This window comes from Bradyrhizobium sp. LA6.1 (assembly GCF_040547805.1).
Taxonomy (GTDB): Bacteria; Pseudomonadota; Alphaproteobacteria; order Rhizobiales; family Xanthobacteraceae; genus Bradyrhizobium; species Bradyrhizobium barranii.
Map to the genome: position 1 here is coordinate 749,731 of NZ_JBEPQK010000001.1, position 55,506 is coordinate 805,236.

A 55,506-nucleotide genomic window follows, 5' to 3' on the forward strand; every position below is an offset into this window, starting at 1 on the left:
AGCGCAGTCATGCCATCCTTGCCGCTGCCTTGAAGCGGGGACGGCCGGTGTCCGGACACGTTTACGGCCGTGAATTCGTCGCGGCCTATGCGGCGTCCGGCGTCACCGACACCCATGAGGCGATCGATCGCGACATCGCCGACGATCTGCTCGACGCCGGCGTCTGGGTTTTTCTGCGCGGCGGTCCGCCGACCACGCCCTGGCACTCGCTGCCGCAGGCGATCCGCACCATCACCGAGCTCGGTGCGTCGCACAAGCGTACGGCCGTGTGCACCGACGACCGTGATGCCGACGATCTTCTGCTGTTCGGTCTCGACTGGGTGGTGCGCGAGGCCGTAAAGGCCGGCATGTCGCCCGAACAGGCCTGGTCGATGGGCTCGCTGCATGGCGCCACACGCTTCGGCATGGAGGGCGATATCGGCGGGCTCGGCGGCGGCCGCCGCGCCGATCTCGTGCTGATGGACGATCAGCTCAGACCGCAATGCACCTGGTATGGCGGCGAGCTGGTGGTCGAGCACGGCAAGATTACGCCGCGGCTCGATCAGGCGCTGTCGCAACGCTATCAATATCCGAAGGCGGCCTATGCGACCGTAAAGCTTCCGGAGAAGGTCAAGCTGACGCCGGAATTGCCGGCGAAGGCGTGTACCGTCAATGCCATCAAGACCGCGCTGCCGGGCATTACGCTGATCCATGAGAAGGTCGCGATCGAGCCGACAAAGGATTGGCCGTCGCTGTTTGAGCGCTACGGCCTGTGCTTCGTCACGGTGGTCGAGCGCCACGGCAAGTCGGCCGGCAATGTCGCTTACGGCGTGCTGAAGGATTTCGGCCTGAAGCGCGGGGCGGTCGCCTCCAGCGTCGGGCACGACAGCCACAACATCATCGTCGCCGGCACCAACGAGGGCGACATGCAGGCGGCGATATCAGCCATCAAGGCGGAGCAGGGCGGTGTTTGCGTCGTCGCCGACGGCAAGGTGAGGGCGCTGGTTCCGCTGCCGATCGCCGGCCTGCTCTCCGACAGACGGGTCACCGAGGTCGCCGAAGCGGTCAAGGTGCTGAAGAAGGAATGGGCGGAAGCCGGCTGCACCATCCCCTACATGGGCTTCAATTTGATTCCGCTATCGGTCATTCCGGAAATTCGCATCACCGACAAGGGTCTCGTGCTGGTGCCGCAGATGGAGCTGGCGCCGCTGTTCGAGTGAGCGGCTTTCACGCCGATGTCGATCTAACCGTTTGAGACCGCCACGGTTTTTCCGCGGCTGCCGCATCGTGGAAAATAAAATCGATCTCGTTGAGATCGCATCTTGCACGCCTGATGATCGCACTCGCTGACGCAACTCAAGCGAGGTCCGATATGGCGAAGATGCGAGCCGTCGATGCTGCCGTGCGAATTCTGGAAAAGGAAGGCATCTCGACTGCCTTCGGCGTTCCCGGGGCCGCGATCAATCCGCTGTACTCGGCGCTGAAGAAGCGCGGGTCGATCCGCCACATTCTCGCGCGCCATGTCGAGGGCGCCTCGCATATGGCCGAGGGCTATACGCGGGCGAAGGCCGGCAATATCGGCGTCTGCATCGGCACGTCGGGTCCGGCCGGCACCGACATGATTACCGGGCTATATTCGGCGATCGCCGATTCCATTCCGATCCTCTGCATCACCGGGCAGGCGCCGCGCGCACGGCTCTACAAGGAGGACTTCCAGGCCGTCGACATCGAGTCGATCGCAAAGCCCGTGACCAAATGGGCTGTGACCGTGCGCGAGCCGGCGCTGGTGCCGCGTGTGTTCAGCCAGGCCTTTCACATCATGCGCTCCGGCCGGCCGGGTCCGGTGCTGATCGACATGCCGCTCGACGTGCAGCTCGCCGAGATCGAGTTCGACGACGAGACCTATGAGCCGCTGTCGGTCTACAAGCCCACCGCGACGCGCAAGCAGGTCGAGAAGGCGCTGGAGATGCTCAATGCCGCCGAGCGGCCGCTGATCGTCGCCGGTGGCGGTATCATCAACGCCGACGCCTCGGACCTGCTGGTGGAATTCGCCGAGATCACCAACGTGCCGGTCGTGCCGACGCTGATGGCGTGGGGTGCGATCCCCGACGACCACGTGCTGATGGCCGGCATGGTCGGCCTTCAGACCAGCCACCGCTATGGCAATGCGACGATGCTGGAATCCGACTTCGTGCTCGGCATCGGCAACCGTTGGGCCAATCGCCACACCGGCTCGGTCGAGACCTACACCAAGGGCCGCACCTTCGTGCATGTCGACATCGAGCCGACCCAGATCGGGCGCGTGTTCAATCCCGATCTCGGCATCGTCTCGGACGCCAAGGCCGCGCTCGAGCTCTTCGTCACCGTCGCCAGGGAGTGGCGCCGGTCAGGCAGGTTGCGCGAGCGCCAGGCGTGGCCCGCGGCCTGCCGCGATCGCAAGAAGACGATGCTGCGCAAGAGCCATTTCGACAACGTCCCGATCAAGCCGCAGCGCGTCTATGAGGAGATGAACAAGGCCTTCGGCCGCGACACCACCTATGTCACCGTGATCGGCTTGTCGCAGATCGCCGGCGCGCAGTTCCTGGGCGTCTACAAGCCGCGCAACTGGATCAATGCCGGGCAAGCCGGCCCGCTCGGCTGGACGCTGCCTGCCGCGCTCGGAGTGCGCGCGGCATGCCCGGATCGCGAGATCGTCGCGCTGTCCGGCGATTATGACTTCCAGTTCCTGATCGAGGAGCTCGCGGTCGGTGCGCAGTTCAATCTGCCCTACATCCACGTCGTCGTGAACAATTCCTATCTCGGTCTGATCCGCCAGGCCCAGCGCGGCTTCGACATGGATTACCACGTCCAGCTCTCCTTCGAGAACGTCAACGCACCGGAGCTCGGTGGCTACGGCGTCGACCATGTCGCGGTCGCCGAAGGCTTGGGCTGCAAGGCGATCCGCGTCACCGATCCCAAGGATACGCAGGCGGCGTTTGCGACCGCGCGTGAATTGATGGCGAAGCACCGCGTGCCCGTCGTGGTCGAGTTCATTCTCGAGCGCGTCACCAACATCGCGATGGGCACGGAGATCGACAACATCGTCGAGTTCGAGGAGGTGCTGGACTTGCCGCTGGACGAGGTCGGGACCAAGCGGCCCGGCGTGCTGCAGCCGGCGGAATAGGGGAGAGCATCATGCCGAAATTTGCCGCCAACCTCACCATGCTCTTCAACGAGATGCCGTTTCCCGATCGCTTCGCCGCGGCGAAAGCGGCGGGCTTCTCCGGGGTCGAGTATCTCTTCCCGTACGATTTCGACAAGGCGCTGCTGCGCGAGCAGCTCGAGGCTCACGGGCTGACGCAGGTGCTGCACAATCTTCCGGCGGGCAACTGGGCAGCGGGCGAGCGCGGCATCGCGATCTTGCCCGATCGCGTCAGTGAATTCCGCGACGGCGTGTTCCGTGCCATCGACTACGCCAAGGCGCTCGATTGCGAGCAGCTCAATTGCCTCGTCGGCATCGCGCCTGCCGACGCCGACCCGCGCGAGCTCAACGAAACGCTGGTTGGCAACCTTCGCTTTGCCGCCTCGACGCTGGCGCGCGAGAACATCAAGCTCCTGGTCGAGCCGATCAACACGCTCGACATTCCCGGCTTCTACCTCAACGGCACCGAGCAGGCGGTTCAGTTGATCTCCGAGGTGCGGTCGAACAATCTGTTCATCCAGTACGACATCTACCACATGCAGATCATGGAGGGCGATCTCGCCCGGACCATGCAGGAATATCTCCCCCAAATCGCCCATATCCAGCTCGCCGACAATCCGGGCCGCCATGAGCCCGGCACCGGCGAGATCAACTACCCCTTCCTGTTCCGCCATCTCGACGCGATCGGCTACCGCGGCTGGATCGGCTGCGAATACAAGCCGCGCACCACGACGCTGGAAGGCCTGTCCTGGCACGCCGCGCAGACATTTGAGACCTGAGGAAACGTAGACATGATCGACATCGGCTTCATCGGACTTGGCACCATGGGGCGGCCGATGGCCGGCCACCTTCTGGCCGCGGGCCATCGCGTGCTGCTGCATGACGTCGCGCCGGTCGCGCCTGAGCTGATTTCCGCGGGCGGCATCGCCTGCAAATCGGCGAAGGAAGTCGCCGAGGAGGCGGATGCGGTCATCATCATGGTGCCAGACACCCCGCATGTGGAGGCGGTGCTGTTCGGCAAGGACGGCGTCGCGAGCGGCATCTCCAAGGGCAAGATCGTCGTCGACATGAGCTCGATCTCGCCGCTGGCGACCAAGGAGTTTGCGAAGAAGATCGAGGCGCTGGGCGCGGACTATCTCGACGCGCCGGTGTCGGGCGGCGAGGTCGGGGCCAAGGCCGCGACCCTCACCATCATGGTCGGCGGGCCGGAGCGGGCCTTTGGCACCATGAAGCCGATCTTCGACAAGATGGGCAAGAACGTCACGCATGTCGGCGCCAATGGCGATGGCCAGACAACGAAGGTGGCCAACCAGATCATCGTCGCGCTGACGATCGAGGCGGTGAGCGAAGCGCTGCTGTTCGCATCCAAGGCGGGGGCCAATCCCGCTCTCGTACGCAAGGCGCTGATGGGCGGTTTTGCATCGTCGCGGATTCTCGAAGTGCATGGCGAGCGCATGGTGAAGCGCAATTTCGAGCCGGGTTTCCGCATCGAGCTGCACCAGAAGGATCTCAACCTCGCGCTCGAAGGTGCGCGCGCGCTCGGCCTGTCGCTGCCGAGCACGGCATTGGCGCAGCAATTGTTCTCGTCCTGCACCGCGCATGGCGGCAAGGCCTGGGATCATTCCGCGATGGTGCGGGCACTGGAACTGATGGCGGGACACGAGATCGCCGCGGCATAAGTGTTACGCGGTAACACTCTCCAGATTTGGCGCGTCTTTCGTCGTGCGGGAACCGGAACAATGGTCCGACCCCGCGGTTGAAGGCGCAGAACAATCACTGGAGAGTGTGGACATGAAGACCCGTCTTGCGATTTCGCTGGCTGCCGTGTCGCTGCTGGCGTCGAGTGCAGCCTTTGCCCAGTCGACGACCGAACAGGGCGCCAGGGACGGCGCACGTGCGGGTGGCGACATCGGCGGACCGATCGGCGCGATGGTCGGCGGCACCGTCGGTGCGGCCGTCGGCGCGGGCCTCGAAATTCCGAATGCCGTGCTTGGCGGAATCCCGCGCGACGATTCCGTCGTGATCCACGAGCGCGTCGTCGTCGGCGAGCCGCTGCCCCCGACCGTGGTGCTGCGCCCCGTGCCGAACTATACCGAGTATCGCTACGCGGTCGTGAACGATCGCCGCGTCATCGTCGAACCGCGCACGCGCCGCGTCGTCAAGATCATCGACTGATCGGTCAGAGCGCGAAGGCTTTGAACAGCCGGGCCCTGCGGAGCGTCACTCCGCGGGGCCCTAGTTCGTCAGGGCCGAACTGGCGCGGAGGCGTGCCATGATCCAATCGGCGACGGCGGCAAGCGCAAAGCCGATGCAGGCGGTGCCGGCATCGACCAAGAAATCGTCCAGCCGTGCATGCCGTCCCGGTGCCCAGAACTGCATCAGCTCGAGCACGCCGATCAGGACCACCGCGAAGGCGGCGACAGCCCAGCGGCGATTCCGGTAGGCGAGGCCGAAGGCCAGTCCCACCAGGATGAAGGCGAGGGCGTGCTCGCCGTCCTGGCCGAGATCGGAATGAGGCCGCAGGCCGGGCGGGCCGAGGGTTGCGAAAGTGACGGCGGCCGCGAGCAGCCAGGCAAAAAAACGAACAAAAATGGGCATCCGGTGCCGATAGCACGGATTTGCAACGGCCTGTTACGGGGCAGGGATCAGATCGCCGTGTAGTTAATGACGAAACGTTAAAGTGGCTCGCGCACGCCGAGGCCGTGCATGAAGCGTTCCCGGATCTGAACGGGATCCCTGCGGGTGGTACCCACGCCCGGCTTGTCGTCGATGCGGACCGCGATCAGGCTCGGCTCGGAGGCGGACATGGCCTTGTCGACCAGCCGCTCGAAATCCTCCTCGTCCGCGGCCCAGACGCTGTTGGCAAGTCCCGAGCCTGTGGCTATGGCGACGATGTCGGCGACGCCAGCGGCCGGTGTCGGCTGCGCACCGGTGATCTGGTAGATGCCGTTGTCCATCACGATCATGATGAGGTTCTTCGGCTTCAACGCCGCAATCGTCGCGAGCGCGCCGAGTTGCATCAGCAGCGAGCCGTCGCCTTCGAGCGCGAAGACGCGGCGATCGGGCTGGGCCAGCGCGACGCCCAATGCAATCGGGAAAGCCAGCCCCATGCTGCCGAGCATGTAGAAATTCTGCGGGCGGTGGCCGGCGGCCCAGAGATCGAAATTGGTGTTGCCGATGCCGCCGATCACCGCTTCCTCGTGCTTGAGCCTGGCGATCAGGCGCGAGGTGACATCGAAGCGGTTCATGACCTTGGTGTTGCGGTTGTCCAAATCTGTGCTCATTCTGGCCGGCCTCACTTGTCGAAAACCTTGCCGCCGGTGAGCAGCGGGTTGAGGATCAGCGCCACCGGCGCCTGCGTGGTGACGGCCTGCTTGATCGAGCGGTCGGCGATGAATTCGAGTTCGTCGAGCCGGGTGATGGTGTGGTGCTCTAGCGCGAGCGAATCCAGCACCGGGCGCATGGTCCGGCAGACCAGCGATTGCCCGTAATTGAACTCGCCAAGCGTGCCGCGCTCGGAGACGAACATGATCAGCGGGATCTGGTAGGGCACCGCGAGCGAGGCCAGCACGTTGGCGAGCGTGGCGAAGCCGGAGGTCTGCATCAGCACCGCGCCGCGCCGTCCGCCCATCCAGGCGCCGGAGACGATGCCGACGGCCTCCTCCTCGCGGGCGGTGGCAAAGGTGGTGAAGAAGGGGTCGGCGTGCAGGTTCTTGATCAGCGGCGTCAGCACGCGGTCGGGCACGTAAGGGATCAGGCTGATCTCGTTCCGCTTCAGGGTCTGCAGGACGATGCCGTGCCAGCTCCTGTCGCTGGCGCCTTGTGCCGCCTGGGGCGAGGTCTGCTGTTCCGCAAGCGCCATTGCGTTCTCCCTTGAGCCGCGCATGCTTCTTGGTTCTGGTCGTCGCGGCGGTCTGCCGAACTTGACGCAGGCAGCGGGATTGTCAACATGTCTGGGCCAGCACCGTGATCTGCGCCAGACGGCCTGCCGTGGCCGGCACCGCCATGTCATAAGCGGCGATAATGCAAAAACGGGAGGAACGCATGGACGGAGCGCGGGGTGCGCTGGCCTTGCGGGTCTCCTTGAGAGAGCCGGAAGGGTCCTGATGTCCGTCAATAGCAAGCGTGTCTTCTACGTCAAATACCTGGCCAATCCGATCTATATCGACATCCTGAAGGCGCGGTCCGACGTCCGGCTCGATCGCATCGAGAACGAGAGCCCGGAAGATTTCTATGCCCCGATCCTGAACGCGGCGCATGTTTACCAGATCGGCGCCGCCCGCGACGAACTTGCCCCGCATTTCCATGTCGATGCCGCCTTCCTGAAGCGCACGCCGAACCTGTTGCTGGTCTCCAGCAATGGCGCGGGCTTCGATCCCGTCGATGTCGAGGCCTGCACCGATGCGGGCGTGCTGGTCGTCAACCAGTCCGGTGGCAACGCGCATTCGGTCGCCGAGCATGCGCTGGCGATGATGCTGACGCTGTCCAAGCGCATCATCCAGTCCGACCGGCGCCTGCGCCGCGAGCGCGACGTCAACCGCAACGAGCTCGTCGGCAACGAGGTCGAGCACAAGACCGTCGGCATCATCGGCCTCGGCAATGTCGGCCGCCGCATTGCCGCGCTGTGCAGGGGCCTGCTCGGCATGACGGTGCTGGCCTATGACCCGTATTTGTCGGCCGAGGTGATGGCCGAGCGGGGCGGGGAGAAGGTCGAGCTCGACGAGCTGCTGCGCCGCGCCGATTTCGTCTCGATCTCCTGTCCGCTCGACAAGAAAAGCCGCAACATGATCAGCACGCGCGAATTCGCGCTGATGCAGCCGCACGCCTATTTCATCACCACGGCGCGCGGCTTCATCCACGACGAGGATGCGCTGCTCCAGGCGCTCCGCGACAAGCGCATTGCCGGTGCCGGCCTCGACGTCTGGTCGAAGGAGCCGCCGCCGCCCGAGCATCCGCTGCTCCAGTTCGACAACGTGCTGGCGAGCCCGCACACCGCAGGCGTGACGATCGAGGCGCGCCAGAACATGGGCCGCATCGCCGCCGAGCAGGTGCTGGACACGCTCGACGGCAAACGCCCGCCGCGCATCATCAATCCCGAGGTTTGGCCGCGCTACGCCGAGCGCTTCAAGCAGGCGTTCGGCGTGACGCCGGGGTAGGGGCGTGCGAAGCCTGATCGCGCTCCGATCGTTGGTTACGCGGATGAAAACAGAAAGCGGCGGATTTTACTGATGGCGTGAATGAACGCGTATCACTTGTCCTGTAGTTGAAGTCCATGAGCATATTTTCGATTGCGACGTCAGGACTTTCCGCGGCGAGTTTGCGTGTGAACGTAGCCGCGAGCAACATCGCCAATGTGCGCACGACCGGCCCGCTACCCGCCTCAAGCGGATCGAGCACATCGGCCGGTGCGGGCGGCTCGAGCATTGGCCCGACATTTCCAGCGGCCTATGTGCCGTTGCGCGTCGATCAGGTCTCCCAATCGAGCGGCTCGATGCCAGGCGGTACGGTCGCGACCGTGTCGACGGTTTCGCCGAGCTATACCGCACAATCCGACCCCAGCGCTCCCTTCGCAAACGAGGACGGCCTGGTCGCCGCGCCGAACGTCGATCTCGCCAGCGAGTTCGTTCAAATGGCGGCCGCCAAGTACAGCTTCATCGCCAATGCGAAGGTCATTCAAGCCTACGCCGAGACAGAACAGACCCTCCTCGATATCAAGACGTGATCGCTGACGGATTGTATCGACGCCTAGGTTGGCGGCGGGAACCGTCACCGATCTTGATCCGCGTCAAAATCTCCTTTCCCGGTTCAGGCTAAATGGGATTAAAGTGCCGCCGGGGCACGCTGGCGCAGGCAGGAGGTCCCATGTCAACTTATGTCGTCAGGTTCATGAAGGACGTGCTCGGCCAGTACGGCCGGCAGATCGAGGTTTGCCAGGGCACGCTCGAAATCGACGCCACCGACGAGAACGAAGCCAGGGAGCGGGCGAAGGCGAGGTTTTGCAAGGACCAGGCGTTGCATCACTGGTCGCTGCATGCCGACCGGATCCAGGTCAAGCCGGCTGACTTTCCCTCGTAAGGTTTAACGGCCCGGTGCCGGTAGCGTCGGCGGAGCGGTGACGCCCGCGCCGAGCGATCGCTGCACCATGACAGTGTCCGACCAGCGGCCGTGGCGATAGGCGACGCCGCAGAGCAGGCCGGCGCGCGCGAAGCCGAACTTTTCGTGCAGCGCCAGCGAGGGCGCGTTGTCGGCATCGATATAGCCGATCATCTGGCGGAAGCCGGCCGCCGCGCACGCATCGATCATTCCCTGGAGCAGCAGCCGTCCGACGCCGCGACCGAGATGCTCGTGGTGGACGTAGATCGAGTGCTTGGCCGTGTAGCGATAGGCCGGCCGCTTGCGGAACAGCACGGCATAGGCATAGCCGACCACCTCGCCACGATAGGTCGCGACCAGATGCGGCAGGCGGGTCTGCTTCAGGTTCTTGCGGCGGTCGCGCAGATCGTCCGGTTCGGGCGCGCCGGTTCCCTCGACATCGCGCGGCACGCCATTGCGGACGTGATGGCGGTAGATCGCCAGCATCGCCTCGACATCGCTCTCCCGTGAGGGGCGGACCTGAACCGGCTCGTCATCTGTACGCGCAATCGCTGTTTCGTTCATCGGCACCTACTCGGCAACGACGTAAGTATAGAGGCCGATGCGGCCCTGTGCATCGATCTCCTTGTAGACGCCCTGGATTTCCACATCGAACCCCGGGAACGTGTTGAAGCAGGTTTCGAACATTTTGAGATAATCCACCATGGGCTTGGCCCGCTCCGTCAGCCGCTCGCCAGGCACGATGGTGGCGATGCCGGGCGGGTAGACCACGAAGGGCGTGGTGGCGATGCGGCCCGCGATCGCCTCGATCGGCAAATAGTCGACGTCGTTCTTGAACAGATAGCGCGCGGCATCGCGGGGCGACATCGCGATCTCGGGCATGTGCTCGGGCATGAACTGCCGGGCCTGGAGGGCGCTGACATCGGCGGCACGGAAGAAGCGGTGCATGTCGCCGCAGAGATCGCGCAGCCGCACGCCGGCATAGCGCGCCTGACGCCGCTGGTAGAATTCAGGGATGACGTCGGCTAGCAAGGCGTTGTCGTCATGCAGCCTTTTGAATGCGACAAGCCCGGAGATCAGCGTGCCGGCCTTGCTCGCCTCGACGCCGGGGGTGAGCAGGAAGAGCAGGGAGTTGAGGTCGTTCTTTTCAGGGACGATGCGGTTTTCGCGCAAGTACTGCGCGACCACAGGCGCGGGGATGCCGTGCTCGGCATAGGCGCCGGTGGTGCGATCGAAGCCAGGCGTCAGCAGCGTCAGCTTGTTCGGGTCGGTCATGGCAAAGCCTTCCGCGAGATCGGGAAAGCCGTGCCAGTTGGTATCTGGCGAGAGCTGCCACAGCGCCGGATTGGTGGCGAGCTCGTCGGTGGAGAGGGTCTCCCAGGCGACGTTGTGCGCAGCGCCGGGGCGGCTGACGTCGGGAATGGTGACGCGATCGGGAACGAAGGGTTCGAAGAACCAGCGGCGATCCGGATTTTGCTCCTTCTCCTCGAACTCCCGGCGCATGGCGCGGATCTTCTTGCGCAACTCGATGCCGAGCCGGATCGTGTCGTCCCACAGCACCTCGCCCGAGCGGCCCTTCATCATCTGCGCGCCGACGTCGAGGGAGGCGAACAGCGGGTAGAACGGCGAGGTCGAGGCGTGCTGCATGAAGCTCTCGTTGAAGCGGCGGTGTTCGACGCGCCGCTTCTGGCCGCGGATATGGCGGTCCTTGATGTGGATCTGGGAGGCCTGCGAGAAGCTCGCGAGCTGCTTGTGGGTGGATTGCGTAGCGATGATGCCGGGCGCTTCGGGAGGAAGGTTCGCCAGCCCCATGGCGAAGCGGCCGGCATAGAGCGGGTGGAACTTCATGAAGCCGGCCCAGGCCTCGTCGAACAGGATGTATTCGCAGAGATGGCCGATGCGCTTCAGGATCATCTCGGCACTGTGGATCGAGCCGTCATAGGTGCACTGCTCGACGACGGCGACGCGGAACGGCCGCTCCTTGCGCCAGGCGTCCTTGTCCGTCACCAGCGGATGGTTCCGGATCGCCTCGCGCAGGGCCTTTTCGTCGAGCATGTCCCAGCGCATCGGGCCGATCAGGCCCCAGGCATTGCGGATGGTCGGCACGTAGATCGGGATGCCGCCATTGATCATCAGCGCGCCGTGATGGGCGGCCTTGTGGTTGTTGCGGTCGAACAGCACGAGGTCGCCGTCGGTGACGAGGGCGCCGAGCGCGACCTTGTTCGAGGTCGAGGTGCCGTTGAGCACGAAATAGGTCTTTTCCGCACCAAAAATCTGGGCGGCTTCCTTCTGCGCCCTCAGCGCGGGACCCTCATGGGTGAGGAGGTCGCCGAGGTCGAGCACGGAATTGTCGAGGTCGTCGCGGAACACGGATTCGCCGAGATGCTCGACGAAGACCCGGCCGATCGGACTGCGGTTGTAGAACACGCCGCCATTGTGACCCGGACAGGTCCAGAGCTGGTTGCCTTCCTCGGCATAATCGACCAGTGCGCCGAAGAACGGCGTCTTCAGCGTCTCGGCATATTGCTTGAGCCGGCTGATCAAATTCTTAGCGATGAAGGTCGGCGTCTCCTCGGAGAGGAAGACATAGCCGTCGATGAAGTCGAGCACCTCGACCGGCAAATCCTCGAAGCGCTTGCGCCGGATCAGGAGGATGATCGGGAAGTCGAGGCCGCGGCGCCGCATCAGGTTGATCAGCGCCGAGGTCTTCCCCTCGAGGCCCTTCTTGCCCCAGTCCACCACCATGCAGCCGATCGCGGCGTCGGTCTGCACCGCGATCTCGGCGTCCTCCAGTCTGCGGGCCCTCACGACCTCGAAGCCGGAGCGCTGGATCTCCTCGATAATCTGGTTGAAGCGGATGCCTTCCAGATCGTCGGCGTCGAACACAGGTGCGGCGAACAGGAAGTTGAAGCGCTTGAAATAATCCATGGTGTGTCCCGAATCTACAGAGACTGGCAGGTCTCTGCACTTTCGATGACAGTTCTATGACAATCGCCCGATCCAGCGGGGATCGTGTGACGGGCGATCAATCCAGCAACTTGTCCAGCGTGATCGGGAAGCGCCGGATGCGCTTACCGGTAGCGTGATAGACTGCGTTCGCGATCGCCGCAGGTACGCCGACGATGCCGATTTCGCCAATGCCCTTGACGCCCAGCTTGTTGATCCGGTCGTCGGGTTCGTCGACGAAGATGACGTCGATGTCGTGAACGTCGGCATTCACGGGAATGTGGTACTCGGCGATGTTCGCGTTCATGATCCTGCCGAAGCGGTGATCCATCACCGTCTCCTCGTGCAGCGCCATTCCGATGCCCCAGACCACGCCGCCCATGATCTGGCTGCGGCCGGTCTTGGTATTGAGGATCCGTCCGGCTGCGACCGCGCTCACGACGCGCGTGACGCGGATGACGCCCAATTCTTCGTCGACCTTGACCTCCGCGAAGACCGCCGAATGGGTGTTGCGCGCGTGCGACTTGTCCTCCGCGAAATGATTGAGCTTCTGCTTCTCGATCCGCTCGAGCTTGCCGTGACGCATCGCGTCCGCGATCGAGACGGCACGGGCCTTGTCGCCGGCCTTGGCGATCGTGCCGTCGACAAGGATCACGTCGGGCGCATCGACGCCGCCGAGGGGCGAGGCGGGCATCGCCTTGGCGAGCCGTGCGAGCTCCTGGCGAATGTCTTCGGCCGCGCCCAGCACGGCGTGCGCGGCCGACGCCGCCATCCAGGAACCGCCTTCGACAGGGGCCTGCGGCAAGGTCGAATCGGCAAGCCTCACGTCGATATTCTCGATCGGCAGCCCGAGGGCGTCGGCGGCCACCTGGGCCACGATGGTGTAGGTGCCGGTGCCGATATCGGACGCGGCGCAGGATACCTCGGCATGGCCGTTCGACGTCAACACGATGCGGACGGCGGCCGGCATCTGAAGCGCCTCCCATACCCCCGTCGCCATGCCCCAACCGACCAGCTCCTTGCCATCGCGCATGGAGCGTGGCGCGGGATTGCGCCGGCTCCAGCCGAACGCTTCCGCGCCGCGCGCGTAGCATTCGCGCAGCTGCTTGCTGGTGTAGGGCAGGTCTTCGCTCTGGTCGCGATCCGAATAGCACTTCAATCGCAGCTCGATCGGATCGAGCTTGAGCGCGACGGCCAATTCGTCCATGGCGCATTCGAGCGCGCAGACGCCGGACGCGGCGCCGGGCGCGCGCATGTCGCAGGGTGTGGAGAGGTCGAGATCGACGAGCGTATGGGAGAAGAGGCTGTTCGGGCTCTTGTACAGCTGTTCCGCCCAGCCGCTGTCATTGCGCGAAAAATCCTCGTAGCGCGAAGTCACGGCGGTGGCCTCGTGCGTGACGGCATCGAGCGTGCCGTCGGGCCTTGCGCCGAGCGCGACACGCTCAATGGTCATCGGCCGGTAGCCGAGCCCGTACATCTGCTGCCGTGTCAGCACGACACGGACGGATCGCTTGAGTTCGAGCGCGGCAAGCGTCGCCAGCACCACCTGGTATTGCGGCCGCAATCCGGAGCCGAAGGCGCCGCCGACATAGGGCGAGATCACGCGGAGGTCATCGGGCTTCTTTTTGAACACACTGCATAGATATTTGTGGACGTTCTGGACACCTTGCGTCTTGTCATAGACGGTAAGCCTGCCGCTGCCGTCTCGGACCACCGTGGTCGCATAGAGCTCCATCGGGTTGTGGTGCTCGGTCGGGAGGACGTAATCCGCCTGGTGCCGCACAGCGGCCCCAGCCAGCGCCGCGGCGGCGTCGCCGCGCGGCTTGTGCGGCCGATCCACTTTGCCGGCTTTGCCATGTTCGGATTCGAGATCGGTTGCAAATGCCTCCCGGTCGTATTCAACGCGCACGCGGGTCGCAGCGAATTTAGCGGTTTCCCAGTCATCCGCCACGACGAGCGCGATGGGCTGGCCGTTGAACCAGATCCTGTCGTCATAGAGCGGGCGGAAGGGCGAGCCCTTCTCCGGCGCCACCTCGTCCTTCCAGGCATCGTCATTGTCGGCGAGGGGCGGACGATGCGCATGCGTGAGCACGTCGACCACGCCCTTCACGTGCAGCGCGTCGCTGGCGTCGAGGCGAGCGATACGTCCGCGCGGAATCGTGGCCTCGACGACGAAGCCATGGAGGAGGCCGTCTGCCGGGAATTCGCCGGCATATTTGGCGGCTCCGGTGACCTTGGCGCGGCCATCGACGCGGGACGTTGGCGTTCCGACATAGGCGTTCATCGGTCCCTCACGCGATTTTCTTGTGAGCCTGTGATTGTGGCGTGGCGCTGGCAGCCTGCATCAGCGTCCGCACGATGGCGCGGCGCGCGAGCTCGATCTTGAAGCGGTTATGTGCGCGGGCCGTTGCCCCGTGTAGCAGCAGATCGGCCGCGCGCGAGAAGTGATCGGGCGTCGCCGCCTGGCCGCGCAACGCCGCTTCGGCCTCAAGGCTGCGCCAGGGCTTGTGAGCTACGCCGCCGAGCGCCAGGCGGGCTTCGCGGATCGCGTTGCCATCCAGTTCGAGCGCGGCCGCGACCGAGACCAAAGCAAAAGCATAGGACAGCCGGTCGCGGATCTTCAGATAGCTGTAGTTACGGGCAAAGCCGTGCGGCGGAAGTTCGACGGCCGCGATGATCTCGCCGATGCCGAGATTTGTATCGACATGAGGTTTGTCCTCCGGGAGTCGATGGAAATCGGTCAATGCGACAGTGCGCTGGCCGGAGGGACCTGCGATGTGCACGAGCGCACCGAGCGCAGCAAGTGCGACGCTCATGTCGGACGGGTTGGTCGCGATGCAGGACGCGCTCGTACCGAGGATTGCGTGGTTGCGGTTGAGGCCGTCGATTGCCGAGCAGCCGCTGCCGGGATCTCGCTTGTTGCAGGGCGTCGCCGTGTCATAAAAGTAGGCGCAGCGCGTGCGCTGCATCAGGTTGCCGCCAACGGAGGCCATATTGCGCAATTGCGCGGAAGCGCCGGCGAGGATGGCGCCGGCGAGCAGGGGGTAGCGCTGCTCGACAAGCGGATGGTAAGCGAGGTCCGAATTCGGCACCAAGGCGCCGATGCGCAGGCCTCCGTCGGCCGTCTCCTCGATGTCGCGGAGCGGCAGGCGGGAGATGTCGATCAGCCGGGAGGGCCGCTCGACATTTTCCTTCATCAGGTCGATCAGATTGGTGCCGCCGGCAATCAGCTTGGCGCCGGGATCGGCGGCCAGCAGGCGGATCGCGTCGGCGACGTCGGTGGCGCGGGAATACTGGAAGTTGTTCATGGCCGTCCCATTGCCTGCTGGATCGCGGCGACGATGTTCGGATAGGCGCCGCAGCGGCAGAGATTTCCGCTCATCAGCTCTCTGATCTCGTCGGCATCCCGGGCGCGGCCTTCGGCCAGAAGACCCGCCGCCGAGCAAATCTGTCCCGGCGTGCAATAGCCGCACTGAAAGGCGTCGTGGTCGATGAACGCCTGTTGCAGGGGATGAAGCGTTCCGTCCTTGGCAAGGCCTTCGATCGTCGTGATCTCGGCGCCGTCCTTCATGACGGCGAGCGTCAGGCAGGAATTGACGCGCCGTCCGTCGATCAGCACGGTGCAGGCGCCGCACTGGCCGTGATCGCAGCCCTTCTTGGTGCCGGTCAGCGCAAGATGGTCACGCAGGGCATCCAGAAGCGTGGTCCAGGGCACGAGATCGAGCGTGTGGCCGACGCCATTGACGACGATATGAATTGGAATGCGTTCGGGAATCTCGTGCGTGACATCGCTCATGTCCTGCTCCCTGCGACGGCGACTGAGCCGAGACGTCAGCCGAACTGACGAGGAGGCACCGTTGCCTCCGCTTGCCAATGGCCTCCAACTTACAACCGGCCGCTTGGTTCCCTGCCGGGAATTGTGGCGCCCGCGACACAGTGTCAGCGCTTGGCTTCGCCGAAAACCACCGTCGGCACCGCGCGGTTGACGATCTCGCGCAGCGCGAAGCTCGATTGGACCCGCGCCACGCGCGGCAGGCGCGACAACTCGGTACGGTGGATGCGCTCGAAATCCTGGATGTCGCGGGCGAGCACGATCAGGATGTAGTCGTCGGTGCCCGACATCAGGAAGCAGCGCACGACGGACGGGCATTTCACCACCTCCGCCTCGAACGCCTTCAGCGCCTCGTCGCTCTGGCTCTCCAGCGCAATGCGGACCAGCACCGTCGTGGTGAGGCCGAATTGCGCGAGATCGAGCGCGGCCTGGTAGGCCTGGATGTAGCCGTCGTCCTCCAGCGCCTTCTGCCGCCGCGCCAGCGCCGTGCTCGATAGCCCGACCTTGGTGGCGAGCTCGGTGTGGCTGGCCCGCGCATTGGTGGTGAGTTCCGCGAGGATGGCGAGATCTTTCCGGTCGAGGGCCAAGGTTTCGTTTCCAGCGTGAAAGGGCGTTTGCACGCCGGAAACCGGCGCGGGGAGGTCGAAGCTAGCGGATATTTGCACGAAACCAAACTGGCCCGATCGCTACGATGACGGGGTGAATCAGGACGTTGGAAGGAGCCCAAAATGCGCGTCGGTGTGCCCAAGGAGATCAAGGTGCAGGAATATCGCGTCGGGCTCACCCCGGGCGCGGTCCGCGAATATGTCGCGGCCGGGCACCAGGTGACGGTCGAGACCGGTGCCGGCAGCGGCATCGGCGCGTCCGACGAGGTGTACCAGCGGGCAGGGGCCGCGATCGCGGAGAACGCCCGCGACATCTTCGCCAGCACCGACATGATCGTGAAGGTGAAGGAGCCGCAGAAGAGCGAATGGTCCCAGCTCCGCGAAGGCCAGATCCTGTTTACTTATCTCCATCTTGCGCCGGATCCCGAACAGGCCAAGGGCCTTCTCGCTTCCGGTTGCACTGCGATCGCCTATGAAACCGTCACCGACGCGGCCGGTCACCTCCCCCTGCTTGCGCCGATGAGCGAAGTCGCTGGCCGCCTCGCCATCGAGGCCGCCGGCGCCGCGCTCAAGCGATCGGCCGGCGGCCGCGGGGTGCTGCTCGGCGGCGTGCCCGGTGTGCAGCCAGCGCGCGTCGTCGTGCTCGGCGGCGGCGTGGTGGGAACGCAGGCGGCGCGCATGGCGGCGGGCCTCGGTGCGGAAGTCACTGTGATCGACCGCTCGATTCCCCGTCTGCGCGAGCTGGACGATGTGTTTCTCGGGCGGGTGCGCACCCGCTTCTCGACCATCGAGGCGGTCGAGGATGAGGTGTTCACTGCCGACGTCGTGATCGGGGCGGTGCTGGTACCGGGCGCCAGTGCACCAAAGCTCGTCACGCGCGCGATGCTCAAGTCGATGCGGCCGGGCGCCGTGCTGGTCGATGTCGCGATCGACCAGGGCGGCTGCTTCGAGACCTCGCATCCGACCACGCACGCCGATCCAACCTATCAGGTCGACGGCATCGTGCATTATTGCGTCGCCAACATGCCAGGCGCGGTGCCGGTGACGTCGAGCCAGGGGCTGAACAACGCAACGCTGCCGTTCGGCCTGTTGCTCGCCAACAAGGGCTTTGCTGCAGTCCTGGAAAATCCGCATTTGCGCAACGGACTGAACGTGCATCGTGGCCGCATAACCAACAAGGCCGTTGCCGAGAGCCTCGGGCTGGAATTTGCCCCGGTTGAGAGCGGACTTGCGGCGTAACGGCTACACTGATTTGCGGTGGCGGCTGCCGAGCGCGGCCTCGATCGTTTCCGGACGCTCGATCCGTTCGATCAGCATGTCGATGCGATCACCGCCCCAGAACAGTTCGCCGTTGAACACCATGGTGGGCACGCCGAACACGCCGAGTGCTTCGGCCTCGTCGATGATGCGGTCGTGCTCGGCGCGGGCAGGGCCGTTGACGTAGGCTTCGAACTCGGGCGCCTTGCCACCGCAAGATTTGATGACGTCCGTGATTGCGGCGAGATCGTCGATCTCCAGCTCATGGCTCCAGAATGTGCGGAACACCGTGTCGTGATAAGGGCGGAAGAAGCCGTGCCGCTGTGCGAACAGCATTCCAACGCTGGAATAGAAGGCGTCGTAGATGCGACGCGGCCCCTTCATGACGAGCCCTTGCGCATTGGCATAGCGCCGCGCGTCCATATAGGCGTAACGCACCTTGCGCCAGAAATGCGGCGTGCGCTCCTCGACCGTCCCCATGAATTCGGCGACGCGCAGCGTATAGGGCAGCCATTCGAGCTCGACGCCGTGCGCCTCCTCGAGCGAAAATAGCCGCTTGTTGGCCACGAACGCGTAAGGGCTCTTGTAGTCGGTGTAGACGCGGACAATTGGCCTGGGCATTGGCGGCTTCCTCTTTCTTCCTTCTCCCCTTGTGGGAGAAGGTGGCGCGAAGCGCCGGATGAGGGGTATCTATCCACTCGCGCTACCGTTCGTGGGGATAGAACCCCTCACCCGGCTTCGCTTCGCGAAGCCACCCTCTCCCACAAGGGGCGAGGGTGCAGTGCCGTCGTGGCGCAATCAACGCCTCAATGCCTCAACCTCTTACCCCTTCGTCAGCCGATACTGCCCCAGATCCGGATCATGCGTCATGCGCCAGTAGTCCACGAACCGCCAGGGCATCGCCGAAAACACGCGGCCGCTCGAATTGCGATAATAGGTGCTCATGCCAGGATGGGTCCAGATCATCGCCTCGTGCTCGGCATCGACCTTGCGGACGTAGTCGTCGAGCACGTCGGGACGGACGTCGATGGCGGCGACGTCTTGCTCGATCATGTCGGCAAGGCAGGCGGAGATATAACGGCTCTGACATTCCGACTGGAAGATGACGCTGCCGCCATGGGCGGGGCCGGAGTTCGGGCCGAGCATGCAGAAGAAGTTCGGAAAGTCCGGCACGGTGAGGCCGAGGAACGCCGTCGGATTGTCGTTGGCCCAGGCCTCGCGCAGATCCTTGCCGCCGCGGCCGCTGATGTTGAGGCGTGCCGCCATCTCCGTCACCTTGAAACCGGTGGCGACGACGATGATGTCGGCGGGGCGATGCTCGCCGTCAGCGGTGACGATGCCGTCGCGATCGAAATGATCGATCGTGTCGGTGACGAGCTCGACATTGTCCCGCGTGAGCGTCCTGAACCAGTTGTTGTCAAGCAGGATGCGCTTGCCATAGGGCGGATAGGTCGGCACGCATTTGGCGATCAGGTCGGGGCGGTCCTTCAGCTCGGTGAGGATGAAATCGGTCAGCTCCTGGCGATGCCGGTCATTGCCCTTGTTGACGGCGCGCTCCGGATGCGGCCAGGCCGGGTCCTTGCGCAGGAACGGCAACAGGCCGTCGCCATAGCGCCAGAACATGTTGAAGCGATACCACTGCACATAGAACGTCAGATGCGCGAGCAGCCAGCGCGCGCCCTCGCTGATCGGATCGGAATAGCCCTTAACGGGCCGCGCCCATTGCGCGCTGCGCTGATAGACTGTGACGGAGGCGACGCGGCCGGCGATTGACGGCACCAGCTGCATCGATGTCGCGCCGGTGCCGATCACGGCAACATGCTTGCCGTCGAGGTCGATATCGCCTGACCACAGCGCCGAATGCAGGATCGTTCCCTTGAAACTGTCTTCGCCCTTGAAATGCGCGCGCGAGGGATCGTTGAGCTGGCCGATGGCCGAGACCAGCGCGGTGGATTCAAAAATCTCTTCGCCGCTCTTCGTCTTCAGCGTCGAGATCCAGCGTCGCTTGCCCTCGTCCCAGCGCGACGCTGTCAGCTCGGTATTGACCCGCAGATGCTTGCGGATGCCGTATTCCTCGGCGACCTTCAGCAGATATCCGAGCAGTTCTTCGCGCTGGCAGAAATAGCGCGTCCATGCATTGCCCGAGCCGAACGAGTAGGAATAGGAGTGGTTCGGCGTATCGACGCCGCAGCCGGGATAGCGGTTGATCCACCAGGTGCCGCCGAGCTCGGCGTTCTTCTCGACGATGGTGTAGGGGATGCCGAGATGGCCGAGTGCCACGCCGAGCGCGATGGCACAGACGCCGGCGCCGACGATCAGCACATGCTGGGCGGCAAGCTTCTCGTCGGAATGGCGTTGCGTCCACTGCGGCTCGCGCGCCACAAACCCCATCTCTTCGCGCATCAGGGGCGCGTATTCCGGCGCGACGTTCTCGCCAAGGCAGGCGCGCATCATCTTGAGCAGCAGCTCTTCGCCGGGATCGGTGATGACGGGTTTTGGCGTGCCGTCGGCAAACAGCTTGACCACTGCAGCACGGATCTCGTCCTGGACCTTCCGGGGCACGCCGGCCTCCGGATCGGGAATGAGACGGATGTCGCGCTTGGGCAAGTACGGCGGCTCGAGCCAGCGCTCATCGCCGGTCATGTGCACCAGCACCATCAGCAGGCAGCGGATATCGCCTTCGGCGATCGCGGAGACGAGATCGAGCGGCTTTTGTGGAGATGCGATGTTCATGGCGTGTCCTGATCTCCGGATGCACTGAAGAGGCCGCGCGTCATCAGCTTGCGATAGGCGGAGATGACGTGGTCGGGCACGGCGGTGACGCCGCCGGCCGAATAGGAGTAACGGCGGCTGAGATAGCCGCGCGCGCCCATCAGCATGTGGACGATGGCCTCGAATTCCTCGTCGCTGTAATCCTCGATCGCGCCTGCCGTTCGCGCGCGGCGCAAGATGCGGACATAGGCGACCGAGATGTTGTCGAGGTGTTTCTGGTACCCGATCGGCGCGAAGAACTCGGCCTCGTTGAGGATGCGCAGGAACTCCGGCACCTCGCGGATAAAGTCGAAGAAGGCGGAGAAGCGGGCGATCTCCTGCCGCGCTGCATCGGCGGTGCCGGTGCGGGCGCGGATGAATTCCACCATGTCGAGGCCGATCTTCGGCAGGAGCTGGTCGAGCAGCTCCTGGCGGTTCTCGAAATGATTGTAGAAGGTGCCCTGCGCGACGCCGGCTTCTTCCGTGATGCGGGCGACCGAGGCTTCGGCATAGCCATGCTTGCCGACGACCTTGGTCGCGGCGTCAAAGATCTTCTGCTTGGTCCAGGCGTTGCGCTCGACACGGTTGAGCTTTGTGACCTTGGCATTCGCTTGCGTCATTCAGAGGTCTCCAGCTCGGCGCGCAGCACGCGCTTGAGGATCTTTCCGCTCGGATTACGCGGCAGGCTGTCGCGAATGACGAGCTCCTTCGGCACCTTGAAGCTCGCCAGGCGCGTACGGCAGTGCTCGGCGAGGGCAGGGAGTTCGAGGCTCGCGCCTTCGGCCAGCACGACGATCGCGACCGGCCGCTCGCCCCAGCGCGCATCGCGCAGGCCGATCACCGCGACTTCGCGCACCTCGGGCAAATCGTAGATGACGCGCTCGACCTCGGAGGAAGCGATGTTCTCGCCGCCCGAGATGATCATGTCCTTCTTGCGGTCGGTCAGATACAGGAAGCCTTCCTCGTCGAGATAGCCGACATCGCCGCTGCGGAACCAGTCGCCGAAGAAGGCCGCCGCCGTCTTCTCCGGATCCTTCCAATAGCCGCGCGTGATTTTCGGTCCGCGCAGGCAGATCTCGCCATTGACGTTCGGCGGCAGCGTCTTGCCGTCCTCGTCACGGATCTCGATCTCGACGTGGGCGATGGCGCGCCCGGTTGAACCGATCTTCTCGATCTCGCGGCCGGCTTCCATGAAGGTGTCGCCGCCGACGGTCTCGGTGAGGCCATAGGCATCGATGTAGCGCGCATTGCGGAAGAACTCCGAGAACGCGCGGATGCGCACCTCCGGCGTCTTCTCGCCGCCGCCGATCGCCCATCTCAGGCTGGAGACGTCGTAACGATCGCGGGTGGGGCAGGTGAGCATCGCCGTGGTCATCACAGGCGCGAACCATGCCGCGTTGAGCTTGTCCTCCGCGATCGCCGCAAGCGCGGTCTCCGGCTCGAAATTGCGTTCGATGCGGATGAAGCCGCCATGCCAGAGCACGGCGATGCCGGGCAGGTCGAGCGCACCGACGTGATAGAGCGGGCCGACGACGAGCAATCGCGTCTCGGCGCTGATGCCAAGCGCGATCGTCTGGTCAGCCGACTTCCAGTAGAAATTATCGTAGGTGAGCATCACGCCCTTGGGGCGGTCGGTGGTGCCCGAGGTGTACATCAAGCGCATCAGGTCGGACGGCGTGCGGACGTGCATCGGCGCTGGCGCGGCCTCGCCCTCGAGGTGCGTGATGCTTTGCTGCGCGGCTTCGTTCAGCACGACAATTTTCGCGCCGGCTGCATTCGCGGCGAGTTCTTCATCGACGATCAACAACCGCGCGCCGGCATTACCCGCGATGTAGCCGACCTCGTCGCGCGACAGTCGAAAATTGATCGGCAAGAACACCGCGCCGAGATGGCTGGTGGCGAAGACGAGCTCCAGGAACGCCGCGCTGTTCTTCATCAGCACGGCCGCGACGTCGCCCGCGCCGATGCCCTGCGCGGCGAGCCAGCCGGCCGCTTGCCGGATGCGCGCATCGAAATCGGCGTAGGAGATCTCCTCGCCGCGATATTTCAGCGCGGGCCGGTCCGGCGTGCGCTGGGCATGAAAGGTGATGAAGCTCGAAAGATTGATCATTTTGCGGGTTTTGGGCCGATTACCGGCCTCGTTTCCTCCTTTGATGAATTATGACTCGTAATTCATCTTCGGCTTGACGTCACCCCCCTGCCTCTGAAATTGTTGGGAACACGGAGACGAGACGATCTCCGGCAAGGGACCAGGAAACGCCGACCCGAAAGAGGGAGGGGAAAATGACGAGAACCCGCATGCCGGGCATCAGCCGCCGTTCAACGCTGGCGCTGATGGGCGCCGGTGCGATGAGTGTTGCCGCACCGTGGGTGGCGCGCGCGCAAGCCAAGACCATCAAGATCGGCATGCCGACGATTCTGTCGGGCCGCGTCGCGCAGCTCGGCACGTCGTCGCGCAATGCGGTGATGCTCGAGGTCGACAAGGTCAACGCCGCCGGCGGACTTGCCGGCCGCCAGATCGAGATGGTGATCCGTGACTCCAAGGGCCAGCCGCAGGAAGCCGCCCGCGTCGCGCGCGAGCTCGTCAACACCGATGGTTGCGAGTGGCTGATCGACGGCGAGGCGTCGTCCGGATCGTTTGCGGTTCACGAAGTGGCGCGCGATCTCGGTGTGCTCTGCGTCCACACCTGTTCGGAAGCGTCCTCGCTCACGGCCGATCCGAAGCAGCACATCCCGAACGCGTTCCGTTGCGTGCGCCAGGGCATCCACGATTCCATCGTCGGCGGCAGCTATGCCGCCTCGATCGCGAAGGCCAAGGGCCTGAAGAAATGGGCAACCTGCTCGCCGGACTATGCCTATGGCCGCGATACCACCGGCGAGTTCACGCTGTACCTGAAGCGCTTCGCGCCCGACGTCGAAATCATCAGCGAGTCCTGGCCTAAGCTGTTCCAGCCCGACTACACCGAAGTCGTGACGAAGATCCTCCAGGCCAAACCGCAGGCACTGTATTCCTGCCTGTGGGGCGGCGATCTCACCTCCTACATCGACCAGGCCAACATCTATGCGATGTTCGGCCAGATGGAGGTGTTCGCGGTCAACATGGCCGACTACACCGCGCTTACCGTGGTGAAGAACCTGCCCAAGGGCATCCACTCCGGCAACCGCTACATCAAGACCTTCCCGACCACGCCGGAGAACGCGGCCTGGGGCGATGCCTACAAGGCGAAGTACAACGAATATCCGACCAACTGGTCGTGGCAGAACGCGACGGCCGTGATGTTCCTCGCTGAGGCCGCGAAGAAGGCGAACTCCACCGACGGCAAGAAGATCGCGGAGGTGCTGAAGGGTCTCACCATCAAGTGTCCGTTCGGCGCCGACGGTACCGTGACGATGCGCGGCGACGACCACACGCTGGTCGGCTACGCCATCGGCTGGGGCACCACGATCCCGCAGGAGCCTTACGTGCCCGAGGTCAAGGCCGGCGACTGGAAGACCATCTTCGAGCTCGAGGCCGAGTGGAAGAAGAGCAAGGGCTACACCTGATTTGATATGCGGCGGGGACGGGCGACCGTCTCCGCCGTTTCAATTTGGCTCTCCGCGCCAAGTCCGGCGCGTCGCAATGAAAGTGCTCCCGTGGATCTCGACGCGCTCGCCGGCTGCCTCTCCAGTTCCGCCTGCCTGGTGACGCAAACCACCAGCGGCCTCATCATCGGCATGCTCCTGTTCCTGGTCGCAGTCGGGCTGACGCTGATCTTCGGCGTGCTCAAGGTCGTCAATTTCAGCCACGGCGCCTTCTACATGTTCGGCGCCTATTTCGCGATGACGGCCTATCAGCTCACCGGGAGCTTCGCGCTGGCGATGTTCGCGGGCGCGGCCGGGACCGCGATTCTCGGTCTGATCTTCGAGCGCGTCTTCATGAGCCGCGTCTATGGCGCCGACGTGCTGATGCAGCTGCTCGTCTGCTACGCCTTCGTGCTGATCTTCGACGATGTCGTGCGCATCATCTGGGGGCCGGAATTCAGGTCGATGGGCATGCCCGCGGCATTCCAGGTGATGCCGCTGTTCATCGCCGGCGGCGTAGTGCCGCCTTATTACCTGCTGCTGATCGGCGTCGCGCTCGTTGTGGCGATCGTGCTCGGCATCGGATTGTCGCGCAGCCGTATCGGCAAGGTGATCCGGGCGGCGGCACATAATCCCAGCATGGTCTCGGCGCTCGGCATCAACACCGGTCTGATCTATGGGGGCGTGTTCGCGCTCGGCGGCATGCTGGCGGGCCTTGCCGGCGCGCTCGCGGCGCCCGTGCGTTCGCTCACCCCCGGCATGGGATTTTCGGTGCTGATCGAATCCTTCATCGTCACCGTGATCGGCGGCATGGGCTCGATCCTGGGCGCTCTGATCGGCGCGCTGCTGCTCGGCCTTATCAGGTCCTTCGGCTCGCTCGGCTTTCCCCTGTTCACGGAAGGCCTGATGTACCTGTTCATGGTGATCGTGCTGGTCTCCAAGCCCACCGGCCTGTTCGGCAAGGAGGCGGCATGACCGAGCTCGAGGCCGGACGCGCCGAGACGCTGGCGCCGGTGCGCAGCGGTGTGGCGCTGCAACGCTATCGCGACGTCCTGATTGCCGTGATCGCGTTCGCCGTGCTGGCGAGCCTGCCGCTGTTCACGGGCAGCAAGGCGCTGCTCGATTTCGTCATCCGCTGCTCGGCTTACGGCCTGTTCGCGACCTCGCTGAACCTGCTGGTCGGCTACACCGGCCTGATTTCGTTCGGCCACGGCATGTTCTTCGGCCTTGGCGCCTACAGTTTTGGCCTGATCATGCAGAAGCTGGGCGTGCCGATTCCCGTGGCCTTCGTCGCGACGCTGGCGATCACGGCGGTAATTGCCGCAATCATCGGCGCGATCTGCGTGCGGCTGAAGGATATCTATTTCGCCTTCGTCACGCTCGCGTTTCAGATGCTGATCCACTCGACCATCCTGTCCTGGGCCTCCTTCACCGGCGGCGACCAGGGCCTGCGTGGCGGCATTCCGCGCCCCACATTCCTCGGCATCAATCTTGCGAACCACGTTCATCTCTATGTCGCGAGCTGCGCGCTTCTCATCCTCGGCCTGCTCGCGATGCGCCAGATCGCGCAATCGCCGTTCGGTTACACGTTGCGCATGATCCGCGACAATGCCGCGCGCGCGAGCTTTCTCGGCATCGACGTCTGGCGGGCAAAGCTGACAGTCTTCGTGCTGGCGGCATTGTTTGCGTCGATGGGCGGCATGGTGATGGCGCTGTTCGTCTCCGGCGCCTATCCGGAATTCGCCTACTGGACGATCTCGGGCGAGGGCATCTTCATCAACATGCTCGGCGGCGTCTCGACCTTCCTGGGGCCGATGGTCGGCACCGTGCTGCTGCTTCTGCTCAACGACACCGTGACGCGCTTCACCGAATATCACGGCATCGTGCTCGGCGTGGTCATCCTGTTCTTCGCGCTGGGCCTGCGCAAAGGCCTGCTGGATTTCGTCGCCGACTGGTTCGCGCACCGGCGTGATGCGGGCGAGGGGCGCTAGCGATGCTCGAGATCCGCAACCTCGCAAAATCCTTCGGCGGCGTGAAGGCGACCAACGACGTCACGCTGGACTTCCCCGACGGTTCGCTCACGGCGGTGATCGGACCGAACGGCGCAGGCAAGAGCACGTTCTTCAACCTGATCACCGGCGCCTTGAGGCCGGATTCCGGCCAGGTGCTGCTCGACGGCGTCGATCTCGCCGGCCGCTCGCCGCCGGAGATCGTGCGTCACGGCATCGGCCGCGCCTTCCAGGTCGCGAGCATCTTCAAATCGCTGACGGTGCAGGAGACCATGCTTGCCGCAGTCAGCGCCGACCAGCGCTCGTCCGCGGTGCTGCACAAGCGCTTTCCTTTGCCCGAGACGCGCGACCGCGCCGAGCATGTGATGGAGCTGCTGGGCTTGGCGAGCAAGCGCAACCGTACCGCCGCGACGCTGTCGCATGGCGACCAGAAGCTGCTCGACATTGCGCTCGCTCTGGTGCTCGAGCCAAAGGTTCTGCTGCTGGACGAGCCAACTGCCGGCATGGGCCCGGAAGAGCGCTGGCGCATGATCGACAAGGTGCGCGAGCTCTGGGAGACGCAGAAAATCACCGTCGTCTTCATCGAGCACGACATGGACATCGTGTTCAAGATCGCCCCAAAGATCGTCGTGCTCTGCTACGGCCGCATCCTGGCAACCGGAACGCCTGACGAAATCCGAAGCAACAGCGCCGTGATCGAGGCCTATCTCGGCACCGAACATGCGGGGGCCACCGCATGAGCGCGACCATTATCGAAGTCGCCGATCTCGACGTCTACTACGGCACGAGCCAGATCCTGTTCGGCGTCGGCCTCTCGGTGCGGCAGGGCGAGACCATGGCGCTGCTCGGGCGCAACGGCGCGGGTAAATCGACGACCATGAAAGCGATCATGGGGCTGGCGCCGCCGCGGCGGGGCAGGATCAGCCTGCGCGGCGCGGTGATCTCGGGCCAGAAGCCGCACCATATCGCGCGCGCCGGTCTCGGCTTCGTGCCGGAGGATCGCCAGATCTTTCCGGAGCACACGGTCGAGGACAATCTCGTCATCGGTCGCAAGAAGGGGCCGGAAGGCCAGGACGAGTGGCCGATCAAGCGCATCTACGACGTCTTCCCGCTGCTGGAGCCGCTGCGCCATCGCATTGCTGGACGTCTCTCGGGCGGGGAGCAGCAGATGCTCGCCATCGCGCGCACGCTGATGGGCAACCCGGCGCTGTTGCTGCTCGATGAGCCGAGCGAGGGCCTCGCGCCGATCATCGTGCAGCGGATCGGCGAGCTGTTGCGGCAGCTCCGCCAGCTCGGATCGACCGTCCTGATCGCCGAGCAGAACATGCATTTCTGCCTGGGGCTGGCGAGCCACGCCACTGTCATCGACAAGGGCCAGATCGTCTATGCTGCCGGGATCGACGAGCTGAAGGCCAACGACGCGATCCGTCGCCGTTATCTGGCGCTGTAACCGGGTTCCGGACCGCCAAACCGGCCCAAAGAAGAAAACTGTTGTCTCGGGTTCGTCAGACGGAAGGAGTTTCCCCGTCGACGGCCAAAAACGCCAATCGCTTCCATTGCCGTTTGGGGCCGAAACGACGACATTCCATTCAGAATTTGATGGATTGACGGTCATGGAACGCACCGGATTTGAGCCCTTCGGCGAGCAGCTGGTGTCCGCAACGGACACGCAGCCGCGATCGCGCGCGTCAAAGCTCCTGCTGCGGGCCGGCACCACGGTGTTCTGGTCGCTGGTCGCGGGCATCGTGCTCGCGCGTGCGGCCTTCTTCGAGCCGGGCGTCTATGACAGCTTCAGCCGCGTCGCCTCGCTCGCCAAAAGCCTGATCTTCTGAGCCGATTATTCCGGGCTGAGCATAGAACTTCGCTCGGCCCTGATATGCCGAAAACTTATTCCCCAATCGGACGGCACTGCGTATAAATATTTCTCCTCTGGGAGAGATTTGTGTCGCAGAATCAAGCATCCAACCCGGCCGACGCCAAGCCAACCACTGTCGTGAGCCGTATCGCGGCGCTGATTCCGGGAATCCTCCTGTGCATCGCCGTGGCCGGTATCTCGGCTTTGCTCGAACGGGCCGAGCTGGGTGTCTTCGAGCACCCCTATGTCGAAGCGCTGGTGATGGCGATCCTGCTCGGGATGGCGCTGCGCAGCTTCTGGAAACCGGCGCCGCGCTGGCAGGCCGGTATCGCCTTCAGCGCCAAACAGCTGCTCGAAGTTGCGGTCATGCTGCTGGGGGCCTCGATCAGCTTCGCCGCCATCGCGGCTTCCGGCGTGGCGCTGCTGGCATCGATCGCCGCGGTCGTTGTGATCGCGCTCTGCGTCTCCTTCGGCCTCAGTCGCATGCTGGGGCTGTCGACGCGGCTCTCGATCCTGATCGCCTGCGGCAATTCCATCTGCGGCAATTCCGCGATCGCCGCCGTGGCGCCGATCATCGGCGCCAACAACGACGAGATCGCGTCCTCGATTTCCTTTACGGCGATCCTTGGCGTGATGATGGTGCTGGGTCTGCCGCTGCTGATTCCGCTGCTGCAATTGTCGGCCACGCAATATGGCATCCTCGCAGGCCTGACCGTCTATGCGGTGCCGCAGGTGCTTGCGGCAACGGTCCCGGCCGGGCTCGTCTCGACGCAGATCGGCACGCTCGTGAAGCTGATGCGCGTGTTGATGCTCGGGCCCGTCGTCGTCGGTCTCTCCCTGGTCGCCTCGCGCTGGCAGACCGGCGCCAAGAAATCCAATGTCGGCTTCTTCCGCCTGGTCCCCTGGTTCATCCTCGGCTTCCTTGCGCTGGCGACCCTGCGCTCGCTGGAGATCGTGCCGGGCACAGTGGTCGGGCCGGTGACGAAGATCACGAGCTTCCTGACGGTGGTCTCGATGGCCGCGCTCGGCCTCGGCGTCGACGTGAAGGTGCTGGCGAATGTCGGGGGCCGGGTGACGGCCGCCGTGACACTGTCGCTGATGCTGCTGCTCGGGATCAGCATCGCGCTGGTGCACTGGTTCAAGTAAGGGGCGCACAGCGGCTGCGAACTCCTCTTCCTTCTCCCCTTGTGGGAGAAGGTGGCGCGAAGCGCCGGATGAGGGGTTCTATCCGCGAGTCCGAACTGAGAGGGGAGTTTGCCGAAGCAGACCCCTCATCCGCCTTGCCTTCGGCAAGGCACCTTCTCCCACAGGGGGACAAGGGAAGTAAGAGCGCAATCGTCGAGATGGGGCGCTAGATCACATCCGCCAGCGAATGCCCATGCAGCTCGATGTTCAGCCCTTGCATGCCCATGTCGCTGATCTCGCCGCCCATCGCCTTCAGGCTCTCCTCGCGGATCAGTGACATCAGCCCGCGGCGGAGCGCCAGGAACTCCGACGACATCATCATCGATTGTTGCCGCGGCCGTTCCAGCGGGATCGGGATCTCCGCCTTGATCGAGCCGGGGCGCGCGGTCATGCAGTAGACGCGGTCGGACAGGAAGATCGCTTCATCGATGTCGTGGGTGACGAACAGCACCGAGATCTTCAGCCGTTGCCACATGTTGGTGAGGATCTGCTGCATGATCACGCGCGTCTGCGCGTCGAGCGCGCCGAAAGGCTCGTCCAGCAGCAGCACCTTCGGGCCCGTGGCGAGCGCGCGGACGATGCCGACGCGCTGCTTCATGCCGCCGGAGAGTTTTTCCGGATAATGTTTTTCGAACGCTTCGAGCCCCGCGAGCCCGAGCAGCGTGCGCGCCGCGCGCTCGCGCTGGGAGCGCGCCATGCCGCGCATCTTCAGGCCGAACTCGACGTTCTCCCTCACCGTCTTCCACGGAAACAGCGAATATTGCTGAAATACCATGCCGCGCTCGGCGCTGGGGCCGTTCACACGCTCGCCGTCGACCGTGACTACACCGGTGGTCGGCTTGAGGAATCCCGCAACCGCATTGAGCAGCGTCGACTTTCCACAGCCGGAGGGCCCGACGATCGAGACGAACTCGCCGGGCTTCACATGAATTTGCGTGTCGGTGACGGCCTGAACCGGCCCCTCGATGCTTTCATAGCTGAGGGAGAAATTCCTGACCTCGATATGGCCCTGCGGTGCTTTGGTCAGGATTTCGTTCATTTCAGCCTCCACGGCATCACCAACTGCCCGGCACCTCTGATAAGCAGGCTCGATCCAAGGCCAAGCACGCCGATCGCGATCATGCCGAGCGCGATGTCGGCATATTGGACAAGGGAATAGGCCTCCCAGGTGAAGTAGCCGATGCCGTACTGGCCCGAAATCATCTCGGCGGCGATCAGCGACACCCAGGCCACGCCCATGCCGACGGTGAGGCCGGTGAAGATGTGCGGCATCGAAGCTGGAAAATACACCTCGCGGAAGATCGACCGTTCTCGCGCGCCGAGACATTGCGCGGCGCGCACCAGCACTGGATCGACCAGCGACATGCCATGCAGCGTGTTGACCAGGATCGGGAAGAACGCGCCGAGGAAGGTGATGAAGACGATGCTCTGCTCGTTGGTCGGCCAAAGCATGATTGCCATCGGCACCCAGGCGATTGCCGGGATCGGCCGCAGCACCTCGGCGACCGGGAAGATGATCTCGTGCACCAGCTTGAAGCGGCCCATGATCAGGCCGAGCGGCACGCCGACCACCGCCGCGAGCGAGAAGCCGAAAAGGATGCGCCGGCAGCTCAGGAGGATGTGCAGCAGGAATTTGGGATCGTGGATCGCCTTGGTGAAGCTGGCATAGACCGCGAGCGGCGAGGGCACGTTGGTGAAGCGCACGAAGAACACGACGCGATAGGTCGTGAGCAGGTGCCAGACCAGCAGGAAGGCAAGCAGCGATATGATGCCGATCGCCGTCGCGCGTAGCCCCGCCCGATTGAGCCGGTACCAGCGCAGCGCGAGCGTGCCGAAGGAAGGCGGTGTCGCGGGCGGGGAAGGGGCGGGCACGGGGCCCGCCTCGGCGATTGCGGTTGCTGCCGGCATGCTGTCCTCGGGATGTCTGACGAGGGCGGGACTGCTCACGTCTTGCCTCCGCCGACCGCAGCCTTCACCGCGTCGTCGAAGCCGAGCACCTTGCCGCTGATCTTGGCGGCGTAGGCTTCGGCGTCCTTCTTCAGCAGGAACGGCGCGACCTCGCCGTTGCCGACCGCGAAGAAGGCCTGGTCGGCGAACAGCTTGATGCCGCGCGTGGTGTCGAAGACGTAGGCGACGTTGATCTTCTTGCCCTTGGCCTTGTAGTCGGCATAGGCCCCTAACGTGCAGGCGGCGGACGCAAACGGCACGATACCGGTTTCGTCGACCCAGACCTCGCCGGCCTTGCGCGGGTCGGTGATCGGCTTCTTGCAGAACGAGTCTTCGCCCGTGATCTCGTAATTCCTGGTGCTCGCAAGCTGGGTGTCATAGTTGAGCTTCATCTCGGCATAGGCCTTGCGGATGTAGGAATCATCCACCCACTTCTTCGGATCGAACTCCTTCATGCGGCCGAGATTCTGCAAAACCTTGACGTCGGTCGCGGCCGCGTCGATCAGCGCCGGCTTCACCGTGGGATCGGTGGTCATGTTGCCGCTGGGACCGAGGAAGATATAGACGACCTCCTTGTTGATGCCGGTCCACTCCTGGATCTTTTCTGCGGCAAGCTTGGGATCGTCGCGCAGCCACTGGTTGGCGGCGATCAGCGCCTTGAAGTAGGCAACGACGACCTCGGGGTATTTCTCGGCGAAATCGGTGCGGACCACGATGCCGTGGAAGGTCGGCAGGTTGGTCTCAACGCCGTCAAAAATCTTGCGCGCAAAGCCGCGGAACGGCAACAGCTCGGCGAAGGGGACGAAGTCGGCGTGCGCGTCGATCTTCTTCTCCTGCAGATTGGTCGAGCCGACCTCCGGGCTCTGGCTGACGAGCTGGAAGAAGTCGGAGGCGTAACCGCGGTCCTGCATCGCCTTCAGCACCATGCCGTGCGCGGCCGAGCCGAACGGCACGCTGACGAGCTTGCCCTTGAGATCGGCGAGATCGTAATAGGGCGAGTCCTTGTGGACGACGAGCCCGTTGCCGGAGCCGGACAGGCTGTAGGCGGCCACGCCGATCAGGCGGCTCTTGCTCTCCGGATTGCTCTCGAAGGTGAAGCCGTTCACGATCAGCGGATAGTCGCCCATCATGCCGATCTGGAGCTTGTTCGCCATCATCGCGTTGGTGACGGGCGGGCCTGAGGTGAAATTCTGCCACTCCAGCTCGAACTTGATGTTGGCGTATTTGCCGTCCTTCGGCAGATATTTCTCGAGGAGATGCAACTGCCGGATGACGACGCCGGCGGTCACCGTGTTGGTCGTGGTGTCCTGCGTTCCAATGCCGAGCGTGACGGTTTCCGCCAAGGCCGGCTGCGCCAGGAGTAGCGCCAGCGAGGTCACCGACATCGCGATCGAGAGCGTGGGAAGATGGCGGACCATTCTCATCCTCATTCGGTTGGATGTGCTGTGGTTGCCATGATTGGGTGAGGCCGCGGGCAGGGCAAATCCGGAGTGACCGTCGCAGTCGATTAGTTGCCGGGAAAAGCTGATTGCATACTCCTTGAGCAGTCCTGCACTATAAAGCCGCTTGCCTGTGCATCGACCCTAGTCGCCGTTCTGGCCGCGCATCTCCTCGAGAGCGTCGGCCCGGCACACCACGATCTGCGAGCGCTTGGTGACGACGATTCCCTTCTCCTGCATCCGTTTCAGGCTGATCGTGACCCATTGCCTGGTCGCGCCGACCATGTGGGCGATGTCGGCATGGGTGAAGGCCGCCGCGATCACCCGGCCGTCGGCATCCTCGACGCCGTAGAGCTCGACCAGATGCAGCAGAAGATGCGCGAGGCGCTGGGTGATCGAGCGCGTTCCCAGCATCTGCGCCAGCGCCGAATAGCATTTGCCCTTGAAGGTGAGGCCTTCAATGAGGCCGATGGCGAGGTTCGGGATCTCCACGGCAAGCGACCGCAGCTCCTTTCCGGGCAGGTGCACGACGCTGCAATTGCTGGATGCGACGCCGGACCATTGATGCACGGTGCCCTCGAACACTTCGGGCCCGCCGACGAAATTGCCGACATGCCAATAGGCCAGCGTGATCTCGCGTCCGAGCGGCGAAGTGTAGAACACGCGGATGCGGCCGCTCTCGATCAGCCAGATGCCGTCATGCTTGCCGCCCTGGCTGAACAGCGTCTGGCCGCGGTTGAGCACCTTTCGCCGGCCCTGCTTCAGCACCAGCTCCCGCTCGCGCTGGCTGAGCTTGTCCATCAGCGGTGGCGGTCCGCCGATCCATTGCTGGTTCTCGGTCAGCAGCAGCGAGGAGCCGCCGGCAGGCCGGATCGTTGCGGGAACCGTCCCGCGAACCACATTGGCCGCCTGCAACATCATCCGCCTCCGGAACGTTCAAATCGTTCTAAAGAGGAGCAATGTCCGTGCCAGTTCCACTCTACTGTCGTCGCCCGGCTTGACCGGGCGACCCAGTATTCCAGAGACATCAGTGGGATACGGAGGGGGCCGCGGCGTACTGGATTCCCCGCTTTCGCGGGGAATGACAGCGGAGCAAGAGGGGCGTTTCTCAGCGCCCCGCCAAGCTCAGCAGATACGGCTTTGGATAAATCCCCCTGTTATGCCCATCTGAAAACGAGATGTTCAGCCCGTAGCCGAGATCGCCGATCTCGGTGATGGCGATGCCGGGAAAGCGTTCGGGGAAGCGATCGTCGAAGCGGGCACGGGTGCAATGGGCGCATTTGCAGGAGAGGCGGAGCTGCTCGGCAGCGATCCCGACCACATCGTCCTGCGTGGTGCGCACGACGAGCGTCGCGAGATCGGCGCTGGCCTCATAGTCGGTCACAGTCGGCACCACCAAGGTCATGGTCATAACGAACCTCCAGCTTCTTTCTATGTCGACGCGGGCGAGCGTGAATAGCAACTAATTGCCGGGGCGGATGCGTGGCGGGGGGCGTCGTCTGCCTCCTCTTCGATCATCACCTGCGAAATGTGAAACTAATCGACCGGGAATTTCACTTCCGAATTGCCGGACTCTCCTCTCTCCGAAACCTTGTGCGCCAACGATGGCTGAGGAGAGAGCATGAGCGCATTTCAGAAGGAAACGGTTTTGTCGGTCCGGCACTGGACCGATTCCCTGTTCAGCTTCACGGCGACGCGCGATCCGGGCTTCCGTTTCCAGAACGGCCAGTTCGCGATGATCGGCCTGGAGGTCGAGGGCAAGCCGTTGATGCGGGCCTACAGCATGGCCAGCGCCAATCACGAGGAAGCGCTCGAATTCTTTTCGATCAAGGTTCAGGACGGTCCGCTGACCTCGCGCCTCCAGAAGATCAGGGAAGGCGACATCATCCTGGTCGGCCGCAAGGCGACGGGCACGCTGATCACCGGCAACCTCATCCCGGGAAAACGCCTGCTGCTGCTCTCGACCGGCACGGGCCTCGCGCCCTTCGCCAGCCTGATCAAGGACCCCGATGTTTACGAGAATTGCGAGACCATCGTCCTCGCCCATGGCTGCCGCCAGGTTTCGGAACTCGCTTATGGCGAGCACCTCGTCGACGGCCTGCGCAATCACGAGTTCTTCGGCCCCCTGATCCGCGACAAGCTCGTCTACTACCCGACCGTGACGCGCGAGCCGTTCCGGAATCGCGGCCGCATCACCGATCTGATCGCCTCCAATCAGCTGTTCGACGACATCGGCCAATCCGGTCTCGATATCGAGACCGACCGCATCATGCTGTGCGGCAGCCCGGCGATGCTCGAGGAACTCCCCGCGATGTTTGCCGCGCGCGGCTTTGTCGAGGGTAACCACAGCCAGCCCGGCCATTTCGTCATTGAAAAGGCCTTCGTCGAGCGCTGAGGCGCAAATCGCGTCCCGGCGACAACTAATTGCTATCGCCGGAACGCCCCCTGAACAAATCTGATGCAAAGGCGCCGGACCGGCGAACCAGGAGCAAATGATGGCACTAGATGAGATCGTCGACGGACTTTCGGAGGTTTCCTGCGACGTGCTCGTCATCGGCGGCGGCACGGCCGGCCCGATGGCAGCGCTGAAAGCAAAACTGAAGAACCCGAAGGCCAATGTCGTCCTGCTCGAAAAGGCCAACGTCAAGCGCTCCGGCGCGATCTCGATGGGTATGGACGGGCTCAACAACGCCGTCATCCCCGGCTACGCGACGCCGGAGCAGTACACCAAGGAAATCACCATCGCCAACGACGGCATCGTCGATCAGAAGGCGGTCTATAAATACGCGCAGAACTGCTACAAGATCATCGAGGAGCTCGACAGCTTCGGCATCCGTTTCCTGAAGAACGAGAACGGCGACTACGCGGTCAAGAAGGTGCACCACATCGGCACCTACGTCCTTCCGATGCCGAACGGCGAGACCGTGAAGAAGGCACTCTATCGCCAGCTCCGCCGCGCCCGCATCCTGATCTCCAACCGCTACATGGCGACGCGGCTGCTCAAATCGTCCGACGGCCGCATCGCCGGCGCGATAAGCGTCAACACGCGCACCGCAGAGATCCTGGTGATCAAGGCCAAGGCCGTGATCCTCTGCATGGGCGCCGCCGGCCGCCTCGGTCTGCCGACCTCCGGCTACATGTTCGGCACCTACGAGAACGCCGCCAATTCCGGCGACGGCTATGCGATGGCCTATCACGCCGGTGCCGCGTTGGCGAACCTCGAATGCTACCAGATCAATCCGCTGATCAAGGACTATAACGGCCCGGCCTGCGCCTATGTCGCCGGTCCCTTCGGCGCCTTCACCGCGAACAACGAGGGATCGCGCTTCATCGAATGCGACTACTGGTCCGGCCAGATGATGCTGGAGTTTTACAACGAGCTGCTGTCAGGCAAGGGCCCGGTGTTCCTCCAGCTCAAGCATCTCCATCCCGACACCATCTCGGAAATCGAATCCACGCTGCACAAGGTCGAGCGGCCGACGCGGGGCCTGTTCCAGCAGGGGCGCGGCGTCGATTACCGCAGCGAGTCGATCGAGATGCACATCTCCGAGATCGGCTTCTGCTCCGGCCACAGCGCCTCCGGTGTGTTCGTCGATGAAAATGCGCGCACGACGGTGCCCGGCCTCTACGCCGCCGGCGATATGGCGAGCGTGCCGCACAATTACATGCTCGGCGCCTTCACCAACGGTTCGGTTGCCGGCATCGATGCCATGGAGTTCGCCGACAACCACGACTTCGCGGAATTCGACGCGGCCGATGTCGCCAGGGAGCGCGACCGTGTGCTGGCGCCAACGAAGCGCGAGGACGGCATTCCGCCGAACCAGGTCGAGTACAAGACCCGCCGCCTGGTGAACGATTATCTCCAGCCGCCGAAGGTCACGCGCAAATACGAGCTCGGCATGCGCCGCCTGGCCGAGACGCGGCAGGACATGCAGGAGCATATGATCGCGCGCAACGCGCACGAGCTGCTTCGTGCGCTCGAAGTGCAGTCGATCATGGACTGCGCCGACATGGCGGTGCACGCCTCGTTGTACCGCGAGGAGAGCCGCTGGGGCCTCTATCACTGGCGCACGGATTTCCCGGAGAAGGACAACGAGAACTGGTTCTGCCACACGCTGCTCTCCAAGCAGAACGGCAAGATGACCAGCGAGAAGCGCGCCGTGGAGCCCTATGTCGTGCCGATCGCCGACGACGAGAAGGACCTCTACGACAAGCAGCGCATCCGCGCCTCCGCCTGATCCACCGCAACATCGCAACAGGAGACATAAAATGCCTCTCGCGTCCTATCAGACATCGGTTCCGGTGGTCGTCGACGACGCCAAATGCATCGCCGACAAGGGCTGCACCGTGTGCGTCGACGTCTGCCCACTCGACGTGCTCCGCATCAGCGACATGACCGGCAAGGCCTACATGGCCTATGACGAGTGCTGGTACTGCATGCCCTGCGAGGCCGATTGCCCGACCGGCGCCGTCACCGTCAACATTCCCTATCTGCTGAGGTGATCATGTCGAGCCCTTTCGAGTCCTATGACGACCTCGAAGACGCCGATGAGCGCCTTCAGGCCGCCGATCCCGCCGAGCGCCGTGTCGCCATCATTGCGCTCGGTCACTCCGGTGATCCCGCAGCCGTCGCGCATCTCGCCAACATGGTCGTCGATCCCGATGCCGGCGTGCGCCAGCAGGTCGCGATGGCGCTTGGCGAGTTCGACGGGCCGGAGGCCGCGCGTGGGCTGGTCAAGCTGCTGGTCGATCCCGAAAGAATCGTGGCGGCGGCCGCGGCCGACAGCATGGCCGGGTTCAAGGATCCGGCCTGCGCCGAGATCATCCTGCCGCTGGTCAAGCACGCCCATGCCTTCGTCCGCATGGGCGCGCTGCGCGCGCTGAAGGAGCTGCGCTGCAAGGACACGCTGAAGCCGGCACTGGAAGCGCTCCTGGATCAGGATGCGGCCGTTCGCGTGCAGGCGATCGGCGTGATCGGCTTCCTCAAGCTGGAGGAATCCATCCCCGCGCTGACCGCGCTGATCAACGATCCCGACGCCCATGTGCGCCGCGCCGCAGTGAGCGCGCTGGCCTTCTCGCAGCTGAAGCCCGCGGCCGAGACGATCACACGCGGGCTGAAGGACTCGGACTGGATGGTGCGCGAGATGGCCGCGGAAACGCTGGGCCTCAATGTCAACGGCTCGCTCGCGGCCGATCAGCTTGTCGGCTCGCTCGCCGATGAATTCTGGCAGGTGCGGCTGAAGGCGATCCGCAGCCTCGGCAAGATGAAGATCGAGCGCGCGGTACGCCCGATCGGCAATTGCATCAACCACGACCAGGCCAATTTGCGGAAGGAGGCGGCGGCGGCGCTCGGCGAGATCGCCCATCCCGACGGCGAGGCGTTCCTGGCCGTCATCGCCGACGATGCCGACCCTGACGTCCGCAAGAACGCGCGCTGGGCGCTCCAGCAGATCGCGGCCCGCAAGGCGCGGGCAGGGGCATAGCGGGTCTTCGCTGCCGGTCTGGACTTCCCCTGCCAGACGTTTATTGGTCTTCGCCAATGGGATCGGCTGCACTTTGAGCGCGGCCGATCCGAGAAAGAGCGAGGACGCGGCCATGACGACACTGTCTGTTAGAGATCTTCTCCCCGAGGATGGAACGAAGGGGACGCTGGTCGGCCGCGTCTGGCTGCCGCAGGCGAACGGCCCGGCCGTTGTCGCCGTCCGTGGAGACGGCGTCTTCGACGTCACCGCCAAGTTTCCGACCGTCAGCGCGCTCTGCGAGGAAGACAATCCGGCCAAGGCGCTCGCCGCGGTCAAGGGCGAGCGCATCTGCGATCTCGAAGCGATCGTGGCCAACACGGCGCCGGATGGGCGCGATCCGAAAAAGCCGTGGCTGCTTGCGCCCCTCGATCTCCAGACCCTGAAGGCCGCCGGCGTCACCTTCGCCATCTCGATGCTGGAGCGCGTCATCGAAGAGCGCGCCAAGGGCAATCCGGCCTCGGCCGAAGCGATCCGGAAAGAAGTGACGCGGTTGATCGGCGACGATTTGTCGAAGCTCAAGCCGGGCTCCGACCAGGCGATGCATTTGAAGCAGGTGCTGATCGATCAGAACGCCTGGAGCCAATATCTCGAAGTCGGCATCGGTCCGGATGCCGAGGTCTTCACCAAGGCGCCGACGCTGTCGTCAGTCGGCACCGGCATGGATGCCGGCCTGCATCCGAAGTCGACCTGGAACAATCCCGAGCCCGAGCTCGTGCTGTTCGTGTCGAGCCGCGGCAAGATCGTCGGCGGCGCGCTCGGCAACGACGTCAATCTGCGCGACTTCGAGGGGCGTTCGGCGCTGCTGTTGTCGAAGGCCAAGGACAACAACGCCTCCTGCGCGATCGGTCCGTTGCTGCGCCTGTTCGACGACACCTTCACACTCGACGACGCCCGCAAGCTCGATATCAGCCTGAACGTGAAGGGCGCGGACGGTTTCGTTCTCGACGGCCATTCCTCGATCAGCATGATCAGCCGCGACCCCACGGACCTCGTCGAGCAGACGATCGGCAAGGTGCATCAATACCCCGATGGCTTCGTGCTGTTCCTCGGCACGATGTTCGCGCCGGTCAAGGATCGCGATGCGCCGGGGCAGGGGTTCACCCACAAGCGCGACGACATCGTCACGATCGCAGCGCCCCAGCTCGGCAAGCTCGTCAACCGCATGCGCACCAGCGACGAGTGCGAGCCCTGGACTTTTGGAATCGGCGCGCTGATGAAGAACCTCGCGCAACGGAAGCTGATCTAGCTCCGCTGCCCTTCGCCTCTCCCCGCACGCGGGGAGAGGCCGGATTGCATCGAAGATGCAATCCGGGTGACGCGGACTCTCCGCGAGTCGATTTGGTCGACCTACGCCGAACTCTATCCACACCGTCATTGCGAGCGCAGCGAAGCAATCCAGAGTCCCTCCGTGGACAGTTTCTGGATTGCTTCGCTGCGCTCGCAATGACGCGGAGGAGAGTTGCGAGCCGCACATACTCCTTCATCTCCCCGTTGCATCCACGGAACAAAATCGCGCTGGGCGTGTCATTGAACCGTCCATCCCGCCAAATCGAAGTTTTGCGCTAATAGTCAAATAATATGACTAGTCGGAACTCATCTTCCGTGAAATAGTCCCTCCCGCCGCCTCAAAGGTCGGCCTGCGGGTGCCATGCTACCGATCGGCGCCCGAGATAACACAAGATGACTTCTTGGGAGACACGCCTGATGACCCTCAAAGCCCTCTTTGCGGCCAGCGCCACGGCCGCGTTGCTGCTCGCGCTGCCGGCCAGCGCCGCCGAGCTCACCATCGGCTTCTCGCAGATCGGATCGGAATCCGGCTGGCGCGCGGCCGAGACGTCGGTCTCCAAGCAGGAGGCTGCCAAGCGAAAGGTCAATCTCAAGATCGCCGACGCGCAGCAGAAGCAGGAGAACCAGATCAAGGCGATCCGCTCCTTCATCGCGCAGAACGTCGATGCGATCTTCCTTGCACCCGTAGTCTCGACCGGTTGGGACTCGGTGCTGAAGGAGGCCAAGGAGGCCAAGATCCCGGTCGTGCTGCTCGACCGCGACATCGATCCCTCCGGCAAGGAGCTCTATCTCACCGCCGTGACCTCCGACAGCGTGCACGAAGGCGAGGTTGCCGGCGACTGGCTGGCCAAGACCGTCGGCGGCAAAGCCTGCAACGTCGTCGAATTGCAGGGCACGGTCGGCGCCAGCGTCGCCGCCAACCGCAAGAAGGGCTTTGACACCGCCATCGCCAAGCATGCGAACCTCAAGGTGGTGCGCAGCCAGACCGGCGACTTCACCCGCGCCAAGGGCAAGGAGGTGATGGAGAGCTTCATCAAGGCCGAAGGCGGCGGCAAGTCGATCTGCGCCGTCTATGCGCACAATGACGACATGATGGTCGGCGCGATCCAGGCGATGAAGGAAGCCGGCCTCAAGCCGGGCAAGGAGATCCTCACCGTCTCGATCGATGCGGTCCCCGACATCTTCAAGGCCATGGCCGCCGGCGAAGCCAACGCCACCGTCGAGCTGACCCCGAACATGGCCGGCCCCGCGCTGGATGCCATCGCGGCCTTCAAGGACAAGGGCACGGTGCCGCCCAAGTGGATCCAGACCGACTCCAAGCTCTATACAGCGGCTGACGATCCGCAGAAGATCTACGACAGCAAGAAGGGCCTCGGTTACTGAGGCGGGGTGCCGCGCCGGACCGCGCGTTGTGGTCCGGCAGCCCCCTTCGAAACCGCTGCGCGAACGAATAGGCTGGGTGTCCGCAGCATAAGCGGACGCCGGTGGGAGTGACGTCGTTATGGAGAACAGCCCCGATCCTGCTCCTTCCCTGATGGAGGTGCGCGGGATCAGCAAAAGCTTCGGTGCTGTGCGTGCGTTGCAGGAGGTCGACTTCACGCTTCGCGCCGGCGAGATTCATGCGTTGCTCGGTGAGAACGGCGCCGGCAAATCCACGATGATCAAGGTGATCACCGGCGTATTCCCCCGCGATGCCGGCATCGTCCGGCTCGGCGGCGAGGAGGTCGCGCCGCGCTCGGCCAAGGCGGCGCTCCAGGCCGGTATCGCCACCGTCTACCAGGAGGTCAATCTGCTGCCGAATCTCTCGGTCGCGCAGAACCTGTTCCTCGACCGGCAGCCGATGCGCTTCGGCATCGTACGTGAAGGCGAGATGCGGCGTCGCGCCAAGGCGCTTCTCACGGACTTCGGCCTCGATATCGACGTCGCCGCGCCGCTCGGCAGCTATTCCGTCGCCATCCAGCACGTCACCGCGATTGCGCGGGCCGTCGATCTTTCCGCGCGCGTGCTGATCCTGGACGAGCCCACGGCGAGCCTCGACCGCCACGAGGTCGAGATCCTGTTCGGCATCATGCGCCAGCTTGCCAAGCGCGGCATCGGCATCGTGTTCGTCAGCCACTTCCTCGATCAGGTCTACGAGATCTCCGACCGCATCACGGTGTTGCGCAACGGCCGCCTGGTCGGTGAGCGCGAGACCGCCTCGCTGCCGCGGCTCGAGCTGATCCGGATGATGCTCGGCCGCGAGCTGGCCGAGACCACCAGCGCCCGCGCGTCGGCGGGAGGGCATCAGGCGCGCGAGGTCTGCGCGAGTTTCGAGAACTACGGCAAGGCCGGCTATGTCGCGCCGTTCAATCTCGAGCTACGCCATGGCGAGGTCGTGGGTCTCGCCGGCCTGCTCGGCTCGGGCCGGACCGAAACGGCGCGGCTGGTGTTCGGCGCCGAGCGCGCCGATGGCGGGCAGGCGAGGGTGGAGGGGGCGCCCGTGCGGCTGCAGTCGCCGCGCGACGGCGTGCGCCACGGCTTTGGCTATTGCCCGGAGGAACGCAAGACCGACGGCATCGTCGCCGAGCTCACCGTGCGCGAGAACATCGTGCTCGCGCTCCAGGCCAAGCGGGGCCTGCACCGGCCGCTGTCGCGCCGCGAGCAGGACGAGATCGCAAGCCGCTACGTCAAGATGCTCGACATCCGCCCGCCCGATCCGGAGCGCGCCGTGGGGCTGCTGTCCGGCGGCAATCAGCAGAAGGTGCTGCTGGCGCGCTGGCTCGCGACCTCGCCGCGCCTCCTGGTGCTGGACGAGCCGACCCGCGGCATCGACGTCGGCGCGCATGCCGAGATCATCCGCCTGATCCGCGAGCTCTGCGACGACGGGCTGGCGCTGCTCGTGATCTCCTCCGAGCTGGATGAGATCGTGACCTATTCCGACCGCGTGGTCGTGCTGCGCGACCGCGCCCATGTCGAGGTGCTCGCGGGCGAGGCGATCGACGTCGGCAACATTCTCGCGGCTATCGCCGCCGATGGCGCCGCTGTCGCGCATGAGGGCCGGGCATGACAGCGCTGTTGCCGCGCCGCGGCCTTGCCCAGATCCTCGCGCTGATCGTCATCCTGGCGGTCGATCGCATCGTGTCGCCGCAATTCTTCGATCTGCGTCTCCAGGACGGCCGGCTGTTCGGCAGCCTGATCGACGTGCTCAACCGCGGCACGCCGGTGGCGCTGCTCTCGCTCGGCATGGTGCTGGTGATCGCGACGCGCGGCATCGATCTGTCGGTCGGTGCGGTCATGGCCATCTCCGGCGCGATCGCGGCGAGCCTTGCCGACACGCACAGTCTGGCCGTGGTCCTTGCGGCCGCGCTCGGCGCTGGCTTGATCTGCGGATTGTGGAACGGATTTCTCGTCGCGGTGCTCGGCATGCAGCCGATCGTGGCGACGCTGATCCTGATGGTGGCGGGACGCGGCATCGCGCAGCTCATTACCGAGGGGCGCATCGTGACCTTCTCCTCGCCAGATCTGGTCTGGCTTGGCAATGGCGCGGTGCTCGGCGTGCCGATGCCGGTCGTGATCGCCCTGGGCATGCTGATTCTCACCGGCGCGGTGGTGCGCGGCTCGGCGCTCGGACTGCTCATCGAGGCGACCGGCGGCAACGCGCGGGCGAGCGAGCTTGCCGGCGTCGGCACGCGTGCGATGATCCTGGCTGTCTACGTCTGGTGCGGCATCTGCGCCGCGCTCGCCGGCGTGATCGCGGCGGCCGACATCATGGGCGCGGATGCCAACAATGCCGGCCTCTGGCTCGAGCTCGACGCCATCCTCGCGGTGGTGATCGGCGGCACCTCCCTGTTCGGCGGCCGTTTCAGCCTCGTGCTGGCCGTGCTCGGTGCGTTGATCATCCAGACCATGAACACCGGCATTCTGCTGTCGGGCTATCCACCGGAGTTCAATTTGCTGGTCAAAGCGGTGGTGGTGATGACAGTGCTGCTGCTGCAATCGCCGAAATTTTCGGGGATTGCCGGGATCGCCGCGCGGCTGCGGAGGTCCAAAGCATGAAAGGCCTGCCGCCCGTCCTCATCACCGCTATCGTGCTGGTTGCCGGCTTTGCGCTCTGCGCCGTGCAATTCCCCAACATCGCCTCCACCCGCGTGGTCGGCAATCTCCTCACCGACAACGCCTTTCTCGGCATCGTCGCGACCGGCATGACCTTCGTCATCATCTCCGGCGGCATCGACCTCTCGGTCGGCTCGGTGATCGGTTTCACCACGGTGTTCGTAGCGCTTGCGATCGAGCGCTGGGGCGTGCCGCCGCTGCTTGCCTTCGTCGCGATCCTCGCGCTCTCGGCGGCCTTCGGAGCCGCGATGGGCGCGGTGATCCATATATTCGACCTGCCGCCGTTCATCGTGACGCTGGCGGGGATGTTCCTGGCCCGCGGCGCGAGCTTCCTGCTCTCGACGGAATCGGTGCCGATCACCGCGCCGGTCTATTCCACCGTGTCGGACTTCGCGCTGCGGATGCCCGGCGGAGGGCGATTGACCGCGATTGCGATCATCATGCTCGTGATCGTGATCGGCGGCGCCTTGCTGCTGCATCTCACCCGGTTCGGTGCCAATGTCTATGCGCTCGGCGGCAGCCGGGCGACCGCGAGCCTGATGGGCGTTGCCGTCGGCAAGATGACGGTGAGGATCTACATGCTGTCGAGCCTGCTCGCGGGCATCGCCGGCATCGTGTTCTCCTTCTACACGAGCGCCGGCTACTCGCTCTCCGCGGTCGGCGTCGAGCTCGACACCATCGCGGCCGTCGTGATCGGCGGCACGCTGCTCACGGGCGGGCAGGGCTCGGTGATCGGCACCTTCCTCGGCGTGCTGATCCAGGGCCTGATCCAGACCTACATCAATTTCGACGGAACGCTGTCGAGCTGGTGGACCAAGATCGCGACCGGCGTGCTACTGTTCGCCTTCATCGCCTTGCAGCAGGGGCTGGTCGCGCTCGCGCGGCGGCCGGCGGCGAAGCGCGCAGGAGCAGCCACATGACGTCGCGCATCGTCGTCATCCCGACGCGCCGGGCTCACTCCAACCATGCGGAAGTGGCCCGCTCGATCGGCGTCGACATTATCGCCGGCCGCTACGCCGAGGGAACGCGCCTGCCTGGTGATGCCGAGATGATTGCGATGTTCGGCGTGTCGCGGCCGGTGCTGCGCGAGAGCGTGAAGACCCTGGTCGCCAAGGGCCTGCTCACCACCAAGGCCCGCGTCGGCACCGTCGTACGCGAGCGCGCCGCCTGGAACATGTTCGACGCCGACGTGCTGGCTTGGCATCTGGACGCCGGCATCGACAAGCGCTTCCTCAACGACCTCGCCGAGATTCGCCTCGCGGTCGAGCCGCGCGCGGCCATGCTGGCGGCGGCGCAGAGGTCCGAAGACGACCTCGCCGAGCTCCGTCGTTGCATGGACCGCATGCGGTTTGAGGCTTCCGATTCCGTCGGCTTTGCCGACGCCGACCTCGCACTCCATGTTGCGGTGGCGCGCGCTTCGGGCAATCTGTTCATGCGCTCGATCGGCCACGTCATCGAGGCCGCCCTGCGCGCCTCCTTCCTGCTCAGCGCACCGGTCGAGCCGGAGGACCGCGACACCGTGCTGCTCTGGCACCAGAAGATCGTCGATGGCATCGCCGCCGGCGACGCCCAGACCGCCTCGGAAGCGATGGTTTATGTCATTCACAACGGTATGCGCCGCCACGAGGCCGAGGCGCTGCCGTCCGCGGATATTGGAGAAAAAGCGTGACCGCACTTCGCATTGCCATCGTCGGCTTCGGCAAGATCGCGCGCGACCAGCATGTCGGTGCGATTGCTGCGACGGCGGGCGCGACGCTCGCGGCCGTCGCGAGCCGCAACGCATCGCTGCCGGGCGTGCCGCATTTTGCGACCATCGAGGAGTTGCTGGAAAAGGGACCGCCGATCGATGCCGTCTCGCTCTGCACGCCGCCGCAGGTAAGGCGTGCCCAGGCCGCCACGGCGCTCGCTGCGGGCAAGCACGTGATGCTGGAGAAGCCGCCCGGCACCGGCGTCGCCGAGCTCGACCCGCTGATCGCGATGGCGGAGGAGGCCAAGCGAACGCTGTTTGCGACCTGGCATTCACGCTATGCGCCCGCGGTCGAGCCGGCGCGCGCGTGGCTTCTCACGCGGCGGATCAAGTCCGTGCACATCAACTGGAAGGAAGACGTCCGCGTCTGGCATCCCGGGCAGGGCTGGATCTGGGAGCCGGGCGGGCTTGGCGTGTTCGATCCCGGCATCAACGCGCTCTCGATCCTGACCCGTATTCTGCCCCGGCCGGTGTTCGTCACCGCGGCCGAGCTGGCCTTTCCAGCCAATTGCCAGGCCCCGATCGCCGCGAACCTGGCGCTGACCGACATCGGCGGCCTGCCTGTGACCGCCGAGTTCGATTTCCGCCAGACCGGACCGCAGAGTTGGGATATTCTCGTCGAGACGGACCAGGGCCGAATGACGTTGTCGGGTGGCGGCCGGCGCATGGCGATCGACGGCGAGACCGTTGCCGAGGCGCCCGATCAGGAATATCGCGAGCTGTACGGGCGCTTCGTCAAGCTCACCGCGACCGGCGCGCGCGATGTCGACCTGGCGCCGCTGCGTCTCGTTGCCGATGCCTTCCTGCTCGGCAAGCGTAACATCGTCGAACCGTTTGTGGACTGAACATGGCTGGCTCAAAAATAACAAAAGACATCTTCGGAACGCTGCCGGACGGCCGCAACGTCGAGCGCATCGTGCTGCGCGGGGAGGGCGGGTTCGAAGCCCGCATCATCACCCATGGCGCGGTGATCCAGGCGCTCATCGCACCGGACGCCAAAGGCGGTTACGACGACGTCGTGCTCGGCCATGACACGTTTGCCGGTTATCTCGCCGAACGAAAGTTCTTCGGTGCCACCGTCGGCCGCTACGCCAACCGCATTGCCAACGGACGATTTTCGCTGGACGGCGAAACGGTGCAGCTTCCGGTCAACAACGGTCCGAATGCGCTGCATGGTGGCCTCGACGGGTTCGATCGCAAGCTCTGGGAGATAGCCGCCATCGACGACGGCGCGGAGCCGGGCGTCACGCTCACCTATTCGAGCCCGCATGGCGAAGAAAACTATCCCGGCCGGCTCGACGTGCGCCTGACCTATCGCGTCACCGGCCCGGCCGAGCTGTCGTTGACGATGGAGGCGCGAACCGACCGTCCGACCATCGTCAACCTGACCAATCACAGCTTCTTCAATCTGGAAGGCGCGACCTCAGGCACGCCCATTCTCGACCACAAGCTGACGGTCGCCGCCGAGCATTTCCTCGCCATCGATCCCACCGCCATTCCGTTGCCTGAGCCGCCGCGCGCGGTGGCCGGAACGCCGTTCAACTTCCGCGACGGCGAGGCCGTCGGCGCGCGCATCCGCGAGCGCGATCAGCAATTGCAGAACGGCAAGGGCTACGACCATACCTACTGTCTCGGGCGTGACGGCAAGCTTGCTCTCGCGGCCCGGCTGGAGGCGCCGCGTTCGGGGCGCATCATGGAGCTCTTGACCAATCAGCCCGGCCTTCAGGTCTATTCCGGCAACTATCTCGACGGCACGATCTCGGGCAAGGGCGGCAAGCTCATCCGGCAGTCGGATGCCATGTGTCTCGAGCCGCACATCTGGCCGGATGCGCCGAACCGGCCGGATTTCCCGAGCCCGCGCCTCAATCCCGGCGAGGTCTACCGCCATCACACGGTCTATCGCTTTGGAGTGAGGACGCCATGATGGAAGAGGTGCCGACCTCGGTTCTTTCGGACGATCCATGCCATCTCGGCGAGGGGCCGACCTATGATTTGAGCACCGACACGGCCTGGTGGTTCGATATCCGCGAGGGGCGGCTGTTCGAGGCGCATCTCGGCAGCGGCAGCATTCGCGTCCACGCGCTCGGCCGGATGGCGAGCGGTCTCGGGCGCATCGACGCCGAGCGCCAGTTGATCGTCGCCGAAGACGGCCTCTACATCCGCAAGCTCGCCGACGGCGCGTTGACGCTGGTCTGTCCGCTTGAAGCCGACAATCCCGCGACGCGCTCCAACGATGCCCGTGTGCACCAGTCCGGCACGTTCTGGATCGGCACCATGGGCCGCAATGCGGAGGCGGGAGCGGGCGCGATCTACGCGTTCCATCGCGGCAAGATATCGATGCTGTTCCCCCGCATCACCATTCCCAATTCGATCTGCTTTTCACCGGACGGTGCGACCGGCTACTTCGCCGACACCGCGCGCGCCGTGCTCTACGCGGTTCCGCTTGATCCGGCGACCGGCTTGCCGCGAGGCGAGCCGGACGTTCTGTTGCGCCACACCGGCATCGGGGGCCTCGACGGCTCGGTGTGCGACGCCGACGGGCAGATCTGGAACGCCTGCTGGGGTGCGGGCCGGATCGATGTCTACTCTCCGCGAGGCGAGCGTCTGCGCTCGCTGCGCGTGCCGGCAAAGCAGTCGAGCTGCCCCGCTTTCGTGGGCCCTGATCTGTCGCGCCTCCTCGTCACGTCGGCCTGGCAGGATATGGACGCGGCGGCGCGCGCCGCCGATCCGCAGGCCGGCCGCACTTTCCTGTTGCAGGCATCTGCGCGTGGTCGCGCGGAGCCTGACGTCAAGCTCGCATAGGAGGCTCGCAGCCGCACACGACCAACGTTCTCGACGAAACGAAGAAACAGTCTGACACCCAAGGGAGTAAAACATGCTGAAACTGAAGACGACATTTCTCGCGCTGGCGCTTGTCGGCGCAGCGACGATGGCCTCAGGCGTCACTGCCTCCGCCCAGGACAAGGCGACGGTTGGCATTGCCATGCCGACGAAATCGTCGGCGCGCTGGATCGACGACGGCAACAACATGGTCAAGGTGCTGAAGGAGCGCGGCTACAACACCGACCTGCAATATGCCGAGGACGACATCCCGAACCAGCTCTCGCAGGTCGAGAACATGGTGACCAAGGGTGCGAAAGCGCTGGTGATCGCCGCGATCGACGGCACTACGCTGTCCGACGTGCTCAAGCAGGCGAAAGCAAAAGGCATCACCGTGATCGCCTATGACCGCCTGATCCGCGGCACGCCGAACGTCGACTATTACGCGACCTTCGACAATTTCCAGGTCGGCGTGCTCCAGGCGGAGTCGCTCGTGCAGGGGCTTGGCCTCAAGGACGGCAAGGGCCCGTTCAACATCGAGCTGTTCGGTGGCTCGCCCGACGACAACAACGCCTACTTCTTCTACAACGGCGCGATGAGCGTGCTGAAGCCGTACATCGACAGCGGCAAGCTCGTCGTCGTCTCCGGCCAGATGGGCATGGACAAGGTCGCGACGCTCCGCTGGGACGGCGCCACCGCGCAGGCGCGCATGGACAACCTGCTCAGCGCCTACTACGGCAACAAGAAGGTCAACGCGGTGCTGTCGCCCTATGACGGCCTGTCGATCGGCATCATCTCGTCGCTGAAGGGCGTGGGCTATGGCAGCGCCGGCCAGCCGATGCCGATCATCAGCGGCCAGGATGCCGAGGTGCCCTCGATCAAGGCGATGCTGCGCGGTGATCAGTACTCGACCATCTTCAAGGACACCCGCGATCTCGCCAAGGTGACCGCCGACATGGTCGACGCCGCACTCGCCGGCAAGCAGGTCACCGTCAACGACACCAAGACCTACGAGAACGGCGCCAAGACGGTGCCGTCCTATCTCTTGAAGCCGGTCGTGGTCTACAAGGACAATTGGGAGAAGACTCTGGTCGACAGCGGCTACTACAAGAAGTCGCAGTTCCAGTAAGCTTCTTTCTTTCCCCTCTCCCCGCTTGCGGGGAGAGCCTCTTCTCCCTCCCCCCGCAAGCGGGGAGAGGTGAACTAGCAGCGATCGAGGGATGTGAAATCATGACCGCCATGCTGGAGATGCGCAACGTCAGCAAGAGCTTTTCAGGCGTGCAGGCTCTGCGTGACGTGAACTTCTCGGTCGAGGCCGGGCAGATCCACGCGCTTGTCGGCGAGAACGGTGCCGGCAAATCCACACTGATGAAAGTGCTCAGCGGCGTCTACCCGGCCGGCAGCTACGAGGGCACCATCGTCTTCGAGGGCGAGGAGCGCCGCTTCCGCGACATCAACGATTCCGAGGCGCTCGGCATCATCATCATCCACCAGGAGCTGGCGCTGATCCCGCTGATGTCGATCGCGGAGAACATCTTCCTGTCGCATCCGCCGTCCAAATTCGGCGTCATCGATCGCGACGAGGTCTACCGGCGCACGCGCGAGCTGCTCGCGCAGGTCGGCCTGAAGGAATCGCCGGATACGCTGATCACCGACCTCGGCGTCGGCAAGCAGCAGCTGGTAGAGATCGCGAAGGCGCTGTCCAAGCGGGTGCGGATGCTGATCCTGGACGAGCCGACCGCGAGCCTCAACGAGGCCGACAGCGCCGCGCTGCTCGAACGCCTGATGGCCTTCCGCGAGCAGGGCATCGGCTCGATCCTGATCTCGCACAAGCTCAACGAGGTGGCCAAGGTCGCCGACCACATCACCGTGCTGCGCGACGGCCGCACCGTCGACAGCATCGACTGCCGCAGCGAGCCGATCCAGGAAGACCGCATCATCCGCAGCATGGTCAACCGCGATCTCGCCCATCGCTTTCCCGAGCGCAGCGCGAAGATCGGCGCGCCTGTCCTGACCGTCGAGAACTGGTCGGTCTATCACCCCATTCATCCCGAGCGGCAGGTGATCAAGAACGTCAATTTCGGCGTGAAGCGCGGCGAGGTCGTCGGCATTGCCGGGCTGATGGGCGCCGGCCGCACCGAGTTTGCCATGAGCCTGTTCGGCCGCTCCTGGGGCACCACTATCAGCGGCCGGATCCGGCTCGAGGGCAGGGAGATCGTGCTGCCGAGCGTCGCGGCTGCGATCGACGCCGGCCTTGCCTATGTCACCGAGGACCGCAAGCAGCTGGGCTTGATCCTGGCCGATGACGTCCGCAAGAACATCACGCTCGCCAGCCTCGACCAGGTCGCACCCGGCCGGGTGATCGACGACATCGCCGAGCTGAAGGTTGCCAGCGACTACCGGAGCCGCATGCGCATCCGCTGCTCCGACGTCTACCAGGAGACCGGCCAGCTCTCCGGCGGCAACCAGCAGAAAGTGGTGCTGTCGAAATGGCTGATGACCGATCCCAAGGTCCTGATCCTGGACGAGCCGACCCGGGGCATCGATGTCGGTGCCAAATACGAGATTTACTGTATCATCAACGAGCTTGCGGAGGCCGGGCGCGGCGTCGTGGTGATCTCCTCGGAGATGCCCGAGCTGCTCGGTATCTGCGATCGCATCTGCGTCATGAACGACGGCGCCTTCGTCGGGGAGTTCAAGGGCGCAGAGGCGACGCAGGAGAAGATCATGCGCGCCATCATGCGCAACGAACGAAGCAACGGAAACGGCGTGCCTGAGGCCGCGGAGATGGGAGGATTGCAGCCATGACCGACAAGACGGTGTCGCTGCCCGAGGAGCGCCGGCACGGCAGCTTCATCAAGAACAATTTGCGCAATTACGGCATGCTGATGTCGCTGATCGCGATCATGCTGTTCTTTCAGGTCATGACCGGCGGCACGTTGCTCCAGCCGCTCAACCTGACCAATCTGGTACTCCAGAACAGCTACATCGTCATCATGGCGCTCGGCATGCTGCTCGTGATCGTCACCGGCCATATCGACCTCTCGGTCGGGTCGGTCGCGGGATTCGTCGGCGCGGTCGCCGCCCTGCTGATGGTGACGTACAAGGTCGACTATACGCTCGCCTTCATCGCCTGCCTCGTGGTCGGCGCTGCGATCGGCGCGGCGCAGGGCTATTGGGTCGCCTATTTCAAGATACCGTCTTTCATCGTGACCCTGGCCGGCATGCTCGTGTTCAAGGGACTTGCGCTCGCGGTGTTGCAGGGGCAGTCGCTCGGGCCGTTTCCGCCGACCTTCCAGAAATTGTCGTCGGGCTTCATTCCGGAGTTCCTGCCCGAAGCGGGCACGCTGCATCCGACCTCGATGCTGATCGGCGCCGTGCTGGCGCTGGGGCTGGTCTATGCCAGCGCCAAGAGCCGCGCGCGCGAGCAGTCGCACGGCATCGAGGTCGAGCCTTACGCGTTCTTCCTCGGCAAGAGCGTGGTGCTGGCCTGCGCCGTGCTCTACTTCACCTACCTGATCGCGACCTATCGCGGCTTGCCGAACGTGCTGGTGATCATGAGCGCCTTGATCGCGCTCTACGGCTTCGTCACCCGCCGCACCGTGATCGGCCGGCAGATCTATGCCGTCGGCGGCAACGCCAAGGCGGCAAGCCTGTCGGGCATCAAGACCGAGCGGCTGACCTTCCTCACCTTCGTCAACATGGGCGTGCTCGCAGCCCTTGCCGGCCTCGTCTTTGCCGCGCGCCTCAACACCGCGACGCCGAAAGCGGGCCTCGGCTTCGAGCTCGACGTCATCGCCGCCTGCTTCATTGGCGGCGCCTCGGCCTATGGTGGGGTCGGCCGCGTCGGCGGCGCCGTGGTCGGCGCCATGATCATGGGCGTGATGAACAACGGCATGTCCATCCTCGGCATCGGCATCGACTACCAGCAGGTCATCAAGGGCCTGGTGCTGCTCGGGGCCGTGTGCATCGACGTGTATAACCAGCGGCGGTAGGCGCAAAATCACGTCGCGGGGGAGGCTCTGGCGCCGCCCCGCCAGGCGACTACCATTTTCGTCAATTTCGATCACGGCATCGCGACCGGAACCGATGCCTCGCGATGACCATGATTTGGGGACTAGATCCGGGGGGGGCCGAGCAGGGCACGGGCAGGGCAGCACCAGTGGCGGCTCATATCCACGAGATGACAGACGATGAATTTGAGGGCCGGCTTCGCATCCTCTTGCGCATCGTTTCCGTCTGCACCCTCGGGCTAGGCTCCTTTGCTGCAGGTTTATTGATCGGGGCCTTTGTTCTGTTTTGAACGAGGCGATTCACGCCAGAGCCTCGGAACGAGAGGCGCCGGCGCGTCTTCTTGATCTAGATCAACCGATCGTCAATTCCGTGCTAATCTCATGTGGTCGACGCAAGGGACCACGGGGAACCTGAGTGACGAGTACAGTGAGGTCATCGCCGGCTTCGGAGTTGATGCTGGTCTCGACTTTGCCGGCGTTGCAGCTGATCTACGACACCGCCCCGATCGGGTTGGCCTGTCTGTCGCCGGACTGCCGCTATTTGCTGATCAACCAGCGTCTGACCGAGATCTGCGGCATATCCGTCGAAGGCCATCTTGGACATACGGTCAGGGACTGCGTGCCGGCCCTGGCGGATTCCGTCGAGCAGATTGTGCGCTCGATCGTCGCGACGGGCGAGCCCGTGATCGGTATCGAGGTGGCGGGACAGCGGGCCGATCAGGTCGAGGAGCGTTCCTGGGTTACTTATTGGCACCCGCTGCGAATGCCGGATGGCGAGATTGTCGCGGTCAATGTGGCGGCGGAGGAGATCACCGAACGCAAGCGCGCCGAGCGGGAGATTCGCAGCGCCAGGGACGCCGCTGAGACCGCGCTTCGCCATCTGCGCGATATCCAGGACACCCTGATCGAGGCGGAAAAGCTGGCGGCGCTCGGGCGCATGGTTGCCGGTGTCGCGCACGAGATCAACACGCCACTCGGCAGCAGTCTGACGGTGGCATCGACGCTCCAGCGCAAGGCGGAGCAGTTCGCGGCGGAGGTCGCGCGGGGTAATCTCAAGCGCTCGACACTGACAGGGTTTCTGGGACTGGTCAGCGATGCGTCGGCGCAGCTGGTCACGAATCTCGGTCGCGCCGCCGAGCGGGTGCAATCCTTCAAGCAGGTGGCGGCTGACCAGACCGAGTCGCTTCGGCGCAGCTTCGACGCAGGCGAGCTGGCCGGCCAGGTTCTGTCGCAGTTCGAGCGGCAGTTGCGGGTGCGCGACATCGCGTTCAGCCTCCACTGCGAAACGAATCTCGCCATGGACAGCTATCCCGGGCCTTTCGGCCAAGTGCTCACCAACCTCGCAGTCAATGCGATGACGCACGCGTTCTCCGATGGTGAGACCGGGACGATCAACGTCTCGCTCCGTGCGGTCAATGATGACCACGTTGAGCTGCTGTTTGCTGATGACGGCTGCGGCATGGCTCCCGATGTGGAACGGCGGGCCTTCGACCCGTTCTTCACCACGCGCCGGCACGACGGCGCAAGCGGCCTCGGTCTGCATATCGTGCACAGCATCGTCGTCGACCGGCTGGGTGGGCAGCTCCGGCTCGAGAGCCTGCCCGGCGCGGGGACGCGGTTTCAGCTCATCCTGCCGAGAACGGCGCCCGACCGGCGATAGCTGATCGTTTCCTCATCGGTAGTGCCCGGCTACTGCGTCGTGAACAGCACCGTCGCGATCGCGACGGAGAGGCTCACCGCCGATACCGTCGCCACCGTCGACAGCACGCCCATGCGCCGGAGCGCGATGGCGAAGGCGATGATGATGGGTGTCGCGGTCATTAGCCCGATCTGTGCATCGCTCATGTCATTGCTCACCGCTCCTTGCGAACCCCGAGTCTGTTCGTACGGCGCTCCGGCGAGCGGGACGTTGCGTCGGCGCAAACATCTCCGCCGGTGGCCCCGAGTTTGTCCTGCGACAAATTCCGAACTGGACGGTTGAGCTAAGTCTGGCTTCCTGATCCGGAAAGACGATGTCTGCGGCAGATTGCGAACAACAGGGAACCGGCTGGGGAATCTTGGAAGATCTCCCCGGCGATCCCATGATCTGGGTGCTGATCTTCAGCGAGCTCGTCGCCTTCGGCCTGTTCCTCGGCGCCTTCGTCGTTGCCCGGGCGATCCATCCCGTTGTGTTCGCGGCGGGGCAGGCGGCGCTCAACGCGAATCTCGCCGGCCTCAACACAATCGTGCTGGTGACCAGCGGCTGGGCCGCGGCGAGGGCGACCAGATCTGCGCGCACCAATGAAAAGCAGGCCTCGCGCCGCTGGCTACTGATTGCCATGGCGCTCGGCGGCCTCTTCATCGCGATCAAGCTGACCGAATATGCCGAAGAGATCGGTCGCGGGATCGGCCTGGAGACCAGCCCGTTCTTCACGCTCTACTTCCTCCTGACCGGCTTCCATCTCCTGCACGTCTGCCTCGGCATCATCATCCTTGCCGTGGTCTGCCGCCGCGCCGAGATCTCGGGCGTCGAGACCGGCGCCGCCTTCTGGCACATGGTCGATCTGGTCTGGATCGTTATGTTCCCGATCCTCTATCTGGTGCGCTGATCATGCCCGGCCGTCTCGACATCACCTGGCTCGTGCTGATCGGCCTCGCGCTGGCGACGGTGCTGCTGCCACAGCTGGTGCCGAGACCGCTGCTCGGCGACGCTTTGTTGCTGACCTTCGCCGCCATCAAGGGCCGCCGCATTGCACTTGATTTTATGGATCTCCGCGCCGTGCCGGCGCTCTGGCGCGGTCTGGTTAGCGCATGGATCCTCATCGTGGTGTTGTTTGCCTGGCTCGCCTCCGCCGTCGTCGCATTGATCTGACGCCGTCAACGCAGCGCTCATTGCGCCCGGACAAAGACCCGTCGGCACTAATCGGCAAGATACAGCATCACTGCTTCCTCAAGACTGGACTCACAACGGAAAGGACTGGCAATGGCTGAACGCCTGACCAAGTCGGCGGCTCGAAACGTCTTCTACGGCGGTTCGGCCTTCTTCTTCGCCATCTTCATCGGGCTGACGGCGCACAGCCATTATTACATGGTGACGACCTCGACAGACGCGACGACGCTGACATCGTCGGTCGCGCGCGGCAAGCATGTCTGGGAGAGGAACTCCTGCATCAACTGCCACACCTTGCTGGGCGAGGGCGCCTATTTCGCCCCTGAAGTCGGCAACGTCTGGGATCGCTGGGGCGGCAATGAGGATCCGGCGGGTGCGCGCGAGACGTTGAAGGCCTGGATGCAATCGCAGCCCTCGGGCGCGGAGGGCCGGCGCCAGATGCCGCAGTTCAACCTCACCGACCAGGAGCTCAACGATCTCGCCGACTTCCTGCAATGGACCAGCAAGATCAAGCGC

General features: G+C 64.5%; 55 protein-coding genes (2 of these 55 cut by a window edge). 36 read left to right on the forward strand and 19 right to left on the reverse strand.

The window, feature by feature from the left end:
- From ABIB99_RS03250 to ABIB99_RS03270, 5 genes are all read left to right on the forward strand, one after another.
- Positions 1-1,199, forward strand: partial view of an adenine deaminase C-terminal domain-containing protein gene (locus tag ABIB99_RS03250; protein ID WP_063984514.1) — the 3' portion only. 604 nt of this gene lie to the left of the window's left edge; 1,199 of the gene's 1,803 nt are visible here — the last part of the coding sequence; the start codon falls outside the window, past its left edge; its stop codon occupies positions 1,197-1,199.
- A gap of 152 nt (positions 1,200-1,351) precedes the next feature.
- Positions 1,352-3,142, forward strand: coding sequence for a glyoxylate carboligase (gene gcl, locus ABIB99_RS03255; protein ID WP_247308579.1), 1,791 nt, complete (start codon positions 1,352-1,354; stop codon positions 3,140-3,142).
- Positions 3,143-3,153: 11 nt separating this feature from the next.
- Positions 3,154-3,939 (forward strand): hydroxypyruvate isomerase, encoded by a 786-nt coding sequence (hyi, locus tag ABIB99_RS03260; protein WP_063984512.1) that lies wholly within the window; start codon positions 3,154-3,156, stop codon positions 3,937-3,939.
- 12 nt (positions 3,940-3,951) lie between these two features.
- Positions 3,952-4,839 carry a 2-hydroxy-3-oxopropionate reductase gene (locus ABIB99_RS03265; protein ID WP_354174855.1) on the forward strand — a complete coding sequence of 296 codons (888 nt, stop codon included), beginning with the start codon at positions 3,952-3,954 and terminating at the stop codon, positions 4,837-4,839.
- A gap of 112 nt (positions 4,840-4,951) precedes the next feature.
- Entirely contained in the window at positions 4,952-5,335 is a 384-nt protein-coding gene (locus ABIB99_RS03270) for a DUF1236 domain-containing protein (protein ID WP_014496647.1), read from the forward strand.
- 60 nt (positions 5,336-5,395) lie between these two features.
- On the opposite strand, the gene ABIB99_RS03275 is transcribed toward ABIB99_RS03270, so the two are convergent.
- The 3 genes from ABIB99_RS03275 to ABIB99_RS03285 form a co-directional block, all read right to left on the reverse strand.
- Entirely contained in the window at positions 5,396-5,758 is a 363-nt protein-coding gene (locus ABIB99_RS03275; protein ID WP_071915539.1) for a VanZ family protein, read from the reverse strand.
- 77 nt (positions 5,759-5,835) lie between these two features.
- The gene (locus ABIB99_RS03280) at positions 5,836-6,444 is read right to left on the reverse strand and encodes a thiamine pyrophosphate-dependent enzyme (RefSeq protein WP_354174856.1); all 609 of its coding nucleotides are present in this window, start codon (positions 6,442-6,444) and stop codon (positions 5,836-5,838) included.
- Positions 6,445-6,455: 11 nt separating this feature from the next.
- Positions 6,456-7,022: a thiamine pyrophosphate-binding protein gene (locus tag ABIB99_RS03285; RefSeq protein ID WP_014496644.1), complete on the reverse strand. Its 567-nt coding sequence runs from the start codon at positions 7,020-7,022 to the stop codon at positions 6,456-6,458.
- 244 nt (positions 7,023-7,266) lie between these two features.
- On the opposite strand from ABIB99_RS03285, the gene ABIB99_RS03290 reads away from it, so the two are divergent.
- The 3 genes from ABIB99_RS03290 (at position 7,267) to ABIB99_RS03300 (ending at position 9,235) form a co-directional block, all read left to right on the forward strand.
- Positions 7,267-8,316, forward strand: a complete 1,050-nt coding sequence (locus ABIB99_RS03290; RefSeq protein ID WP_354174857.1) for a hydroxyacid dehydrogenase — start codon at positions 7,267-7,269, stop codon at positions 8,314-8,316.
- A gap of 116 nt (positions 8,317-8,432) precedes the next feature.
- Positions 8,433-8,882 (forward strand): flagellar basal body rod protein FlgC, encoded by a 450-nt coding sequence (locus tag ABIB99_RS03295; protein ID WP_354174858.1) that lies wholly within the window; start codon positions 8,433-8,435, stop codon positions 8,880-8,882.
- Positions 8,883-9,022: 140 nt separating this feature from the next.
- A complete protein-coding gene (locus ABIB99_RS03300; protein ID WP_014496639.1) occupies positions 9,023-9,235 on the forward strand; it encodes a hypothetical protein in 213 nt (70 codons plus the stop codon).
- Between the two features lie 3 nt (positions 9,236-9,238).
- On the opposite strand, the gene ABIB99_RS03305 is transcribed toward ABIB99_RS03300, so the two are convergent.
- From ABIB99_RS03305 to ABIB99_RS03330, 6 genes are all read right to left on the reverse strand, one after another.
- Positions 9,239-9,817: a GNAT family N-acetyltransferase gene (locus ABIB99_RS03305; protein ID WP_354174859.1), complete on the reverse strand. Its 579-nt coding sequence runs from the start codon at positions 9,815-9,817 to the stop codon at positions 9,239-9,241.
- Positions 9,818-9,823: 6 nt separating this feature from the next.
- Positions 9,824-12,181, reverse strand: coding sequence for an Orn/Lys/Arg family decarboxylase (locus tag ABIB99_RS03310; protein ID WP_354174860.1), 2,358 nt, complete (start codon positions 12,179-12,181; stop codon positions 9,824-9,826).
- Positions 12,182-12,278: 97 nt separating this feature from the next.
- Entirely contained in the window at positions 12,279-14,483 is a 2,205-nt protein-coding gene (locus ABIB99_RS03315) for a xanthine dehydrogenase family protein molybdopterin-binding subunit (RefSeq protein ID WP_354174861.1), read from the reverse strand.
- Between the two features lie 7 nt (positions 14,484-14,490).
- The gene (locus ABIB99_RS03320; RefSeq protein WP_354174862.1) at positions 14,491-15,507 is read right to left on the reverse strand and encodes an FAD binding domain-containing protein; all 1,017 of its coding nucleotides are present in this window, start codon (positions 15,505-15,507) and stop codon (positions 14,491-14,493) included.
- The gene (locus ABIB99_RS03325) at positions 15,504-15,995 is read right to left on the reverse strand and encodes a (2Fe-2S)-binding protein (protein ID WP_354174863.1); all 492 of its coding nucleotides are present in this window, start codon (positions 15,993-15,995) and stop codon (positions 15,504-15,506) included. The genes ABIB99_RS03320 and ABIB99_RS03325 overlap by 4 nt, the downstream gene beginning before the upstream one ends.
- 143 nt (positions 15,996-16,138) lie before the next feature.
- The gene (locus tag ABIB99_RS03330) at positions 16,139-16,618 is read right to left on the reverse strand and encodes an Lrp/AsnC family transcriptional regulator (RefSeq protein ID WP_028150288.1); all 480 of its coding nucleotides are present in this window, start codon (positions 16,616-16,618) and stop codon (positions 16,139-16,141) included.
- Positions 16,619-16,759: 141 nt separating this feature from the next.
- Between ABIB99_RS03330 and ald the strand changes: the two genes are divergently transcribed.
- A complete protein-coding gene (gene ald / locus ABIB99_RS03335; RefSeq protein ID WP_354174864.1) occupies positions 16,760-17,875 on the forward strand; it encodes an alanine dehydrogenase in 1,116 nt (371 codons plus the stop codon).
- 3 nt (positions 17,876-17,878) lie between these two features.
- Here ald and ABIB99_RS03340 read toward each other — a convergent pair whose 3' ends face one another.
- The 4 genes from ABIB99_RS03340 to ABIB99_RS03355 form a co-directional block, all read right to left on the reverse strand.
- Positions 17,879-18,514: a 2-hydroxychromene-2-carboxylate isomerase gene (locus ABIB99_RS03340; protein WP_354174865.1), complete on the reverse strand. Its 636-nt coding sequence runs from the start codon at positions 18,512-18,514 to the stop codon at positions 17,879-17,881.
- A 201-nt stretch (positions 18,515-18,715) separates the two neighbouring features.
- Entirely contained in the window at positions 18,716-20,626 is a 1,911-nt protein-coding gene (locus ABIB99_RS03345; RefSeq protein WP_354174866.1) for a flavin-containing monooxygenase, read from the reverse strand.
- Complete coding sequence (locus tag ABIB99_RS03350) at positions 20,623-21,264, reverse strand: TetR/AcrR family transcriptional regulator (RefSeq protein ID WP_212449787.1); 642 nt, start codon at positions 21,262-21,264, stop codon at positions 20,623-20,625. Before ABIB99_RS03350 ends, ABIB99_RS03345 begins: the two co-directional genes overlap by 4 nt.
- A complete protein-coding gene (locus tag ABIB99_RS03355; RefSeq protein ID WP_354174867.1) occupies positions 21,261-22,754 on the reverse strand; it encodes an AMP-binding protein in 1,494 nt (497 codons plus the stop codon). Before ABIB99_RS03355 ends, ABIB99_RS03350 begins: the two co-directional genes overlap by 4 nt.
- A gap of 173 nt (positions 22,755-22,927) precedes the next feature.
- Between ABIB99_RS03355 and ABIB99_RS03360 the strand changes: the two genes are divergently transcribed.
- The 7 genes from ABIB99_RS03360 to ABIB99_RS03390 all read left to right on the forward strand — a co-directional run bounded on the left by ABIB99_RS03360 (position 22,928) and on the right by ABIB99_RS03390 (position 29,215).
- Positions 22,928-24,187 (forward strand): ABC transporter substrate-binding protein, encoded by a 1,260-nt coding sequence (locus ABIB99_RS03360; RefSeq protein WP_028150294.1) that lies wholly within the window; start codon positions 22,928-22,930, stop codon positions 24,185-24,187.
- A gap of 90 nt (positions 24,188-24,277) precedes the next feature.
- On the forward strand, positions 24,278-25,180 hold the full coding sequence (locus tag ABIB99_RS03365; RefSeq protein ID WP_354174868.1) for a branched-chain amino acid ABC transporter permease: 903 nt from the start codon (positions 24,278-24,280) through the stop codon (positions 25,178-25,180).
- The gene (locus tag ABIB99_RS03370; RefSeq protein WP_354174869.1) at positions 25,177-26,196 is read left to right on the forward strand and encodes a branched-chain amino acid ABC transporter permease; all 1,020 of its coding nucleotides are present in this window, start codon (positions 25,177-25,179) and stop codon (positions 26,194-26,196) included. The genes ABIB99_RS03365 and ABIB99_RS03370 overlap by 4 nt, the downstream gene beginning before the upstream one ends.
- 2 nt (positions 26,197-26,198) lie before the next feature.
- The gene (locus ABIB99_RS03375) at positions 26,199-26,954 is read left to right on the forward strand and encodes an ABC transporter ATP-binding protein (RefSeq protein WP_063984494.1); all 756 of its coding nucleotides are present in this window, start codon (positions 26,199-26,201) and stop codon (positions 26,952-26,954) included.
- Complete coding sequence (locus tag ABIB99_RS03380; RefSeq protein WP_063984493.1) at positions 26,951-27,664, forward strand: ABC transporter ATP-binding protein; 714 nt, start codon at positions 26,951-26,953, stop codon at positions 27,662-27,664. Before ABIB99_RS03375 ends, ABIB99_RS03380 begins: the two co-directional genes overlap by 4 nt.
- Before the next feature lie 163 nt (positions 27,665-27,827).
- Positions 27,828-28,046, forward strand: a complete 219-nt coding sequence (locus tag ABIB99_RS03385) for a hypothetical protein (RefSeq protein WP_063984492.1) — start codon at positions 27,828-27,830, stop codon at positions 28,044-28,046.
- Positions 28,047-28,156: 110 nt separating this feature from the next.
- Positions 28,157-29,215 (forward strand): YeiH family protein, encoded by a 1,059-nt coding sequence (locus ABIB99_RS03390; protein ID WP_038941923.1) that lies wholly within the window; start codon positions 28,157-28,159, stop codon positions 29,213-29,215.
- 205 nt (positions 29,216-29,420) lie between these two features.
- Here the strand turns inward: ABIB99_RS03390 and ABIB99_RS03395 are convergent, their stop codons facing one another.
- The 5 genes from ABIB99_RS03395 to ABIB99_RS03415 all read right to left on the reverse strand — a co-directional run bounded on the left by ABIB99_RS03395 (position 29,421) and on the right by ABIB99_RS03415 (position 34,045).
- A complete protein-coding gene (locus tag ABIB99_RS03395) occupies positions 29,421-30,293 on the reverse strand; it encodes an ABC transporter ATP-binding protein (RefSeq protein ID WP_085400672.1) in 873 nt (290 codons plus the stop codon).
- Positions 30,290-31,201 (reverse strand): ABC transporter permease, encoded by a 912-nt coding sequence (locus ABIB99_RS03400; protein ID WP_014496619.1) that lies wholly within the window; start codon positions 31,199-31,201, stop codon positions 30,290-30,292. Before ABIB99_RS03400 ends, ABIB99_RS03395 begins: the two co-directional genes overlap by 4 nt.
- Positions 31,198-32,619, reverse strand: coding sequence for an ABC transporter substrate-binding protein (locus ABIB99_RS03405; RefSeq protein WP_354174870.1), 1,422 nt, complete (start codon positions 32,617-32,619; stop codon positions 31,198-31,200). Before ABIB99_RS03405 ends, ABIB99_RS03400 begins: the two co-directional genes overlap by 4 nt.
- 165 nt (positions 32,620-32,784) lie before the next feature.
- Positions 32,785-33,561, reverse strand: a complete 777-nt coding sequence (locus ABIB99_RS03410; protein WP_354174871.1) for a Crp/Fnr family transcriptional regulator — start codon at positions 33,559-33,561, stop codon at positions 32,785-32,787.
- A 187-nt stretch (positions 33,562-33,748) separates the two neighbouring features.
- Complete coding sequence (locus ABIB99_RS03415) at positions 33,749-34,045, reverse strand: gamma-butyrobetaine hydroxylase-like domain-containing protein (protein WP_354174908.1); 297 nt, start codon at positions 34,043-34,045, stop codon at positions 33,749-33,751.
- 216 nt (positions 34,046-34,261) lie between these two features.
- Here ABIB99_RS03415 and ABIB99_RS03420 point away from each other — a divergent pair, with 216 nt between their 5' ends.
- From ABIB99_RS03420 to ABIB99_RS03500, 17 genes are all read left to right on the forward strand, one after another.
- Positions 34,262-35,035, forward strand: a complete 774-nt coding sequence (locus ABIB99_RS03420) for a ferredoxin--NADP reductase (protein WP_354174872.1) — start codon at positions 34,262-34,264, stop codon at positions 35,033-35,035.
- Positions 35,036-35,135: 100 nt separating this feature from the next.
- Positions 35,136-36,878: a fumarate reductase/succinate dehydrogenase flavoprotein subunit gene (locus ABIB99_RS03425; protein ID WP_354174873.1), complete on the forward strand. Its 1,743-nt coding sequence runs from the start codon at positions 35,136-35,138 to the stop codon at positions 36,876-36,878.
- 31 nt (positions 36,879-36,909) lie between these two features.
- Positions 36,910-37,143 (forward strand): 4Fe-4S dicluster domain-containing protein, encoded by a 234-nt coding sequence (locus ABIB99_RS03430; protein WP_008141081.1) that lies wholly within the window; start codon positions 36,910-36,912, stop codon positions 37,141-37,143.
- Between the two features lie 2 nt (positions 37,144-37,145).
- On the forward strand, positions 37,146-38,123 hold the full coding sequence (locus tag ABIB99_RS03435) for a HEAT repeat domain-containing protein (RefSeq protein ID WP_354174874.1): 978 nt from the start codon (positions 37,146-37,148) through the stop codon (positions 38,121-38,123).
- Between the two features lie 112 nt (positions 38,124-38,235).
- Positions 38,236-39,408 carry a fumarylacetoacetate hydrolase family protein gene (locus ABIB99_RS03440; RefSeq protein ID WP_354174875.1) on the forward strand — a complete coding sequence of 391 codons (1,173 nt, stop codon included), beginning with the start codon at positions 38,236-38,238 and terminating at the stop codon, positions 39,406-39,408.
- Positions 39,409-39,866: 458 nt separating this feature from the next.
- Complete coding sequence (gene ytfQ, locus ABIB99_RS03445) at positions 39,867-40,832, forward strand: galactofuranose ABC transporter, galactofuranose-binding protein YtfQ (RefSeq protein WP_014496611.1); 966 nt, start codon at positions 39,867-39,869, stop codon at positions 40,830-40,832.
- Between the two features lie 118 nt (positions 40,833-40,950).
- Positions 40,951-42,495, forward strand: coding sequence for a sugar ABC transporter ATP-binding protein (locus ABIB99_RS03450; protein ID WP_354174876.1), 1,545 nt, complete (start codon positions 40,951-40,953; stop codon positions 42,493-42,495).
- Positions 42,492-43,484: an ABC transporter permease gene (locus tag ABIB99_RS03455; RefSeq protein WP_071915511.1), complete on the forward strand. Its 993-nt coding sequence runs from the start codon at positions 42,492-42,494 to the stop codon at positions 43,482-43,484. Before ABIB99_RS03450 ends, ABIB99_RS03455 begins: the two co-directional genes overlap by 4 nt.
- Positions 43,481-44,461 (forward strand): galactofuranose ABC transporter, permease protein YjfF, encoded by a 981-nt coding sequence (yjfF, locus tag ABIB99_RS03460; RefSeq protein ID WP_208085850.1) that lies wholly within the window; start codon positions 43,481-43,483, stop codon positions 44,459-44,461. Before ABIB99_RS03455 ends, yjfF begins: the two co-directional genes overlap by 4 nt.
- Positions 44,458-45,210 (forward strand): FadR/GntR family transcriptional regulator, encoded by a 753-nt coding sequence (locus ABIB99_RS03465; protein WP_028150313.1) that lies wholly within the window; start codon positions 44,458-44,460, stop codon positions 45,208-45,210. Before yjfF ends, ABIB99_RS03465 begins: the two co-directional genes overlap by 4 nt.
- Positions 45,207-46,133, forward strand: a complete 927-nt coding sequence (locus ABIB99_RS03470) for a Gfo/Idh/MocA family protein (protein WP_354174877.1) — start codon at positions 45,207-45,209, stop codon at positions 46,131-46,133. The genes ABIB99_RS03465 and ABIB99_RS03470 overlap by 4 nt, the downstream gene beginning before the upstream one ends.
- A 2-nt stretch (positions 46,134-46,135) precedes the next feature.
- A complete protein-coding gene (locus ABIB99_RS03475; RefSeq protein WP_354174878.1) occupies positions 46,136-47,212 on the forward strand; it encodes an aldose epimerase family protein in 1,077 nt (358 codons plus the stop codon).
- Positions 47,212-48,090, forward strand: coding sequence for an SMP-30/gluconolactonase/LRE family protein (locus ABIB99_RS03480; RefSeq protein WP_354174909.1), 879 nt, complete (start codon positions 47,212-47,214; stop codon positions 48,088-48,090). Before ABIB99_RS03475 ends, ABIB99_RS03480 begins: the two co-directional genes overlap by 1 nt.
- 73 nt (positions 48,091-48,163) lie before the next feature.
- Positions 48,164-49,237, forward strand: coding sequence for a multiple monosaccharide ABC transporter substrate-binding protein (gene chvE, locus ABIB99_RS03485; RefSeq protein WP_354174879.1), 1,074 nt, complete (start codon positions 48,164-48,166; stop codon positions 49,235-49,237).
- Between the two features lie 101 nt (positions 49,238-49,338).
- Complete coding sequence (gene mmsA, locus ABIB99_RS03490; protein WP_354174880.1) at positions 49,339-50,916, forward strand: multiple monosaccharide ABC transporter ATP-binding protein; 1,578 nt, start codon at positions 49,339-49,341, stop codon at positions 50,914-50,916.
- Positions 50,913-52,103 (forward strand): multiple monosaccharide ABC transporter permease, encoded by a 1,191-nt coding sequence (mmsB, locus tag ABIB99_RS03495; protein ID WP_085399414.1) that lies wholly within the window; start codon positions 50,913-50,915, stop codon positions 52,101-52,103. Before mmsA ends, mmsB begins: the two co-directional genes overlap by 4 nt.
- A 472-nt stretch (positions 52,104-52,575) precedes the next feature.
- Positions 52,576-53,781: a sensor histidine kinase gene (locus ABIB99_RS03500; protein ID WP_081369307.1), complete on the forward strand. Its 1,206-nt coding sequence runs from the start codon at positions 52,576-52,578 to the stop codon at positions 53,779-53,781.
- A 29-nt stretch (positions 53,782-53,810) separates the two neighbouring features.
- Here the strand turns inward: ABIB99_RS03500 and ABIB99_RS03505 are convergent, their stop codons facing one another.
- Positions 53,811-53,966 (reverse strand): hypothetical protein, encoded by a 156-nt coding sequence (locus ABIB99_RS03505; protein ID WP_085965373.1) that lies wholly within the window; start codon positions 53,964-53,966, stop codon positions 53,811-53,813.
- Between the two features lie 167 nt (positions 53,967-54,133).
- On the opposite strand from ABIB99_RS03505, the gene ABIB99_RS03510 reads away from it, so the two are divergent.
- The 3 genes from ABIB99_RS03510 to ABIB99_RS03520 all read left to right on the forward strand — a co-directional run.
- On the forward strand, positions 54,134-54,709 hold the full coding sequence (locus ABIB99_RS03510) for a cytochrome c oxidase subunit 3 family protein (protein WP_354174881.1): 576 nt from the start codon (positions 54,134-54,136) through the stop codon (positions 54,707-54,709).
- Positions 54,710-54,711: 2 nt separating this feature from the next.
- The gene (locus tag ABIB99_RS03515; RefSeq protein WP_354174882.1) at positions 54,712-54,972 is read left to right on the forward strand and encodes a cytochrome C oxidase subunit IV family protein; all 261 of its coding nucleotides are present in this window, start codon (positions 54,712-54,714) and stop codon (positions 54,970-54,972) included.
- Positions 54,973-55,083: 111 nt separating this feature from the next.
- Positions 55,084-55,506: the 5' portion of a c-type cytochrome gene (locus ABIB99_RS03520; RefSeq protein WP_354174883.1), read on the forward strand. It continues 30 nt past the right edge of the window; the window shows 423 of its 453 coding nt (coding positions 1-423); its start codon is at positions 55,084-55,086; the stop codon falls past the right edge of the window.

Bases quoted from the DNA above. Each gene is read 5' to 3' on its own strand.
- ABIB99_RS03505 (WP_085965373.1), bottom strand. From the start codon at position 53,966: ATGAGCGATGCACAGATCGGGCTAATGACCGCGACACCCATCATCATC.
- ABIB99_RS03385 (WP_063984492.1), top strand. From the start codon at position 27,828: ATGGAACGCACCGGATTTGAGCCCTTCGGCGAGCAGCTGGTGTCCGCA.
- ABIB99_RS03405 (WP_354174870.1), bottom strand. From the start codon at position 32,619: ATGGTCCGCCATCTTCCCACGCTCTCGATCGCGATGTCGGTGACCTCG.
- ABIB99_RS03310 (WP_354174860.1), bottom strand. From the start codon at position 12,181: ATGGATTATTTCAAGCGCTTCAACTTCCTGTTCGCCGCACCTGTGTTC.
- ABIB99_RS03350 (WP_212449787.1), bottom strand. From the start codon at position 21,264: ATGACGCAAGCGAATGCCAAGGTCACAAAGCTCAACCGTGTCGAGCGC.
- ABIB99_RS03320 (WP_354174862.1), bottom strand. From the start codon at position 15,507: ATGAACAACTTCCAGTATTCCCGCGCCACCGACGTCGCCGACGCGATC.
- ABIB99_RS03305 (WP_354174859.1), bottom strand. From the start codon at position 9,817: ATGAACGAAACAGCGATTGCGCGTACAGATGACGAGCCGGTTCAGGTC.
- ABIB99_RS03430 (WP_008141081.1), top strand. From the start codon at position 36,910: ATGCCTCTCGCGTCCTATCAGACATCGGTTCCGGTGGTCGTCGACGAC.
- gcl (WP_247308579.1), top strand. From the start codon at position 1,352: ATGGCGAAGATGCGAGCCGTCGATGCTGCCGTGCGAATTCTGGAAAAG.
- hyi (WP_063984512.1), top strand. From the start codon at position 3,154: ATGCCGAAATTTGCCGCCAACCTCACCATGCTCTTCAACGAGATGCCG.
- ABIB99_RS03425 (WP_354174873.1), top strand. From the start codon at position 35,136: ATGGCACTAGATGAGATCGTCGACGGACTTTCGGAGGTTTCCTGCGAC.
- mmsB (WP_085399414.1), top strand. From the start codon at position 50,913: ATGACCGACAAGACGGTGTCGCTGCCCGAGGAGCGCCGGCACGGCAGC.
- chvE (WP_354174879.1), top strand. From the start codon at position 48,164: ATGCTGAAACTGAAGACGACATTTCTCGCGCTGGCGCTTGTCGGCGCA.
- ABIB99_RS03295 (WP_354174858.1), top strand. From the start codon at position 8,433: ATGAGCATATTTTCGATTGCGACGTCAGGACTTTCCGCGGCGAGTTTG.
- mmsA (WP_354174880.1), top strand. From the start codon at position 49,339: ATGACCGCCATGCTGGAGATGCGCAACGTCAGCAAGAGCTTTTCAGGC.
- ABIB99_RS03360 (WP_028150294.1), top strand. From the start codon at position 22,928: ATGACGAGAACCCGCATGCCGGGCATCAGCCGCCGTTCAACGCTGGCG.
- ytfQ (WP_014496611.1), top strand. From the start codon at position 39,867: ATGACCCTCAAAGCCCTCTTTGCGGCCAGCGCCACGGCCGCGTTGCTG.
- ABIB99_RS03415 (WP_354174908.1), bottom strand. From the start codon at position 34,045: ATGACCTTGGTGGTGCCGACTGTGACCGACTATGAGGCCAGCGCCGAT.
- ABIB99_RS03380 (WP_063984493.1), top strand. From the start codon at position 26,951: ATGAGCGCGACCATTATCGAAGTCGCCGATCTCGACGTCTACTACGGC.
- ABIB99_RS03465 (WP_028150313.1), top strand. From the start codon at position 44,458: ATGACGTCGCGCATCGTCGTCATCCCGACGCGCCGGGCTCACTCCAAC.
- ABIB99_RS03290 (WP_354174857.1), top strand. From the start codon at position 7,267: ATGTCCGTCAATAGCAAGCGTGTCTTCTACGTCAAATACCTGGCCAAT.
- ABIB99_RS03455 (WP_071915511.1), top strand. From the start codon at position 42,492: ATGACAGCGCTGTTGCCGCGCCGCGGCCTTGCCCAGATCCTCGCGCTG.
- ABIB99_RS03375 (WP_063984494.1), top strand. From the start codon at position 26,199: ATGCTCGAGATCCGCAACCTCGCAAAATCCTTCGGCGGCGTGAAGGCG.
- ABIB99_RS03355 (WP_354174867.1), bottom strand. From the start codon at position 22,754: ATGATCAATCTTTCGAGCTTCATCACCTTTCATGCCCAGCGCACGCCG.
- ABIB99_RS03270 (WP_014496647.1), top strand. From the start codon at position 4,952: ATGAAGACCCGTCTTGCGATTTCGCTGGCTGCCGTGTCGCTGCTGGCG.
- ABIB99_RS03285 (WP_014496644.1), bottom strand. From the start codon at position 7,022: ATGGCGCTTGCGGAACAGCAGACCTCGCCCCAGGCGGCACAAGGCGCC.
- ABIB99_RS03450 (WP_354174876.1), top strand. From the start codon at position 40,951: ATGGAGAACAGCCCCGATCCTGCTCCTTCCCTGATGGAGGTGCGCGGG.
- ABIB99_RS03510 (WP_354174881.1), top strand. From the start codon at position 54,134: ATGTCTGCGGCAGATTGCGAACAACAGGGAACCGGCTGGGGAATCTTG.
- ABIB99_RS03480 (WP_354174909.1), top strand. From the start codon at position 47,212: ATGGAAGAGGTGCCGACCTCGGTTCTTTCGGACGATCCATGCCATCTC.
- ABIB99_RS03475 (WP_354174878.1), top strand. From the start codon at position 46,136: ATGGCTGGCTCAAAAATAACAAAAGACATCTTCGGAACGCTGCCGGAC.
- ABIB99_RS03515 (WP_354174882.1), top strand. From the start codon at position 54,712: ATGCCCGGCCGTCTCGACATCACCTGGCTCGTGCTGATCGGCCTCGCG.
- ABIB99_RS03325 (WP_354174863.1), bottom strand. From the start codon at position 15,995: ATGAGCGATGTCACGCACGAGATTCCCGAACGCATTCCAATTCATATC.
- yjfF (WP_208085850.1), top strand. From the start codon at position 43,481: ATGAAAGGCCTGCCGCCCGTCCTCATCACCGCTATCGTGCTGGTTGCC.
- ABIB99_RS03410 (WP_354174871.1), bottom strand. From the start codon at position 33,561: ATGATGTTGCAGGCGGCCAATGTGGTTCGCGGGACGGTTCCCGCAACG.
- ABIB99_RS03345 (WP_354174866.1), bottom strand. From the start codon at position 20,626: ATGAACATCGCATCTCCACAAAAGCCGCTCGATCTCGTCTCCGCGATC.
- ABIB99_RS03370 (WP_354174869.1), top strand. From the start codon at position 25,177: ATGACCGAGCTCGAGGCCGGACGCGCCGAGACGCTGGCGCCGGTGCGC.
- ABIB99_RS03440 (WP_354174875.1), top strand. From the start codon at position 38,236: ATGACGACACTGTCTGTTAGAGATCTTCTCCCCGAGGATGGAACGAAG.
- ABIB99_RS03300 (WP_014496639.1), top strand. From the start codon at position 9,023: ATGTCAACTTATGTCGTCAGGTTCATGAAGGACGTGCTCGGCCAGTAC.
- ABIB99_RS03265 (WP_354174855.1), top strand. From the start codon at position 3,952: ATGATCGACATCGGCTTCATCGGACTTGGCACCATGGGGCGGCCGATG.
- ABIB99_RS03435 (WP_354174874.1), top strand. From the start codon at position 37,146: ATGTCGAGCCCTTTCGAGTCCTATGACGACCTCGAAGACGCCGATGAG.
- ABIB99_RS03420 (WP_354174872.1), top strand. From the start codon at position 34,262: ATGAGCGCATTTCAGAAGGAAACGGTTTTGTCGGTCCGGCACTGGACC.
- ABIB99_RS03315 (WP_354174861.1), bottom strand. From the start codon at position 14,483: ATGAACGCCTATGTCGGAACGCCAACGTCCCGCGTCGATGGCCGCGCC.
- ABIB99_RS03340 (WP_354174865.1), bottom strand. From the start codon at position 18,514: ATGCCCAGGCCAATTGTCCGCGTCTACACCGACTACAAGAGCCCTTAC.
- ABIB99_RS03275 (WP_071915539.1), bottom strand. From the start codon at position 5,758: ATGCCCATTTTTGTTCGTTTTTTTGCCTGGCTGCTCGCGGCCGCCGTC.
- ABIB99_RS03395 (WP_085400672.1), bottom strand. From the start codon at position 30,293: ATGAACGAAATCCTGACCAAAGCACCGCAGGGCCATATCGAGGTCAGG.
- ald (WP_354174864.1), top strand. From the start codon at position 16,760: ATGCGCGTCGGTGTGCCCAAGGAGATCAAGGTGCAGGAATATCGCGTC.
- ABIB99_RS03500 (WP_081369307.1), top strand. From the start codon at position 52,576: ATGCTGGTCTCGACTTTGCCGGCGTTGCAGCTGATCTACGACACCGCC.
- ABIB99_RS03280 (WP_354174856.1), bottom strand. From the start codon at position 6,444: ATGAGCACAGATTTGGACAACCGCAACACCAAGGTCATGAACCGCTTC.